General features: G+C 55.8%; 61 protein-coding genes, 4 tRNA genes and 2 rRNA genes (2 of these 67 only partly in view). 10 read left to right on the forward strand and 57 right to left on the reverse strand.

Features of this window, described 5'->3' with window-relative positions; all coding sequences use genetic code 11:
- On the forward strand, nucleotides 1-23 hold the end of the coding sequence (gene clsB, locus ACOYXH_RS22150; protein ID WP_220557067.1) for a cardiolipin synthase ClsB. Its footprint begins 1252 nt before the window's first position; the window shows 23 of its 1275 coding nt (coding positions 1253-1275); its start codon lies beyond the left edge, outside the window; its stop codon occupies nucleotides 21-23.
- A complete protein-coding gene (locus ACOYXH_RS22155) occupies nucleotides 20-1006 on the forward strand; it encodes a lysylphosphatidylglycerol synthase domain-containing protein (RefSeq protein WP_095048828.1) in 987 nt (328 codons plus the stop codon). Before clsB ends, ACOYXH_RS22155 begins: the two co-directional genes overlap by 4 nt.
- Nucleotides 1007-1121: 115 nt before the next feature.
- Here the strand turns inward: ACOYXH_RS22155 and ACOYXH_RS22160 are convergent, their stop codons facing one another.
- The 3 genes from ACOYXH_RS22160 to ACOYXH_RS22170 all read right to left on the reverse strand — a co-directional run bounded on the left by ACOYXH_RS22160 (nucleotide 1122) and on the right by ACOYXH_RS22170 (nucleotide 4261).
- On the reverse strand, nucleotides 1122-1880 hold the full coding sequence (locus ACOYXH_RS22160; RefSeq protein WP_093434434.1) for an alpha/beta hydrolase family protein: 759 nt from the start codon (nucleotides 1878-1880) through the stop codon (nucleotides 1122-1124).
- Nucleotides 1870-2979, reverse strand: coding sequence for a DUF3182 family protein (locus tag ACOYXH_RS22165; RefSeq protein ID WP_460409951.1), 1110 nt, complete (start codon nucleotides 2977-2979; stop codon nucleotides 1870-1872). Before ACOYXH_RS22165 ends, ACOYXH_RS22160 begins: the two co-directional genes overlap by 11 nt.
- Before the next feature lie 280 nt (nucleotides 2980-3259).
- Entirely contained in the window at nucleotides 3260-4261 is a 1002-nt protein-coding gene (locus ACOYXH_RS22170; RefSeq protein ID WP_220557068.1) for a GlxA family transcriptional regulator, read from the reverse strand.
- Between the two features lie 101 nt (nucleotides 4262-4362).
- Between ACOYXH_RS22170 and ACOYXH_RS22175 the strand changes: the two genes are divergently transcribed.
- From ACOYXH_RS22175 to ACOYXH_RS22205, 7 genes are all read left to right on the forward strand, one after another.
- Nucleotides 4363-4917: a cysteine hydrolase family protein gene (locus ACOYXH_RS22175; protein ID WP_320413560.1), complete on the forward strand. Its 555-nt coding sequence runs from the start codon at nucleotides 4363-4365 to the stop codon at nucleotides 4915-4917.
- Between the two features lie 145 nt (nucleotides 4918-5062).
- Nucleotides 5063-5731: a YjfI family protein gene (locus ACOYXH_RS22180; RefSeq protein ID WP_095048832.1), complete on the forward strand. Its 669-nt coding sequence runs from the start codon at nucleotides 5063-5065 to the stop codon at nucleotides 5729-5731.
- A 17-nt stretch (nucleotides 5732-5748) separates the two neighbouring features.
- Entirely contained in the window at nucleotides 5749-6447 is a 699-nt protein-coding gene (locus ACOYXH_RS22185; RefSeq protein ID WP_016983574.1) for a PspA/IM30 family protein, read from the forward strand.
- Between the two features lie 211 nt (nucleotides 6448-6658).
- Entirely contained in the window at nucleotides 6659-7309 is a 651-nt protein-coding gene (locus ACOYXH_RS22190) for a DUF2491 family protein (protein ID WP_095048833.1), read from the forward strand.
- A 15-nt stretch (nucleotides 7310-7324) separates the two neighbouring features.
- Nucleotides 7325-7750, forward strand: a complete 426-nt coding sequence (locus ACOYXH_RS22195) for a DUF350 domain-containing protein (RefSeq protein WP_007917221.1) — start codon at nucleotides 7325-7327, stop codon at nucleotides 7748-7750.
- Between the two features lie 17 nt (nucleotides 7751-7767).
- Nucleotides 7768-8460, forward strand: a complete 693-nt coding sequence (locus ACOYXH_RS22200; RefSeq protein WP_460409952.1) for a DUF1190 domain-containing protein — start codon at nucleotides 7768-7770, stop codon at nucleotides 8458-8460.
- A 2-nt stretch (nucleotides 8461-8462) separates the two neighbouring features.
- Nucleotides 8463-9620, forward strand: a complete 1158-nt coding sequence (locus ACOYXH_RS22205) for a glutathionylspermidine synthase family protein (protein ID WP_460409953.1) — start codon at nucleotides 8463-8465, stop codon at nucleotides 9618-9620.
- Between the two features lie 199 nt (nucleotides 9621-9819).
- On the opposite strand, the gene ACOYXH_RS22210 is transcribed toward ACOYXH_RS22205, so the two are convergent.
- Together ACOYXH_RS22210 and ACOYXH_RS22215 are read right to left on the reverse strand one after the other, a co-directional pair.
- Nucleotides 9820-10344 (reverse strand): single-stranded DNA-binding protein, encoded by a 525-nt coding sequence (locus tag ACOYXH_RS22210; protein ID WP_008081898.1) that lies wholly within the window; start codon nucleotides 10342-10344, stop codon nucleotides 9820-9822.
- A gap of 9 nt (nucleotides 10345-10353) precedes the next feature.
- Nucleotides 10354-11751, reverse strand: a complete 1398-nt coding sequence (locus tag ACOYXH_RS22215) for an MFS transporter (RefSeq protein WP_141126630.1) — start codon at nucleotides 11749-11751, stop codon at nucleotides 10354-10356.
- Nucleotides 11752-11941: 190 nt separating this feature from the next.
- Between ACOYXH_RS22215 and uvrA the strand changes: the two genes are divergently transcribed.
- The gene (uvrA, locus tag ACOYXH_RS22220) at nucleotides 11942-14776 is read left to right on the forward strand and encodes an excinuclease ABC subunit UvrA (protein WP_095048836.1); all 2835 of its coding nucleotides are present in this window, start codon (nucleotides 11942-11944) and stop codon (nucleotides 14774-14776) included.
- 66 nt (nucleotides 14777-14842) lie between these two features.
- Here the strand turns inward: uvrA and bfr are convergent, their stop codons facing one another.
- From bfr to ACOYXH_RS22480, 52 genes are all read right to left on the reverse strand, one after another.
- Nucleotides 14843-15310: a bacterioferritin gene (gene bfr / locus ACOYXH_RS22225; protein WP_007918444.1), complete on the reverse strand. Its 468-nt coding sequence runs from the start codon at nucleotides 15308-15310 to the stop codon at nucleotides 14843-14845.
- 149 nt (nucleotides 15311-15459) lie between these two features.
- Complete coding sequence (locus ACOYXH_RS22230) at nucleotides 15460-16914, reverse strand: catalase (RefSeq protein WP_449123668.1); 1455 nt, start codon at nucleotides 16912-16914, stop codon at nucleotides 15460-15462.
- Between the two features lie 240 nt (nucleotides 16915-17154).
- Nucleotides 17155-17541: a 50S ribosomal protein L17 gene (gene rplQ / locus ACOYXH_RS22235; protein ID WP_003176402.1), complete on the reverse strand. Its 387-nt coding sequence runs from the start codon at nucleotides 17539-17541 to the stop codon at nucleotides 17155-17157.
- Nucleotides 17542-17583: 42 nt separating this feature from the next.
- The gene (locus ACOYXH_RS22240; protein WP_003186012.1) at nucleotides 17584-18585 is read right to left on the reverse strand and encodes a DNA-directed RNA polymerase subunit alpha; all 1002 of its coding nucleotides are present in this window, start codon (nucleotides 18583-18585) and stop codon (nucleotides 17584-17586) included.
- Between the two features lie 22 nt (nucleotides 18586-18607).
- Nucleotides 18608-19228 (reverse strand): 30S ribosomal protein S4, encoded by a 621-nt coding sequence (gene rpsD / locus ACOYXH_RS22245; protein ID WP_003176404.1) that lies wholly within the window; start codon nucleotides 19226-19228, stop codon nucleotides 18608-18610.
- An 18-nt stretch (nucleotides 19229-19246) separates the two neighbouring features.
- Nucleotides 19247-19636 carry a 30S ribosomal protein S11 gene (rpsK, locus tag ACOYXH_RS22250; RefSeq protein ID WP_002555466.1) on the reverse strand — a complete coding sequence of 130 codons (390 nt, stop codon included), beginning with the start codon at nucleotides 19634-19636 and terminating at the stop codon, nucleotides 19247-19249.
- A 30-nt stretch (nucleotides 19637-19666) separates the two neighbouring features.
- A complete protein-coding gene (gene rpsM / locus ACOYXH_RS22255; RefSeq protein WP_003186020.1) occupies nucleotides 19667-20023 on the reverse strand; it encodes a 30S ribosomal protein S13 in 357 nt (118 codons plus the stop codon).
- Nucleotides 20024-20153: 130 nt separating this feature from the next.
- Complete coding sequence (gene rpmJ, locus ACOYXH_RS22260) at nucleotides 20154-20270, reverse strand: 50S ribosomal protein L36 (protein ID WP_002555468.1); 117 nt, start codon at nucleotides 20268-20270, stop codon at nucleotides 20154-20156.
- A 27-nt stretch (nucleotides 20271-20297) separates the two neighbouring features.
- On the reverse strand, nucleotides 20298-21626 hold the full coding sequence (gene secY / locus ACOYXH_RS22265) for a preprotein translocase subunit SecY (protein WP_003228718.1): 1329 nt from the start codon (nucleotides 21624-21626) through the stop codon (nucleotides 20298-20300).
- Nucleotides 21627-22064: a 50S ribosomal protein L15 gene (rplO, locus tag ACOYXH_RS22270; protein WP_003228720.1), complete on the reverse strand. Its 438-nt coding sequence runs from the start codon at nucleotides 22062-22064 to the stop codon at nucleotides 21627-21629.
- A gap of 3 nt (nucleotides 22065-22067) precedes the next feature.
- Nucleotides 22068-22244, reverse strand: a complete 177-nt coding sequence (rpmD, locus tag ACOYXH_RS22275; protein ID WP_003176408.1) for a 50S ribosomal protein L30 — start codon at nucleotides 22242-22244, stop codon at nucleotides 22068-22070.
- 2 nt (nucleotides 22245-22246) lie between these two features.
- Nucleotides 22247-22747: a 30S ribosomal protein S5 gene (gene rpsE / locus ACOYXH_RS22280; protein WP_003186035.1), complete on the reverse strand. Its 501-nt coding sequence runs from the start codon at nucleotides 22745-22747 to the stop codon at nucleotides 22247-22249.
- A gap of 3 nt (nucleotides 22748-22750) precedes the next feature.
- Nucleotides 22751-23101, reverse strand: coding sequence for a 50S ribosomal protein L18 (gene rplR / locus ACOYXH_RS22285; RefSeq protein ID WP_003186037.1), 351 nt, complete (start codon nucleotides 23099-23101; stop codon nucleotides 22751-22753).
- A gap of 10 nt (nucleotides 23102-23111) precedes the next feature.
- On the reverse strand, nucleotides 23112-23645 hold the full coding sequence (gene rplF / locus ACOYXH_RS22290) for a 50S ribosomal protein L6 (protein WP_003176412.1): 534 nt from the start codon (nucleotides 23643-23645) through the stop codon (nucleotides 23112-23114).
- A gap of 12 nt (nucleotides 23646-23657) precedes the next feature.
- Nucleotides 23658-24050, reverse strand: coding sequence for a 30S ribosomal protein S8 (gene rpsH, locus ACOYXH_RS22295; protein ID WP_007918458.1), 393 nt, complete (start codon nucleotides 24048-24050; stop codon nucleotides 23658-23660).
- A gap of 209 nt (nucleotides 24051-24259) precedes the next feature.
- Nucleotides 24260-24565, reverse strand: coding sequence for a 30S ribosomal protein S14 (rpsN, locus tag ACOYXH_RS22300; protein ID WP_003228726.1), 306 nt, complete (start codon nucleotides 24563-24565; stop codon nucleotides 24260-24262).
- A gap of 13 nt (nucleotides 24566-24578) precedes the next feature.
- Nucleotides 24579-25118 carry a 50S ribosomal protein L5 gene (rplE, locus tag ACOYXH_RS22305; RefSeq protein ID WP_003176415.1) on the reverse strand — a complete coding sequence of 180 codons (540 nt, stop codon included), beginning with the start codon at nucleotides 25116-25118 and terminating at the stop codon, nucleotides 24579-24581.
- Nucleotides 25119-25138: 20 nt separating this feature from the next.
- Nucleotides 25139-25453 (reverse strand): 50S ribosomal protein L24, encoded by a 315-nt coding sequence (gene rplX, locus ACOYXH_RS22310; RefSeq protein ID WP_008081905.1) that lies wholly within the window; start codon nucleotides 25451-25453, stop codon nucleotides 25139-25141.
- Between the two features lie 11 nt (nucleotides 25454-25464).
- Nucleotides 25465-25833: a 50S ribosomal protein L14 gene (gene rplN, locus ACOYXH_RS22315; protein WP_002555479.1), complete on the reverse strand. Its 369-nt coding sequence runs from the start codon at nucleotides 25831-25833 to the stop codon at nucleotides 25465-25467.
- 23 nt (nucleotides 25834-25856) lie between these two features.
- Nucleotides 25857-26123, reverse strand: coding sequence for a 30S ribosomal protein S17 (rpsQ, locus tag ACOYXH_RS22320; RefSeq protein ID WP_003194644.1), 267 nt, complete (start codon nucleotides 26121-26123; stop codon nucleotides 25857-25859).
- A gap of 2 nt (nucleotides 26124-26125) precedes the next feature.
- Entirely contained in the window at nucleotides 26126-26317 is a 192-nt protein-coding gene (gene rpmC / locus ACOYXH_RS22325; RefSeq protein WP_002555481.1) for a 50S ribosomal protein L29, read from the reverse strand.
- Complete coding sequence (gene rplP, locus ACOYXH_RS22330) at nucleotides 26317-26730, reverse strand: 50S ribosomal protein L16 (protein WP_007896757.1); 414 nt, start codon at nucleotides 26728-26730, stop codon at nucleotides 26317-26319. The genes rpmC and rplP overlap by 1 nt, the downstream gene beginning before the upstream one ends.
- A gap of 12 nt (nucleotides 26731-26742) precedes the next feature.
- Nucleotides 26743-27429, reverse strand: coding sequence for a 30S ribosomal protein S3 (gene rpsC, locus ACOYXH_RS22335; RefSeq protein ID WP_003176422.1), 687 nt, complete (start codon nucleotides 27427-27429; stop codon nucleotides 26743-26745).
- A 13-nt stretch (nucleotides 27430-27442) separates the two neighbouring features.
- Nucleotides 27443-27775, reverse strand: a complete 333-nt coding sequence (rplV, locus tag ACOYXH_RS22340) for a 50S ribosomal protein L22 (RefSeq protein WP_003103908.1) — start codon at nucleotides 27773-27775, stop codon at nucleotides 27443-27445.
- An 11-nt stretch (nucleotides 27776-27786) separates the two neighbouring features.
- A complete protein-coding gene (rpsS, locus tag ACOYXH_RS22345; protein ID WP_011336172.1) occupies nucleotides 27787-28062 on the reverse strand; it encodes a 30S ribosomal protein S19 in 276 nt (91 codons plus the stop codon).
- Between the two features lie 16 nt (nucleotides 28063-28078).
- Complete coding sequence (gene rplB / locus ACOYXH_RS22350) at nucleotides 28079-28903, reverse strand: 50S ribosomal protein L2 (RefSeq protein WP_003228734.1); 825 nt, start codon at nucleotides 28901-28903, stop codon at nucleotides 28079-28081.
- Nucleotides 28904-28917: 14 nt separating this feature from the next.
- On the reverse strand, nucleotides 28918-29217 hold the full coding sequence (gene rplW / locus ACOYXH_RS22355) for a 50S ribosomal protein L23 (RefSeq protein WP_002555488.1): 300 nt from the start codon (nucleotides 29215-29217) through the stop codon (nucleotides 28918-28920).
- Nucleotides 29214-29816, reverse strand: a complete 603-nt coding sequence (gene rplD / locus ACOYXH_RS22360) for a 50S ribosomal protein L4 (RefSeq protein WP_007918468.1) — start codon at nucleotides 29814-29816, stop codon at nucleotides 29214-29216. The genes rplW and rplD overlap by 4 nt, the downstream gene beginning before the upstream one ends.
- A 12-nt stretch (nucleotides 29817-29828) precedes the next feature.
- Nucleotides 29829-30464 (reverse strand): 50S ribosomal protein L3, encoded by a 636-nt coding sequence (rplC, locus tag ACOYXH_RS22365; RefSeq protein WP_003228738.1) that lies wholly within the window; start codon nucleotides 30462-30464, stop codon nucleotides 29829-29831.
- 80 nt (nucleotides 30465-30544) lie between these two features.
- On the reverse strand, nucleotides 30545-30856 hold the full coding sequence (gene rpsJ / locus ACOYXH_RS22370; protein WP_003186070.1) for a 30S ribosomal protein S10: 312 nt from the start codon (nucleotides 30854-30856) through the stop codon (nucleotides 30545-30547).
- Between the two features lie 157 nt (nucleotides 30857-31013).
- Nucleotides 31014-32207 carry an elongation factor Tu gene (gene tuf / locus ACOYXH_RS22375; protein WP_064361246.1) on the reverse strand — a complete coding sequence of 398 codons (1194 nt, stop codon included), beginning with the start codon at nucleotides 32205-32207 and terminating at the stop codon, nucleotides 31014-31016.
- Between the two features lie 31 nt (nucleotides 32208-32238).
- On the reverse strand, nucleotides 32239-34344 hold the full coding sequence (gene fusA, locus ACOYXH_RS22380; RefSeq protein ID WP_016984188.1) for an elongation factor G: 2106 nt from the start codon (nucleotides 34342-34344) through the stop codon (nucleotides 32239-32241).
- 30 nt (nucleotides 34345-34374) lie between these two features.
- Nucleotides 34375-34848: a 30S ribosomal protein S7 gene (rpsG, locus tag ACOYXH_RS22385; protein WP_007916467.1), complete on the reverse strand. Its 474-nt coding sequence runs from the start codon at nucleotides 34846-34848 to the stop codon at nucleotides 34375-34377.
- Nucleotides 34849-34955: 107 nt separating this feature from the next.
- Nucleotides 34956-35327 (reverse strand): 30S ribosomal protein S12, encoded by a 372-nt coding sequence (rpsL, locus tag ACOYXH_RS22390; RefSeq protein WP_003186084.1) that lies wholly within the window; start codon nucleotides 35325-35327, stop codon nucleotides 34956-34958.
- Nucleotides 35328-35543: 216 nt separating this feature from the next.
- Nucleotides 35544-39743, reverse strand: a complete 4200-nt coding sequence (rpoC, locus tag ACOYXH_RS22395) for a DNA-directed RNA polymerase subunit beta' (protein ID WP_034156498.1) — start codon at nucleotides 39741-39743, stop codon at nucleotides 35544-35546.
- Nucleotides 39744-39807: 64 nt separating this feature from the next.
- Complete coding sequence (gene rpoB, locus ACOYXH_RS22400; RefSeq protein ID WP_064121019.1) at nucleotides 39808-43881, reverse strand: DNA-directed RNA polymerase subunit beta; 4074 nt, start codon at nucleotides 43879-43881, stop codon at nucleotides 39808-39810.
- 221 nt (nucleotides 43882-44102) lie between these two features.
- Nucleotides 44103-44468, reverse strand: coding sequence for a 50S ribosomal protein L7/L12 (gene rplL, locus ACOYXH_RS22405; RefSeq protein ID WP_003228750.1), 366 nt, complete (start codon nucleotides 44466-44468; stop codon nucleotides 44103-44105).
- 74 nt (nucleotides 44469-44542) lie between these two features.
- Entirely contained in the window at nucleotides 44543-45043 is a 501-nt protein-coding gene (gene rplJ / locus ACOYXH_RS22410) for a 50S ribosomal protein L10 (protein ID WP_008081912.1), read from the reverse strand.
- A 198-nt stretch (nucleotides 45044-45241) separates the two neighbouring features.
- Nucleotides 45242-45937: a 50S ribosomal protein L1 gene (gene rplA / locus ACOYXH_RS22415; RefSeq protein ID WP_007916481.1), complete on the reverse strand. Its 696-nt coding sequence runs from the start codon at nucleotides 45935-45937 to the stop codon at nucleotides 45242-45244.
- Nucleotides 45937-46368 (reverse strand): 50S ribosomal protein L11, encoded by a 432-nt coding sequence (rplK, locus tag ACOYXH_RS22420; protein WP_003228756.1) that lies wholly within the window; start codon nucleotides 46366-46368, stop codon nucleotides 45937-45939. Before rplK ends, rplA begins: the two co-directional genes overlap by 1 nt.
- Nucleotides 46369-46485: 117 nt before the next feature.
- Complete coding sequence (gene nusG, locus ACOYXH_RS22425; RefSeq protein ID WP_007957598.1) at nucleotides 46486-47019, reverse strand: transcription termination/antitermination protein NusG; 534 nt, start codon at nucleotides 47017-47019, stop codon at nucleotides 46486-46488.
- 9 nt (nucleotides 47020-47028) lie between these two features.
- Nucleotides 47029-47397, reverse strand: a complete 369-nt coding sequence (gene secE / locus ACOYXH_RS22430) for a preprotein translocase subunit SecE (RefSeq protein WP_009045851.1) — start codon at nucleotides 47395-47397, stop codon at nucleotides 47029-47031.
- 45 nt (nucleotides 47398-47442) lie between these two features.
- Nucleotides 47443-47518 (reverse strand) — tRNA-Trp (locus tag ACOYXH_RS22435).
- A gap of 53 nt (nucleotides 47519-47571) precedes the next feature.
- Nucleotides 47572-48765, reverse strand: coding sequence for an elongation factor Tu (gene tuf / locus ACOYXH_RS22440; protein WP_064361246.1), 1194 nt, complete (start codon nucleotides 48763-48765; stop codon nucleotides 47572-47574).
- Nucleotides 48766-48850: 85 nt separating this feature from the next.
- Nucleotides 48851-48926 (reverse strand) — tRNA-Thr (locus ACOYXH_RS22445).
- Between the two features lie 26 nt (nucleotides 48927-48952).
- A tRNA-Gly gene (locus ACOYXH_RS22450) sits at nucleotides 48953-49026 on the reverse strand.
- A gap of 25 nt (nucleotides 49027-49051) precedes the next feature.
- Nucleotides 49052-49136, reverse strand: a tRNA-Tyr gene (locus ACOYXH_RS22455).
- Nucleotides 49137-49279: 143 nt separating this feature from the next.
- Nucleotides 49280-49711 carry a hypothetical protein gene (locus ACOYXH_RS22460; RefSeq protein ID WP_095125529.1) on the reverse strand — a complete coding sequence of 144 codons (432 nt, stop codon included), beginning with the start codon at nucleotides 49709-49711 and terminating at the stop codon, nucleotides 49280-49282.
- Nucleotides 49712-49718: 7 nt separating this feature from the next.
- On the reverse strand, nucleotides 49719-50471 hold the full coding sequence (locus ACOYXH_RS22465) for a pantothenate kinase (protein ID WP_095048841.1): 753 nt from the start codon (nucleotides 50469-50471) through the stop codon (nucleotides 49719-49721).
- Nucleotides 50461-51414, reverse strand: a complete 954-nt coding sequence (gene birA, locus ACOYXH_RS22470) for a bifunctional biotin--[acetyl-CoA-carboxylase] ligase/biotin operon repressor BirA (RefSeq protein WP_095048842.1) — start codon at nucleotides 51412-51414, stop codon at nucleotides 50461-50463. The genes ACOYXH_RS22465 and birA overlap by 11 nt, the downstream gene beginning before the upstream one ends.
- 133 nt (nucleotides 51415-51547) lie before the next feature.
- Nucleotides 51548-51663: ribosomal RNA gene (rrf, locus tag ACOYXH_RS22475) — 5S ribosomal RNA — on the reverse strand.
- 151 nt (nucleotides 51664-51814) lie between these two features.
- Nucleotides 51815-53166 (reverse strand): 23S ribosomal RNA (locus ACOYXH_RS22480); it runs 1542 nt beyond the window's last position.

A 53166-nucleotide genomic window follows, 5' to 3' on the forward strand; every position in this document is an offset into this window, starting at 1 on the left:
CATTTCGAGGAAACACGCCATGAGCCATTCCGAAGCGCATTCGAGCAGCCATTCGGCACCAGCGACTCACTCGAAATGGAGTCGCTGGAAACGCCCGTTGAGCCTGCTGTTTTTCCTCGCACTGATCGTCTTGCTGACGCTGTTCGCCACGCGCATCGAGTGGGCCGAAGTGCTGCAAACCCTTGCCGACTTCAAGCTGCGCACACTGATCATCGCCGCCAGCCTGACACTGCTGAGTTTTCTCGTGTACGCCAGTTTTGATCTGATCGGCCGTACTTACATTCGTCAGGACCTGACCTGGAAACAGATCCTGCCGGTGGGGATCATCAGCTATGCGTTCAACCTGAACCTGAGCGCCTGGGTCGGCGGCATCGCCATGCGTTATCGGCTGTATTCGCGTCTTGGGGTGAGCAAAAGCAACATCGCCAAGATCCTCGGTTTGAGCCTGGCGACCAATTGGTTCGGCTACATGACCATTGCCGGCGTGGTGTTCAGCAGTGGGCTGGTGACAATGCCGCCGGGCTGGAAAATCAGCAGCAGTGCGCTGCAAGGCATCGGCGTGCTGTTGCTACTGATCAGTGCCGGTTATCTCGCCGCGTGCCAGTTTTCCAAGCGCCGTGAGTGGTCGATTCGCGGCGTGGAAATCAATCTGCCGTCGTTGCGCATGGCGGTCCTGCAACTGCTGCTGGGCGCGTTGAACTGGTCGCTGATGGCAGCAGTGATTTTCACTTTGCTGCCGAGCAAGCTCGATTATCCGTTGGTGCTGGGCGTGCTGTTGATCAGTGCGATTGCCGGGGTCATCACGCATATTCCGGCGGGGCTTGGGGTGTTGGAGGCAGTGTTTGTGGCGCTGCTGCAACACGAGGCTTCACGCGGCAGTCTGGTGGCGGGATTGCTGGCGTATCGGGCGATTTATTTTCTGTTGCCGTTGTTAATTACGGTGGTGATGTATCTGGTGGTTGAGGCCAAGGCCAAGGCGCTTCGGATCGAGAAAAACCCCTCTTGAGTTAGTTTTTGAATTCGAAATCGCTATCGCGAGCAGGCTCACTCCTACAAGTGAACGCATTCCAAAATGTAGGAGTGAGCCTGCTCGCGATAGCGTTAGAAAGAACACTAAAAAATCATGCTGATTGAATAATGCTCAACCGCTCGCCCACAACCATCTCGGTAATCCAGTCCACCAGAATCGAGGTGTAGGCCTGCTGCGACACCGGTTCGCTCAGCGCATGATCGGCGCCGTCGATAATCCGGTGGGTCAGTGAATGCGTCTGCTGGCACGCCGCGCGGTAACTCATGATCGCCGCATGGGGCACGTAATCATCGGTTTCCGACTCCACCAGCAAAACATCCCCGGTGAATTGTGAACAGGCATGCAGCGCCCGATTGGTGTCAGCCCGCACCAGCGTGCTGCGGTAATCACGCAGATCAGCCTTGTCCAGATCGCGCTTGGGTGTGTGCCATTGCTCATCGCGATACAGCGCCGGTACGCGCAGTGCCAGCCAGCGTACAGGGCGCAATGAGGTAAGGATGGCCGCCAGATACCCACCATAACTGGTGCCGACCACGGCGATGGCCGAAGTGTCGAGCGCCGGATGCGCGAGCAAGCGGTCATACGCCGCGAGCAGATCACGCAGATTGTCTTCGCGGGTAACGCGGGTCAGCGGAATCCCGGTACCGCCGGTATGCCCGCGCAAGTCGAAGGTCAGACACACACACCCGAGACCGGCGATGCCTTTGGCCCGCTCCAGATCACGCTCCTGACTACCGCCCCAACCGTGGACAAACAACACGCCAGGCACTTTCGATTTGGGACTGAGAAAGGTCCCGCTCATCTGTTCATCATCAATGTCGATTTGAATGCTTTCGCTTCTAGCCGTCATAGGATTTGACCGTAACGTATTTGAGGAGAAATTCGCTGTTCTCAGCCGGGCCGCGATAGACCTCGATAGCATCCGCCGGCAACGGCTGATCGATGTAGGTTTCTACCGAAGACACACGGATCGCGCGCATCCCCGGATCGTTGACGAAGCTTTGCAACGCGGCGACTTCAGCACTGCTGGCACCGCCCATGCGCCACGATTGTTCGAGCACACCGCTGCGGTTTTTGCCCTTGCTGTCCAGACCTTGGGCGATGTCGTAGTTGCGCCGCGAAGCATAGAAGCGCGGATAGGCTTCATTGGCGGCAGCGTCGAAAACCTGCGCCAGCTCAATGGCCAGACGCACATCGTCGGGCAGGTCGAGCTTCAGCAGTTCGTCATACCCACCCTGCACGACCAACAGGTTCGAGCCGCCGTACACGTCTTCACCGTGGGCATCGTTGGTCAAGTATTGATCACCGCAGTAGCTCAACACTTTGTCGCCGATGAATGACTGGCCGACGCTGTGGGTGACGACATCGCTCAGGTCCTGCTCAAGCACCACGCCTTCGCTGAACTGCTTTTCAATGTCAGGCCGGGCAAGAATTTCGTCGAAGGCGTCGAGGTTTTTGATCACTTCCTGCCCCCGACCGGCGCAGGCGTGAACCGGCTTCAAACGAATCGGGCCGCTGTACAGCAGATGTTCGGCGGCGGGTCGCGCATCCTCCAGCGAGAACACGCTGAGCCCGTCGAGCACCACATTGCGCGTTCGCTCGGAAAATAATGGCGACCAGCCTTGCGGCGCCTGAGCCAGATGACTGCGCAGGCCGTGGCTGATGGCTTTGGTGCAGATGAAATCGTGCTCGACAAAGCCACCCCACAAATCGTCCGGACCTTTGATGCCGAGTTGCTGAGCGCTGGCATTACCGACGATGGTTTGCGTCGGTAGCAGATACAGGTCACGACCGCGATGTTTGTCCGGATCGTAACTGCCGCCAAATTTGCATCCGAGAATCTGCGCCAGCCAACGCGCCAGAGCTTTATTGGTTTGCACTTCGTGCTGCGGCGCGTCAGGGCGCACCGAATGGGCAACCACGATTTTCCTGCTGGGTGTCGGGGTCATGCGTCCCCCTTCCATCGGTTCGATGACTGTGGCGGTGAGAGGTGCAGAGATCAGGCCAACGGCTGCTCCACAAAAATCCTAGCCTAATCAGAAACTTGCCGGAATCGTACTGGCACCGCGCCTGTTTCAATCTGCACGACCGTGCGCAAAACCCCGGCAAATTGCACGATCCTGAACCTTACACGGTCGCCTGTAGGAGTGAGCCTGCTCACGATAGCAGTGGGTCAGTCGACCTGTTCTTAATTGACGAATCGCAATCGCGAGCAGGCTCGCTCCCACATTAGATATTCGTCGGCTTCGGGTTTGGGGACACACCAAACCGCGCCCGATAATCACTCGGCGCCAGCCCGGTAATCTTCTTGAAGATCGCACGAAACGCACCCGGATCCTGATAACCCACCGTCCACGCAATGTGATCAATCGTGCCATTACTGAATTCGAGCATTTCCCGTGCCTTGCCCACCCGCAGATGCTGGCAGTACTCGGTCGGTTTCAAACCGGTTGCCGCGCGGAACCGGCGCAGAAAGGTACGTTCTTCCAACCCCGCCCGCTCCGCCATCGCCGCCAAGGAAACATCCGTCGCGCCGGTGCTTTGCAGCCAATGCTGAACCTTGAGAATCGCCGCATCGCCATGCCCGAGTATCGGCGCGAAATTACTGCCGCACTCACTGGCGCTGTCACTGTGCTCTATCACCAGAAATCGCGCGGTGCCGGTGGCAATGCTCGGCCCAAGCAACCTGTCGACCAGGCGTAATCCGAGTTCCGACCAAGCCATCAATCCGGCCGTGGTGATCAAGTCGCCGTCGTCGACAATCGGGGTATCAGCCTTGAGCTTGATCTTTGGGTAACGCTCGGCGAAGGCCTTGGCCGAGGTCCAATGGGTGGTGGCGCTGCGGCCGTCGAGCAGACCGCTTTCAGCCAACATCAGCGAGCCTACGCAAACCCCGCCCAGCGTCGCACCGTGGGCATGTTGATCCCGTAACCATTGCATCAGGCTGGCCGGCGCTTGCGCCGCCGAGAACCCGCCGATCGATGGCGGAATCAGCACCGCCAGCAAAGCCCTGTCGTCACCCGCATGACTGGCGTAAGTGCGCGTTGGCGGCTGCTCACCTTCGACCTGCCAGTGACTGACCCGCAGCACTGGCAACTGCGCGGCCTGATGTTCGGCGGCAATCCGGTTGGCCACCGCAAACAGATCGGTCAGACCATGCACCGCCGCCATTTGCGCGCCTGGATAGATCAGCACACCCAATTCAGCGATGGCGGCACTTTCTGCGCCCATTGTCAGTTTTCCCCTGTCTATTGTCGGTGTGGCCAATCCTCGAATCGCTGGCCAGCGCCAATACTGCAGCCACTTCCAGCCAATCCATCGAGGACACACCCATGGCCAAGCAAGCGCTCATCGTAGTCGATATCCAGAACGACTACTTCTCCCAAGGCAAGTGGCCGCTGGCCGGTGCTGATGCCGCCGCCGACAACGCCGCTCGGCTGATCGCCGCCTTCCGCGAGGCCGGTAATCCGGTCATCCACATCCGCCACGAGTTCACCTCAGCGGACGCGCCGTTTTTCACCCCGGGATCGGACGGCGCCAAGCTACACCCGAAGGTGCTCAACCGCGCCGATGAACCGGTGGTACTCAAGCACTTCGTCAACTCGTTCCGCGAAACCGAACTGCAAGCGATCCTCGACGAACAAGGTATCAAGGAACTGGTGGTGGTCGGCAGCATGAGCCACATGTGTATTGACGGCATTACCCGTGCGGCGGCAGATCTGGGTTATGGCGTGACCGTGATTCACGATGCCTGCGCCAGCCGCGATCTTGAGTTCAATGGTCTGACAGTGCCGGCGGCCCACGTCCACGCCGCTTTCATGTCGGCACTGGGTTTCGCCTACGCCAGTGTGGTGTCCACTGACCAATTCCTCACCGCCCAGTCCTAAGCAATATTCTGCAAAAACACCAGGCCCGCCTTGCAGCGGGCCTTTTCACACCCGTCATAAAAATCTCACGCGTGAGCCATTGATGGCACTTTGAATTGGTTGTAGTGTGGCTCACGCGTGAGATTTTCATAACCGAGCCATTGCCATGAAAAGCCGTACCCCTTTAGCGAAGTCAGAGAGCCCCAAGGGGGAGCGCGCGAAACCGTCGGCGAAAAAACCGTCGAGCTTCTACATGAAGCAGATGCGCGCGGGCCTGGCCGCTGCCGGTTATGTGAAACACGAAACTTGGGTGCTTCCCGAAAACCGAAGCTTGCTCAAGCAAATGGAGCAACAGCTACGCCAACCGATTCTGGCTGGCTCTTTCATGTCGGAGAATTACATGAGCGCAGGCAACAACTGGACCATCGATAGCCTCTTCAACGCCCTCAAGGCCCTGGACGAGGTGGCTTCGCAAGAGATCACGCTGTCGCTGATCCAGAGCTCCGAACCCAGCATCAAGCTGGAAATGAACGAATTCGGCGGTCTGCCGATTCACATCGCCCTGGCCGGCCAGCAGATCATCGTCGACACCGTGCTGGTGGACATCGATTCGATCTCGAACGTAGCGGCCTTCAACGACGCCGTATTGCGCAGCCGGGAAATGTTCCCGCTGTCGTCGATCGGGATCGAGTCGATGCCGAACGGGCAGACCGTTTACAACATGTTTGGCGCCCTCAGCGCCGACTCGAGCCTGACCAACGTCGTCACTGAGGTGAAAACCCTGGTCGACAACGTGCAGCGCGCGAGCGAAGCCTTCGAACACTTCTTCAAGTAATCAACAGGGAATATCCAATGACTCAGTCCATCTGGAGCAAGTTGTTCACCGCACTGCGCGGCGGCGCCAATGAAGTCGGCGAAGCGATCGCGGACCAACAGGCTCTGCGCATCCTCGACCAGGAAATCCGCGATGCCGACAGCGCGCTGTCGAACGCCCGTCGCGAACTGGTCACCATCATGGCCAAACACAAACTGGCCGCCGACCGCGTAAGCGAGTACGACGCCAAGATCAAGGATCTGGAAGCCAAAGCCGTCTCGGCGCTGAACGCCGGCCGTGAAGACCTGGCACTGGAAGTGGCCGAAGCGATTTCGACCCTGACCAACGAGCTGGATGTTGAGAAAAAGCAGAGCGACGAATTCGGCACCTACGCCGAAAACATGCGCAAAGACATCAGCAAAGCCGAGTCGCGGATCAAGAGCCTGCGCCAGCAAGTGGACATGGCCAAGGCCCGTGAAAGCGTGCAGAAAGCTCAGGTCAGCGCCTCCATCGCCAGCGGCGGTGCCAATGGCAAACTGGAAACCGCCGTCGGTACGTTGAACCGTCTGCAGGCCAAGCAGCAGCAACGCGCGGCTGAACTCAGCGCTGCGGACGAACTGGCCGACGCTTCAACCGGCAACGATCTGGAACGCAAACTGCGCGACGCCGGCATCACGCCGAACGAAGGCAGCGCCAATGCGATTCTTGAGCGTCTGAAGCAAAAGTCCTCGCAGTAACGCAGGGCAAAAAACCTGTGGGAGCGAGCCTGCTCGCGAAAGCGTCGTATCAGTCGACATCAATATTGACTGGTATGCCCTCTTCGCGAGCAAGCTCGCTCCCACATGGTTTGCGGCGTAAAAATCCTTCTGCTCGTTCACCGGTTCGCCCGGTACACTAGCCACGTTTTTTCGCCGACGAACACCTCCACCCGCTTCAAGGAACGTACCCATGGGATGGTTTAAAGACTTGCTGGGCACCAGCAACTGGCAGACCGCTGCGCCAACACCGACCGTTGCCAGTGGCCCACTCGGCATGGCGCAAGGCAAGGCCGTCAGGTTCGATACAACCCTGGCGCTGTTGCTCGATGGCTCGACCACGGTGCGCGTGCCCTTCGATCAGGCGATCTGGAGCCATGGCTGGGTCGACCTCGGCCAGTCCAACAAACTGCACCGCTATTACATGAACGACGAGGATTTCTGGCTACAGATCCACGTCACCGGTGACGATCAGATCGAATCGGTCACCCTGTTCAATTACCTCAGTTACGTGACGGTCAACAGTGACGCCGAACTGCAGCGTCTGGCCGGCCCCAACAGCCAGATCGGCCTGCCCGCCTACAGCCACGACGGCGTCGAATACACCCGCGAGTGGGGCACCGAACAAGGCCAGACCGAACTCGTACCGATGACCGAACAAGTGGTCAATCCGGATGAGAGCTACACCATCGAACACCACTCCATGCTTTATGCGCGCGAGACCGGCCTGACCGATCGCCGCGAATTGCTGCTGTTCTCCGTCGAACAGGACGAAGAAGGCACCGTCAGCCTGAGCACCTCGCTCGGCATCTCGCTGTATACGACAGATCTGAGCACCATTTAAAAAAGGAAGTTTTTCATGCTGGAAGTGCTGGCCGTTTCCCTGAACAAAACCGCACTGGTCGGTTTCGTCGTCTACCTCATCGGCGCCGTGCTGCTGTTCATGCTGTTTCAATTTGTCTACACGCGCATCACGCCGCACAAGGAGTTCGAGCTGATCCGCTCCGGCAACGTTGCCGCCGCGATCGCCCTGTCCGGCGCGATCATCGGTTTCGCGATTCCGGCCAGTAACGTGATTGCGTTTTCGGTCAACGTCCTCGACTTCGTGCTCTGGGCAGTGATTGCCGCAGTGGTGCAACTGCTGGCATTCCTCGCCACGGGCCTGGTGCTCAAAGGCACATCCCAGCGCATCGCCAACGGCGAAGTGGCTTCCGGTATCTATGTCGCTGCGGTCGCGATCAGCGTCGGCATGCTCAACGCCGCGTGCATGACACCGTCCAACTGATCGGCAGGAAGCCTTAGATGAAACGCAGCAAATACGTTCAGTTGTCCCTCGCCGCTTCGGTGGCCATGGCCATTTCCGGCCAGGCGACAGCCGCAGATCAACCACGCAATTTCCAGAATGTGGAACAGTGTGTCGACGCCGAAGTGGCCGCCGATGTCTGCTCCAACGCTTACGTCGCCGCCCTGACCGAACACCGGCGCATTGCACCGGCGTACGACAACAAGGCCAAGTGCGACGCGGACTTTGCCGCTGACTGGTGCCAGAAGAATTCTGACGGCCGCTTCGTGCCGAGACTCGGCGGCTTCAAAGTGCCGCAGGAAGACGAGCCGGCGCAGAACCTCGACGCCATCGCCAATGCCCAAATGCCCGCCGGTAATGCAACGGCGCAGAATGTGCAAAGCACTTCGCACGTCTCCAGCGGTGGCGGTGGCGGCAACGGCTGGCTGACCGGTTGGCTGATCGGCAACGCGATGAGCAACAACGCCGAGCGCACGGTTTACCGCGATCGCGAAACGCGCCAGCCGTACAACACCTCGACGCAGTACCGCAGAGCCGAAACCACGACGCGCAGCCAAACGGATTACGAAAGCAGCAAAAGCAAACCGGTCAACGTCGCCTCGTCGACGTCACGCGGCGGCTTCGGCAGCCAGTCCAGTGCCCGTAGCGGTTGGGGTGGCTGGAGCAGCAGTTCTGGTCGTTCGAGCAGCTGACGATGAAGAAGATCCTATGCGCCGAGCGGCCTGACTGGAAACAGACTGCCGAAAGCCTCGGCTTCATGTTCCACACCATCGACGACGAGCCGTACTGGGACGAAAGCGCCTACTACCAGTTCACGCTCGCGCAGATCGAAAACGATCTTGAGGACCCGACCACCGAACTGCACGAGATGTGCATGGACCTGGTCGACCGTGTGGTGCATAGCGAGGAACTGCTGGATCGCCTGAGCATCCCCGCGCCGTACTACGAAATGATCCGCACGTCCTGGCTGGAAGGTCATCCGCATCTGTACGGGCGCATGGACTTTTCCTACAGCGGCAACGGCCCGGCGAAACTGCTGGAACTCAACTACGACACGCCGACCAGTCTTTATGAAGCGGCGGCGTTCCAGTGGGGCTGGCTGGAACAATGCATCGAGCGCGGCACGCTGCCGCGTCATGCCGACCAGTTCAACAGCATCGACACCCATCTGCATCAGGCCTTCGCCGAATTACAACTGAAGCGGCCGTTCTACTTTGCCTCGATGAAAGACTCGGTCGAGGACAAGGGCACAACGGATTATCTGCGGCTGATCGCCGAGAAAGTCGGCATCGAGTCGCGGCACATCGATATCGAAGACATCGGTTTGACGGCTGAAGGGCGCTTCGTCGACCTGGAAGATCGCTGGATCCCGCACCTGTTCAAACTGCATGCCTGGGAGTTCATCTTCCATGAGCCGTTCGGTGCGGCGATTGCCGCGAGCGATACGCAGTTTTTCGAACCGGCGTGGAAGGCGATCCTGTCGAACAAGGGTGCATTGCCGTTGCTGTGGGAGATGCACAAGGGTCATCCAAATCTGCTGGCGGCGCATCTCGACCCGAATCCGGCCAGCACCGTGCCCAAGGGCTGGGTACGCAAGCCGTACTTTTCCCGCGAAGGCGCGAACATTGAGTTGCAAACGGCTGACGGTCTGATCGTCAAAGAGGACGGGCCCTACACCGATGCGCCATTTATCCTGCAGGAGTTTGCGCCGCTGCCGAAGTTTGGCGACAGCTACACGCTGATCGGTTCCTGGGTGATTGGCGATCAGGCTGCGGGGATTGGTGTGCGGGAAGACAACAGTTTGATCACCAAGGATTCGAGCCGGTTCTTGCCGCATCTGATTCTCGACTAAACCACAAATCCCCATGTGGGAGCTGGCCTGCCAGCGATGACGGATTGTGAGTCGACTCATTTGTTGACTGATCCACCGCGATCGCTGGCAAGCCAGCTCCCACAGGGATTTGGGATAACCGCAGACGAAACAAATCCCACAAAAAAGGCCCGTCGTTTAAGCGACGGGCCTTTTTATTTGCAGCGGTTACAGCAGCGAATCAGAACGGAATATCGTCATCAAAGCTGTCGAAATCCGGAGCCGGTTGCGGTGCGGCCTGCTGTGGAGCCGGGGCCGAACGCTGCTGTGGAGCCGACTGCTGCGGACGTGGAGCTTGCTGGCGTGGTGCCGGTGCCGACTGCTGGTAGTTGTTGCCACCGCCTTGTTGGTCGCCCTGTTGTGGACGGCCGCCGAGCAGTTGCATGGTGCCTTGCATGTCGACCACGATTTCGGTGGTGTAACGCTTGATACCGTCTTTTTCCCACTCGCGGGTCTGCAGCTTGCCTTCGATGTAGACCTGCGAACCTTTACGCAGGTATTCGCCGGCGATTTCCGCAACCTTGCCGAACATCGAAACACGGTGCCACTCGGTCTTCTCGACCTTCTGACCGGTTTGCTTGTCGGTCCATTGTTCGCTGGTGGCCAGACTCAGGTTGGTCACGGCGTTACCGTTAGGCAGGTAGCGAACTTCGGGATCCTGGCCGCAAGTGCCGACCAATATGACTTTGTTAACCCCACGGGCCATAACGTTCTCCTAGGCTTCGCAAGCAGCCCCGGCCGGGTTGTTCACCAGGCGTTCGAGGGTGTCGCGATCCACTAATTCTTTGTCCAGTTTGATGTAAACAGCCGCTTCATCAGCAACTATCACTGCATCGGTTACCCCTACGAGGGCCTTGAGGCGCTCGACCAGACCCGCTTCGCGGATCGCCTCGGGCGACAACGGCAAGCGCAGGCTCGTCACGTAGGGAGGTTCACGCATGGTAACAGCAAAGGCCAACCAAAGTGCAGCCAGCCCCGCGCATCCAAGGAACACAACCGACAGACCGCCATGCTGAAACAGCCAGCCGCCGAGTATCCCGCCGAGTGCTGAACCGAGGAACTGGCTGGTGGAATACACGCCCATGGCCGTGCCCTTCCCGCCCGCCGGTGAAACCTTGCTGATCAGCGACGGCAATGAAGCCTCCAGCAGATTGAACGCGGTGAAGAACACCACCGTACCTATCACCAGAGCCCGCAGGCTGTCACCGAACTGCCAGAAGAATAGCTCAGTCAGCATCAGCGTCATGACGGCGCCGAGCAAAACTCGTTTCATTTTGCGTTTCTTCTCGCCGTAGATGATGAACGGGATCATGGCGAAGAACGAAATCAGCAGCGCGGTGAGGTAGACCCACCAGTGCTGTTCCTTGGGCAAACCGGCTTTTTCCACCAGCGCCAACGGCAACGCAACGAAGCTCGACATCAACATGGCATGTAACACAAAGATGCCCAGATCGAGGCGCAGCAGATCCGGATGCTTGAGCGTCGGCATCAAGGCCTGACGCGCCACCCCGGACTCCCGATGCTGCAATGGCCCGGTGGAGCGCGGCACCATGAACATGATGATGGCGATACCGACCAGTGCCATGGCACCGGTGGCGAGGAACAGTCCGGACAGACCGAAAGCGCGGGTCAGCAAAGGCCCGACGACCATGGCCACGGCAAATGACAAACCGATGGTCATGCCGATCATCGCCATTGCCTTGGTGCGGTGCTGTTCGCGGGTCAGGTCGGAGAGTAGCGCCATCACTGCCGCTGAAATCGCCCCGGCGCCCTGCAGGATCCGCCCGGCTATCACGCCCCAGATGGAGTCGGCCTGAGACGCCAGCACGCTGCCGAGGGCAAAAACGATCAGCCCGAGGTAAATCACCGGACGGCGGCCAATGCGGTCGGAAATGATCCCGAACGGAATCTGGAAAATCGCCTGGGTCAGACCGTAAGCGCCAATAGCCAGCCCGATCAGGGCCGGGGTCGCTCCTGCCAGGTCCATGCCGTAGGTCGCCAGTACCGGCAACACCATGAACATGCCAAGCATACGGAAGGCGAACACCAGGGCCAGACCGCTCGCTGCGCGAGTCTCGCTGCCACTCATGCGTTCGCTGTGGGGATCGTGCATGGAAAAACCTCGTGTGAACCGGCGGCGATTCTACCAGTCCCATCGAAATACGGGGTATATCGCGACGCTATGACGCGTATAGATGAAACTCTCTTCATGTAAGGTAAAAACCCTTCGCTTGATAGTGTGCATCCATCCAGTATTTGCCCGTATACTCCTACGTTTTCGACGCCCGCCGAGCGAGGCCACTTTGGACAAGATCCTGATACGTGGGGCCCGTACCCACAACCTGAAGAACATCGACCTGACCCTGCCACGGGACAAGCTGATCGTCATCACCGGCCTGTCCGGATCCGGCAAGTCTTCCCTGGCCTTCGATACGCTTTACGCCGAAGGCCAGCGCCGCTATGTCGAATCGCTGTCGGCCTACGCCCGACAGTTTCTGTCGATGATGGAAAAACCCGACGTCGACACCATCGAAGGCCTGTCGCCGGCAATCTCCATCGAACAGAAGTCGACCTCGCACAACCCGCGCTCTACGGTCGGCACCATCACCGAAATCTACGACTACCTGCGTCTGCTTTATGCACGCGTCGGGACACCACGCTGCCCGGATCACGATATTCCACTGGAGGCGCAGACCGTCAGCCAGATGGTCGATCTGGTGTTGGCGCAACCGGAAGGCAGCAAACTGATGCTGCTGGCGCCGGTGATTCGCGAGCGTAAAGGTGAACACCTTTCGGTTTTCGAAGAACTGCGCGCTCAAGGTTTTGTTCGCGCCCGGGTCAACGGCCGCATCTGCGAACTCGATGAACTGCCAAAACTGGATAAACAGAAAAAGCACTCGATCGATGTGATCGTCGACCGCTTCAAGGTTCGCGCCGATCTGCAGCAACGTCTGGCCGAATCTTTCGAGACCGCGTTGAAACTGGCGGATGGCATTGCCCTGGTCGCACCGATGGACGACGAGCCGGGCGAAGAGATGATTTTCTCCGCGCGCTTCGCCTGCCCGATCTGCGGCCACGCGATCAGCGAACTGGAACCGAAGCTGTTCTCCTTCAACAACCCGGCCGGCGCTTGCCCGACCTGTGATGGCCTGGGGGTGAAGCAGTTCTTCGATATCAAGCGGCTGGTCAATGGCGATCTGACCTTGGCCGAAGGTGCGATTCGCGGCTGGGACCGGCGTAACGTCTATTACTTCCAGATGCTCGGTTCACTCGCTTCACACTATGGTTTCAGCCTCGAAGTACCGTTCAACGAACTGCCGGCCGATCAGCAGAAATTCATCCTGCATGGCAGCGGCTCGCAGAACGTCGACTTCAAATACCTGAACGACCGTGGCGACATCGTCAAACGCTCGCACCCGTTCGAAGGCATCGTGCCGAACCTGGAGCGTCGCTACCGCGAGACCGAGTCGGCAAGCGTGCGCGAAGAGCTGGCCAAGTTTCTCAGCACCCAATCGTGCCCGGATTGCCGTGGTACCCGTCTGCGTCGCGAAGCGCGGCATGTGTGGGTTGGCGAGAAAACGCTGCCAGCGGTGACCAACCTGCCGATCGGCGAAGCTTGCGAGTACTTCGGCGAGCTGAAGATGACTGGCCGTCGCGGCGAAATCGCCGACAAGATCCTCAAGGAGATTCGCGAGCGTCTGCAGTTCCTCGTCAACGTCGGTCTCGACTACCTGTCGCTGGACCGCAGTGCCGACACGCTGTCCGGTGGCGAAGCACAACGTATTCGTCTGGCCAGCCAGATCGGCGCCGGTCTCGTCGGTGTTCTGTACATCCTTGACGAACCGTCCATTGGTTTGCACCAGCGTGATAACGACCGCTTGCTCGGCACGCTCAAGCACCTGCGTGATATTGGCAACACTGTGATCGTGGTCGAACACGACGAAGACGCGATTCGTCTGGCCGATTACGTTGTGGATATCGGCCCGGGGGCTGGTGTGCATGGTGGGCAGATCGTGGCTGAGGGCACGCCGGCGGAAGTCATGGCGCACCCGGATTCCCTGACCGGTAAATACCTCTCGGGCCGAGTGAAGATTGAAGTGCCGGCCAAACGCACGCCACGCAATAAAAAGCTCAATCTGTCTCTCAAAGGGGCGCGCGGCAACAACCTGCGCAATGTCGATCTGGACATCCCGATTGGTCTGCTGACGTGCGTGACCGGCGTGTCCGGCTCGGGCAAATCGACGCTGATCAACAATACGCTGTTCCCGCTGAGCGCCACGGCCCTCAACGGTGCAACCACCCTGGAAGCGGCAGCGCACGACAGTATCAAAGGCCTGGAGCATCTCGACAAAGTCGTCGATATCGACCAGAGCCCGATTGGCCGTACTCCGCGCTCCAACCCGGCGACGTATACCGGCCTGTTCACTCCGATCCGCGAGCTGTTCGCCGGGGTACCCGAGTCACGCTCCCGTGGTTACGGCCCGGGGCGTTTCTCGTTCAACGTCAAGGGTGGCCGCTGCGAAGCGTGCCAGGGCGACGGCCTGATCAAAGTGGAAATGCACTTCCTGCCAGACATCTACGTGCCATGCGATGTGTGCAAGAGCAAGCGCTACAACCGCGAAACCCTTGAGATCAAATACAAGGGCAAGAGCATCCACGAAACCCTCGAGATGACCATCGAAGAGGCCCGGGAGTTCTTTGACGCGGTGCCGGCACTGGCGCGCAAGCTACAGACATTGATGGATGTCGGCCTGTCGTACATCAAGCTCGGGCAGTCGGCGACCACGTTGTCGGGTGGTGAGGCGCAGCGAGTGAAACTGTCTCGCGAGCTGTCCAAGCGTGACACCGGCAAAACACTGTACATCCTCGATGAGCCGACCACCGGTTTGCACTTCGCGGATATCCAGCAATTGCTCGACGTGCTGCATCGCCTGCGCGACCACGGCAACACGGTGGTAGTAATCGAACACAACCTCGACGTGATCAAGACGGCCGACTGGCTGGTCGATCTCGGGCCGGAGGGCGGCTCCAAAGGTGGGCAGATCATTGCCACCGGCACGCCTGAGGATGTGGCCGAAATGAAGCAATCTCACACCGGCCATTACCTCAAGCCATTGCTGATCCGTGATCGGGCTTAAACGCAGGGCATGAAAAAGCCCCTGTCACTTCATCAGTGACAGGGGCTTTTTTGTATCGTTTTGCAATCAGGAAGTGTGAGATTGCAGGTAATTCTCGAGACCGATCAGCTTGATCAGGCCCAACTGCTTTTCCAGCCAGTAGGTGTGATCTTCTTCGGTGTCGTTCAACTGCACGCGCAGGATCTCGCGGCTGACATAGTCTTTGTGCTGCTCGCACAGCTCAATGCCTTTGCACAGCGCAGCGCGGACTTTGTACTCAAGACGCAGATCGGCTTCGAGCATCTCCGGCACAGTGGTGCCGACATCCAGATCATCCGGACGCATACGCGGCGTGCCTTCGAGCATCAGAATCCGGCGCATCAACGCATCAGCGTGACCGGCTTCTTCTTCCATCTCATGGTTGATTCGCTCGTAGAGCTTGGTGAACCCCCAGTCCTCATACATCCGCGAATGAACGAAATATTGATCACGCGCGGCCAGTTCGCCGGTCAGCAACGTGTTGAGGTAATCGATTACGTCTGGGTGGCCTTGCATCGCCCTACATCTCCCTACTTGAAAGTCTGTAGTTTGAACCAAGCTGACCGGAAGGTCACCCGATTCGCGCAATAAAAGCGAAGATATTCTTAGAAAAGCAGCCTAAATAACGCAAAAACCGCCCGAATGAGGGCGGTTCTGCTTCTCGTTTAGACTTCGTTAAGCTGTACGTTGAGCAGCTTTGCGATTGCTTCTCCATACGCCGGATCGGCCTTGTAGAAGTGCTGCAACTGGCGGTCGACGATATCAGTGGAAACGCCCGCCATGGCACCGGCGATATTGCTGACCAGCAATGCTCTCTGATCGTCGCTCATCAGGCGGAACAGCGCACCTGCGTGGCTGTAGTAATCGGTATCTTCGCGGTGATCGTAGCGATCGGCAGAACCACTCAAGGCCAGCGCTGGTTCAGCGTAATGCGGAGCTTGTTTCGGCGCTTCGGTGTAGCTGTTCGGTTCGTAGTTAGGTGCTGCACCACCGTTGCTGCCGAACGCCATCGAGCCATCGCGCTGGTAAGTGTTCACCGGGCCGCGTGGCGCGTTTACCGGCAGTTGCTGGTGATTGGTACCCACGCGGTAGCGGTGAGCATCAGCGTACGCAAATACGCGCCCCTGCAGCATCCGATCTGGCGACAGACCAACTCCCGGCACCATGTTGCTTGGGCCGAAAGCAGCTTGCTCGACTTCAGCGAAGTAGTTCAGCGGGTTGCGGTTCAGTTCCAGTTCACCGACTTCGATCAGCGGGAATTCTTTTTGCGACCAGGTCTTGGTGACGTCGAACGGGTTTTCGTAATGCGCTGCGGCCTGGGCCTCAGTCATGATCTGGATGCATACGCGCCATTTTGGGAAGTCGCCGCGCTCAATGGCTTCGAACAGGTCGCGCTGGGCGTAATCCGGATCAGTTCCGGCCAGACGTACTGCATCTGCGGGGGCGAGATTCTTGATGCCCTGTTTGGTTTTGTAGTGCCATTTCACCCAGTGACGCTCGCCTTGGGCGCTAATCAGACTGTAAGTGTGGCTGCCGAAGCCGTGCATGTGACGGTAGCCGTCAGGAATACCGCGATCAGAGAACAGAATGGTGACCTGGTGCAGCGCTTCAGGCGAATGCGACCAGAAGTCCCACATCATCTGCGCGCTTTTCAGGTTGCTTTGCGGCAGGCGTTTCTGGGTGTGGATAAAGTCTGGAAATTTCAGCGGATCACGAATGAAGAACACTGGCGTGTTGTTACCCACGATGTCCCAGTTACCTTCTTCGGTGTAGAACTTCAACGCGAAACCCCGTGGATCGCGCTCGGTGTCGGCAGAACCGCGCTCACCGCCTACCGTCGAGAAACGCAGGAACGTCGGGGTTTGCTTGCCAACAGATTCAAACAGCTTGGCGCTGGTGTATTCCGTGATATCGCGGGTAACGGTGAATGTGCCGTAAGCTCCCGAGCCTTTAGCATGAACGCGACGCTCAGGAATGTTTTCACGGTTGAAGTGGGCGAGCTTCTCGATCAGGTGAAAGTCGTCGAGCAGCAACGGGCCACGTGGGCCGGCGGAGCGAGAATTCTGGTTGTCAGCGACAGGTGCGCCACTGGCGGTCGTAAGCGTTTTGATCTGGCTCATACGGTCTTCTTCCTCTGTCAGTCTTCAAACTGCCGGCTAATCGGCTTGCTGGGAAGTATCGATCATCCATGTGACACCTACAAATTCATTAACTTGCAAGCATCGATAGATAATTACTAATTATGTTTCCCGGCACATAGTGACAACAGAGACATGTCAGAAGCTTGTATGAACAGCGCATTTTCTTGCGGACACAAAAAACCGGGCACTAGGCCCGGTTCTTTGTTTCAGACTGACGTCTTACTCGGCGGATACAGCTTCGCCAGCAGTAGCACGATCAACCAACTCGACGTACGCCATAGGCGCGTTGTCGCCAGCGCGGAAACCGCACTTGAGGATGCGCAGGTAGCCACCCTCACGGGTAGCGTAACGCTTGCCCAGGTCGTTGAAGAGCTTACCAACGATAGCTTTCGAACGAGTACGGTCGAAAGCCAGACGACGGTTAGCCAGGCTGTCTGTCTTAGCCAGAGTGATCAGCGGCTCAGCAACGCGACGCAGTTCTTTGGCTTTTGGCAGAGTAGTTTTGATCAGCTCGTGCTCGAACAGCGACACCGCCATGTTTTGGAACATGGCCTTGCGGTGCGAGCTGGTGCGGCTCAGGTGACGACCACTTTTACGATGACGCATGGTTCATTCCTTACCAAACACTACGTTCGGTGATTACGACGATCAGGCAGTCGCCTTGTCGTCCTTCTTAAGACTTGCAGGCGGCCAGTTGTCGAGGCGCATGCCGAGGGACAGACCGCGGGAGGCCAGAACGTCCTTGATTTCAGTCAAGGATTTCTTGCCCAGGTTCGGAGTCTTCAACAGCTCTACTTCGGTACGCTGAATCAGGTCACCGATGTAGTAGATGTTTTCCGCCTTAAGGCAGTTAGCCGAACGTACAGTCAGTTCCAGATCGTCAACCGGGCGAAGCAGGATCGGATCGATCTCGTCTTCCTGCTCGACAACCACTGGCTCACTGTCACCTTTGAGGTCGACGAACGCAGCCAACTGCTGTTGCAGGATGGTTGCAGCGCGGCGAATAGCCTCTTCAGGATCCAGAGTACCGTTGGTTTCCAGATCAATAACCAGCTTGTCCAGGTTGGTACGCTGCTCGACACGGGCGTTTTCCACCACGTATGCGATACGGCGAACCGGGCTGAACGAAGAGTCAAGCTGCAAGCGACCGATGCTGCGGCTTTCATCTTCATCGCTCTGACGCGAGTCGGCTGGTTCATAACCACGACCACGAGCTACGGTGAGCTTCATGTTCAGGGCGCCGTTAGACGCCAGGTTAGCGATTACGTGATCGGGATTAACGATCTCGACATCATGATCCAGCTGAATATCGGCAGCGGTAACCACCCCCGAACCCTTCTTCGACAAGGTCAGCGTAACTTCGTCACGACCGTGCAGCTTGATGGCCAGACCTTTAAGGTTCAACAGGATTTCAATTACGTCTTCCTGTACACCTTCGATGGCGCTGTACTCGTGGAGCACACCGTCAATCTCGGCCTCGACTACTGCGCAGCCGGGCATTGAGGACAACAGGATGCGTCGCAGCGCGTTGCCCAGGGTGTGGCCAAAACCACGCTCGAGAGGCTCGAGAGTGATCTTGGCGCGGGTTGGACTGACAACCTGCACATCAATGTGGCGGGGTGTCAGGAACTCATTTACCGAAATCTGCATGGATGCACCTATTTTCTAGCCCTTACTTGGAGTAGAGCTCGACAATCAGGCTTTCGTTGATGTCGGCGGACAGATCACTGCGAGCAGGAACGTTCTTGAAAACGCCCGACTTCTTCTCAGTGTCTACTTCTACCCATTCTACGCGGCCACGTTGGGCACACAGATCGAGAGCTTGGACAATGCGAAGTTGGTTTTTTGCTTTCTCGCGAACTGCAACAACGTCACCAGCACGAACCTGATACGACGGAACGTTTACGGTCTGACCGTTAACGCTGATCGACTTGTGCGATACCAGCTGACGGGATTCGGCACGAGTCGAACCAAAGCCCATACGGTATACAACGTTGTCCAGACGGCATTCGAGCAGTTGCAGCAGGTTTTCACCGGTTGCACCTTTCTTGCCAGCAGCTTCTTTGTAGTAGCCGCTGAACTGACGCTCGAGAACGCCGTAGATACGACGGACCTTCTGCTTTTCACGCAGTTGGGTGCCGTAATCGGACTGGCGACCGCGGCGTTGGCCGTGGATACCAGGTGCTGCTTCAATGTTGCACTTCGATTCGATCGCGCGCACGCCGCTCTTCAGGAAGAGATCGGTGCCTTCGCGACGAGCGAGTTTGCATTTTGGACCAATGTAACGAGCCATTCTTTACAATCTCCTGGATTACACGCGGCGCTTCTTCGGCGGACGGCACCCGTTGTGCGGGATTGGCGTCACGTCGGTGATGCTGGCGATCTTGTAGCCACAGCCGTTCAAAGCGCGGACTGCGGATTCACGACCTGGACCTGGGCCCTTGACGTTAACGTCGAGGTTTTTCAGGCCGTATTCCAGCGCAGCTTGACCAGCTCGTTCAGCAGCTACTTGAGCAGCAAACGGGGTGGACTTGCGGGAACCGCGGAAACCCGAACCACCGGAGGTAGCCCAGGAAAGAGCGTTACCTTGACGGTCGGTAATGGTCACGATGGTGTTGTTAAAAGATGCATGGATGTGGGCGATGCCATCAACCACTGTCTTTTTAACTTTTTTACGAGGACGAGCAGCAGGTTTTGCCATGATTAAATTCCTGTCGATTCGCTGGGGCGATTACTTGCGGATCGGCTTACGCGGACCTTTACGGGTACGCGCGTTGGTCTTGGTACGCTGACCGCGTACTGGCAGACCACGACGATGACGCAGACCGCGATAGCAACCGAGGTCCATCAAGCGCTTGATTTTCATGTTGATTTCGCGACGCAGGTCACCTTCAGTGGTGAACTTCGCCACTTCGCCACGCAGCTGTTCAATTTGCTCGTCGCTCAGATCTTTGATCTTTGCTGCTGGGTTTACCCCAGTCACTGCACAGATCTTCTGCGCAGTAGTGCGACCAACACCATAGATGTAGGTCAGCGAGATAACAGTATGCTTGTTATCTGGAATGTTAACGCCTGCAATACGGGCCATTCAGTGGGACTCCAATTGACAGCTACCTACGCCCCGGAAGCCAAGAAATAGGGCGCGAGATAATATCGCTGTAATAACAAATAATCAACCCGGTAGCGCACTAGCTACCGGGCTTGAAGCACAATCACACTCAGCCTTGGCGCTGTTTGTGACGCGGTTCCGCGCTGCAAATTACTCGAACAACACCTTCGCGGCGAATAATCTTGCAGTTACGGCACAGCTTTTTCACCGATGCACGAACTTTCATCACCAACTCCTCGAACCTTATGGGTACTCAGCGCAACATGCCGCTGCCGTAACCCTTCAGGTTGGCTTTCTTCATCAGGGATTCGTACTGGTGCGAAACGAGGTGCGATTGTACTTGGGACATGAAGTCCATCACAACCACGACCACGATCAGCAACGAGGTCCCGCCAAGGTAGAACGGAACGTTTGCTGCAACCACCAGGAACTGGGGCAACAGGCACACGGCCGTCATGTAAAGAGCACCGAACATGGTCAAGCGGGTCAGAACGCCATCAATGTAGCGCGCAGACTGCTCACCTGGACGGATGCCCGGAATAAAGGCACCGGACTTCTTCAGGTTTTCCGCTACGTCTTTCGGATTGAACATCAACGCCGTATAGAAGAAGCAGAAGAAAATAATCCCTGCACTAAACAGCAGAATATTCAACGGCTGACCAGGAGCGATCGACTGCGAGATGTCCTGCAACCAGCCCATACCTTCAGACTGACCGAACCAGGCACCCAACGAAGCCGGGAACAGCAAAATGCTGCTCGCGAAAATAGCCGGAATAACACCGGCCATGTTCACCTTCAACGGCAGGTGGCTAGTCTGCGCAGCAAAAACCTTGCGGCCCTGCTGACGCTTGGCGTAGTGAACAGCGATACGACGCTGACCACGCTCAATGAACACCACGAAACCGATAATCGCTACTGCCAGCAAACCGATGGCAACCAAGGCGAAGATGTTGATATCGCCCTGACGCGCAGACTCGAAAGACTGCCCGATTGCTCTCGGAAGACCGGCGACGATACCCGAAAAAATCAACATCGAGATACCGTTACCTACACCACGCTCAGTAATCTGCTCACCCAGCCACATCATGAACATCGCACCAGCCACAAAAGTGGATACCGCGACGAAATGGAAGCCAAAGTCACCAGTGAACGCAACGCCCTGCCCTGCCAGACCAATGGACATGCCAATAGCCTGAACGAGAGCGAGGACGACGGTGCCGTAGCGGGTGTACTGGCTGATCTTGCGACGGCCAGCTTCACCTTCCTTCTTCAACTGCTCCAGCTGCGGACTGACGGCGGTCATCAGTTGCATGATGATCGATGCCGAAATGTACGGCATGATCCCCAATGCAAAGATGCTCATCCGTTCCAGCGCGCCGCCGGAGAACATGTTGAACAAGCTAAGAATGGTCCCCTCATTCTGTCGAAACAGGTCTGCGAGTCGGTCCGGGTTGATACCTGGAACCGGGATGTGTGCGCCTATTCGGTAGACGATAATCGCCAGGAACAGAAAACGCAGACGAGCCCAGAGTTCAGACATACCGCCTTTGCCGAGCGCAGAGAGAGCACCTTGCTTAGCCATTTATTCCTCGAACTTGCCGCCAGCTGCTTCGATAGCCGCACGCGCACCTTTGGTGGCGCCGATTCCCTTGCCGATAGTGACAGCGCGAGTCACTTCACCGGACAGCATGATTTTCACACGCTGTACGTTGACGTTGATCACGTTGGCATCTTTCAGGGACTGCACGGTGACGATGTCGCCTTCCACTTTAGCCAGCTCGGACAGACGCACTTCTGCGCGGTCCATGGCTTTCAGGGAAACGAAACCGAACTTCGGCAGGCGACGATGCAGCGGCTGTTGACCGCCTTCAAAGCCTGGAGCAATGGTGCCACCGGAGCGGGAGGTCTGACCTTTGTGACCACGGCCACCAGTCTTACCCAAACCGCTACCGATACCACGGCCCGGACGATGCTTTTCGCGACGGGAACCCGGCGCTGGACTCAGATCATTGAGTTTCATCGATTAACCCTCGACACGCAGCATGTAGTAAGCCTTGTTGATCATCCCGCGATTCTCGGGAGTATCCTGGACTTCTACAGTGTGACCGATGCGACGCAGACCCAGACCCTTAACGCACAGTTTGTGGTTAGGGATGCGGCCGGTCATGCTTTTGATCAGCGTTACTTTAACGGTAGCCATGATCAGAAGATCTCCTTGACGCTTTTGCCACGCTTGGCGGCAATGGATTCAGGAGACTGCATAGCTTTCAAACCTTTGAAAGTGGCGTGAACCACGTTTACCGGGTTAGTCGAGCCGTAGCACTTGGCCAGAACGTTCTGAACGCCAGCAACTTCGAGGACAGCACGCATAGCGCCGCCAGCGATGATACCGGTACCTTCAGAAGCAGGCTGCATGTACACCTTCGAAGCGCCGTGAGCGGACTTCATTGCGTACTGCAGAGTGGTGCCGTTCAGATCAACTTGGATCATGTTGCGGCGAGCAGCTTCCATTGCCTTCTGGATCGCAGCAGGCACTTCACGCGACTTGCCACGGCCGAAGCCAACACGCCCTTTACCATCACCAACCACGGTCAACGCGGTGAAAGTGAAGATACGGCCGCCTTTAACGGTTTTGGCTACGCGGTTAACTTGAACCAGCTTCTCAATGTAGCCTTCGTCGCGCTTTTGGTCGTTATTTGACATAACTTAGAACTCCAGCCCAGCTTCACGAGCAGCATCAGCCAGCGCTTTAACGCGGCCGTGGTACTTGAAGCCAGAGCGGTCGAAAGCCACTTGCGAGACGCCAGCGGCCTTAGCACGCGTAGCGACCAGCTGGCCAACCTTTGTGGCCGCGTCGATGTTGCCAGTGGCGCCATCACGCAGTTCTTTATCCAAAGTCGAGGCACTTGCCAGGACTTTGTTGCCGTCGGCCGAGATGACCTGGGCGTAGATGTGCTGCGACGAGCGGAACACGCAGAGACGCACGACTTCGAGTTCGTGCATTTTCAGGCGTGCTTTGCGAGCGCGACGCAGTCGAGTAACTTTTTTGTCGGTCATTTGCTATGCCCTACTTCTTCTTGGCTTCTTTACGACGGACGACTTCGTCCGCGTAGCGCACACCTTTGCCTTTGTACGGCTCTGGTGGACGGAAGTCGCGGATCTCAGCGGCCACTTGACCTACCAGCTGCTTGTCGATGCCCTTGATCAGGATATCGGTCTGGCTAGGAGTCTCAGCGGTGATGCCTTCCGGCAGTTCGTAATCCACTGGGTGCGAGAAGCCAAGGGCCAGGTTCAAAACCGTGCCTTTTGCTTGCGCCTTGTAACCAACACCGACCAGCTGGAGCTTGCGCTCGAAGCCTTGGCTTACGCCTTGGACCATGTTGTTTACCAACGCACGCGTGGTACCGGCCATTGCGCGAGTTTGTTGATCGCCATTGCGAGCAGCGAAACGCAGCTCACCAGCTTCTTCAACGATCTCAACGGACGAATGGATGTTCAGTTCAAGAGTACCCTTGGCACCCTTCACCGAAAGCTGTTGGCCTGCGAATTTTACTTCGACACCGGCTGGCAGCTTAACGGGGTTCTTAGCGACGCGAGACATGCTTATCCCCCCTTAGAACACAGTGCAAAGAACTTCGCCGCCGACACCGGCAGCGCGCGCAGCACGATCCGTCATCACACCTTTGTTGGTGGAGACGATAGACACGCCAAGACCGCCACGAACTTTCGGCAGATCTTCAACGGACTTGTACTGACGCAGGCCTGGACGACTAACGCGCTTCACTTCTTCGATAACCGGACGGCCTTCGAAGTACTTCAGCTCGATGGACAACGACGGCTTAGCGTCGGTGGTGATCTGAAAATCCGCGATGTAACCTTCGTCCTTCAGGACTTTTGCTACAGCCACCTTCAGCGTGGAAGACGGCATGCTTACGACAGACTTTTCAGCCATCTGGGCATTACGGATTCGAGTTAGCATGTCCGCTAACGGGTCCTGCATACTCATGGGCTAGACGCTCCTAATACAGAAAAATTAGCCTTACGGCTACTACTTGTCGCCGAGAACTTCCGGGCATGAAAAACACGGGCTCAGGCGAGCCGGTCATTCTAGACACACCCCAGAAATGAATCAAGCCCCAAAAGGGGCTTGATTCAGATTCAAGGCCACCGATGGTCAGGTTCTTGGGAACCCGAACATCGAGACTTTGACAACAATTACCAGCTGGCTTTAACCAGACCTGGTACGTCACCACGCATTGCAGCTTCACGCAGCTTGTTACGGCCAAGGCCGAACTTGCGGTAAACGCCGTGCGGACGACCAGTCAGGCGGCAACGGTTACGCATGCGCGAAGCGCTTGCGTCACGTGGTTGCTTCTGCAGAGCTACGGTAGCTTCCCAACGCGCTTCTGGACTTGCGTTCAGATCAACGATGATAGCTTTCAGCGCTGCACGCTTGGTGGCGTACTTGGCAACAGTGAGCTGACGCTTCAGCTCACGGTTTTTCATGCTCTTCTTGGCCATTTTCCTACTCCAATCAGTTGCGGAACGGGAATTTGAAAGCACGCAGCAGAGCGCGGCCTTCATCATCGTTCTTGGCAGTGGTGGTCAGGGTAATGTCCAGACCGCGGAGAGCATCGATCTTGTCGTAGTCGATTTCCGGGAAGATGATCTGCTCTTTCACGCCCATGCTGTAGTTACCACGACCATCGAAGGACTTGGCATTCAGGCCGCGGAAGTCGCGAACCCGAGGCAGGGAGATCGACAGCAGACGATCCAGGAACTCATACATACGCTCACGGCGCAGAGTCACCTTGACGCCGATCGGCCATCCTTCACGGACTTTAAAGCCAGCGATGGATTTACGAGCGTAGGTCACAACGACTTTTTGGCCGGTGATCTTTTCCAGGTCAGCAACAGCATGCTCGATGACTTTTTTGTCACCAACAGCTTCGCCCAGACCCATGTTCAGGGTGATTTTTGTAACGCGTGGAACTTCCATCACGTTCGAAAGCTTAAGTTCTTCCTTAAGCTTCGGTGCGATTTCCTTCCAGTAAATCTCTTTTAGTCGTGCCATGGTCTTCTACCTAGCAGTGTTCAAGCATCAACCGCTTTTTGGGTCGACTTGAAGACACGAATTTTCTTGCCGTCTTCTACTTTGAAACCAACGCGGTCAGCCTTGTTGGTTTCGCCGTTGAAAATGGCGACGTTAGAAGCGTCCAGTGGAGCTTCTTTTTCGACGATACCGCCTTGCACGCCCGACATCGGGTTAGGCTTGGTATGACGCTTTACCAGGTTCAGACCGCTGATAACCAGACGGTTATTAGCAAGAACCTTGAGCACCTTACCGCGCTTACCTTTGTCTTTGCCGGCGATCACGATGATCTCGTCGTCACGACGAATCTTTTGCATGTCGGATCTCCTTACAGCACTTCTGGGGCGAGCGAGACGATCTTCATGAACTTCTCAGTACGAAGTTCACGGGTCACTGGCCCAAAGATACGGGTGCCGATCGGCTCTTGCTTGTTGTTCAGAAGAACAGCAGCGTTGCCATCAAAGCGGATAATGGAGCCATCAGCACGACGTACGCCGTGACGAGTGCGGACTACAACAGCAGTCATCACTTGGCCTTTTTTCACTTTACCGCGAGGAATTGCTTCCTTCACGGTAACTTTGATGATGTCACCGATACCAGCGTAACGACGATGGGAGCCACCCAGCACCTTGATGCACATAACACGGCGAGCGCCGCTGTTATCGGCCACATCGAGCATGGATTGAGTCTGAATCATATAATTTCTCCGACCCCTAGTCCTTAGACTTCCACAGCGCGTTCGAGAACATCAACCAGCGCCCAAGACTTGGTCTTGGCCATAGGACGAGTTTCACGAATAGTGACTTTGTCGCCGATGTGGCACTGGTTGGTTTCGTCGTGCGCGTGCAGCTTAGTCGAACGCTTAACGTATTTACCGTAGATCGGGTGCTTTACGCGACGCTCGATCAGTACGGTGATGGTTTTGTCCATCTTGTCGCTGACAACACGGCCAGTCAGCGTACGGACAGTTTTTTCGGCTTCAGCCATGATCACTTACCTGCCTGCTGGTTGAGCACAGTCTTCACGCGAGCGATGTCACGTTTAACTTGCGAGAGCAGATGAGACTGCCCCAACTGGCCAGTTGCTTTCTGCATACGCAGATTGAACTGGTCGCGCAGCAAGCCGAGCAGTTGCTCGTTCAGCTGCTGTGCGGATTTTTCACGAAGTTCATTCGCTTTCATCACATCACCGTCCGTTTAACAAAGGCGGTGGCGAGCGGCAGCTTTGCAGCAGCCAGGGCAAAAGCCTCACGCGCCAGCTCTTCAGAAACACCCTCGATTTCATACAGGACTTTGCCTGGCTGAATCTGGGCAACCCAGTACTCCACACTACCCTTACCTTTACCCATACGAACTTCGAGGGGCTTTTTGGAAATAGGCTTGTCCGGGAATACACGGATCCAGATCTTGCCGCCACGTTTAACGTGACGGGTCAGAGCACGACGCGCTGACTCGATCTGACGAGCGGTGAGACGACCACGAGCTACAGACTTCAGCGCGAACTCGCCGAAGCTGACTTTGCTACCGCGCTGAGCCAGACCACGGTTGTGGCCTGTCATCTGCTTGCGGAACTTCGTACGCTTAGGTTGCAACATTTGGCGTACCCCTTACTTAGCAGCTTTTTTACGAGGCGCTGGTGCTTGTGGTTTCAGCTCTTCTTGGCGACCACCAATAACTTCGCCTTTGAAGATCCAAACCTTTACACCGATCACACCGTAAGTGGTGTGAGCTTCGTAGTTGGCATAGTCGATGTCGGCACGCAGGGTGTGCAATGGCACACGACCTTCGCGATACCATTCAGTACGTGCGATTTCAGCACCGCCGAGACGACCGCTCACTTGGATTTTGATGCCCTTGGCACCAATGCGCATGGCGTTCTGTACTGCGCGCTTCATAGCGCGACGGAACATTACACGACGCTCCAGCTGCTGAGCTACGCTCTGCGCAACCAGCATACCGTCGAGCTCCGGCTTGCGGATCTCTTCGATATTGATGTGCACAGGCACACCCATTTGCTTGGTCAGGTCCTGACGCAGTTTCTCAACATCTTCACCTTTCTTCCCGATAACGATACCTGGACGAGCGGTGTGGATGGTGATACGTGCAGTTTGGGCCGGACGATGGATATCGATACGGCTTACGGACGCGCTTTTTAGTTTGTCTTGGAGATACTCACGCACTTTCAGATCTGCGAACAAGTAGTCCGCATAAGTCCGACCGTCTGCGTACCAGACGGAGGTGTGCTCCTTGACGATTCCCAGGCGAATGCCAATGGGATGTACTTTCTGACCCATCTCTTCGACTCCGTTACTTGTCAGCAACCTTGACAGTGATATGGCAAGACCGCTTGACGATGCGATCAGCACGGCCTTTGGCACGTGGCATGATGCGCTTCAGCGAACGCCCTTCGTTGACGAAAACGGTGCTGACCTTCAGGTCATCAACGTCTGCGCCTTCGTTATGCTCGGCGTTGGCTACGGCCGACTCCAGCACTTTCTTCATGATCTCGGCGGCTTTCTTACTGCTGAAAGCCAACAAGTTGAGCGCTTCGCCCACCTTCTTCCCGCGGATCTGGTCGGCGACCAAGCGGGCTTTCTGGGCGGAGATTCGAGCGCCCGACAACTTAGCGGCTACTTCCATTTCCTAACCCCTTAACGCTTGGCTTTCTTGTCAGCCACGTGCCCGCGATAGTTGCGGGTACCGGCGAACTCGCCCAGTTTGTGGCCGACCATGTCTTCGTTAACGAGAACTGGGACGTGCTGACGACCGTTGTGTACTGCGATGGTCAGACCGACCATTTGTGGCAGGATCATCGAACGACGCGACCAAGTCTTAATTGGTTTGCGATCGTTCTTTTCCGCCGCCACTTCGATCTTCTTCAGTAGGTGAAGATCAATAAAAGGACCTTTTTTCAGAGAACGTGGCACTGTCGTATCCCTCTATTTACTTGCGACGACGGACGATCATTTTGTCGGTACGCTTATTACCACGAGTCTTCGCGCCCTTAGTCGGGAAGCCCCATGGCGATACCGGATGACGACCACCAGAGGTACGACCTTCACCACCACCATGTGGGTGGTCAACCGGGTTCATGGCAACACCACGAACGGTTGGGCGAACGCCACGCCAGCGCTTGGCACCAGCTTTACCCAGCGAACGCAGGCTGTGCTCGGAGTTCGAGACTTCGCCCAGGGTCGCACGGCATTCAGCCAGTACTTTACGCATTTCACCGGAACGCAGACGCAGGGTAACGTAAACGCCTTCACGAGCGATCAGCTGAGCCGAAGCACCAGCGGAACGAGCGATCTGTGCGCCTTTACCTGGCTTCAGTTCGATGCCGTGTACGGTAGAACCCACTGGAATGTTGCGCAGTTGCAGAGCGTTGCCTGGCTTGATTGGAGCCAGAGCGCCTGCGATCAGCTGGTCGCCAGCACTCACGCCTTTAGGGGCGATGATGTAGCGGCGCTCGCCGTCTGCGTAGCAGAGCAGTGCGATGTGAGCAGTACGGTTTGGATCGTATTCGATACGCTCGACAGTGGCGACGATGCCATCTTTGTCGTTGCGACGGAAATCGACCATACGATAATGCTGCTTATGACCACCACCGATGTGACGCGTGGTAATACGGCCATTGTTGTTACGACCACCAGTCTTCGATTTTTTCTCGAGCAGCGGTGCGTGAGGAGCGCCTTTATGCAGCTCCTGGTTGACCACCTTGACCACAAAACGGCGGCCAGGGGAAGTCGGTTTGCATTTAACGATTGCCATGATGCACCCCTTCCTTACTCAGCACTGCTGCTGAAATCGAGATCTTGGCCTGGCTGAAGGGAGATAACTGCCTTCTTCCAGTCATTACGCTTGCCCAGACCGCGAGCAGTGCGCTTGCTCTTACCCAGAACATTCAGGGTAGTGACGCGCTCTACTTTCACGCTGAACAGGCTTTCGACGGCCTTCTTGATTTCCAGCTTGGTTGCGTCAGTAGCAACCTTGAAAACGAACTGGCCTTTCTTGTCTGCCAGAACCGTAGCCTTCTCGGAAACGTGCGGGCCAAGCAGAACTTTAAATACGCGTTCCTGGTTCATCCCAGCAGCTCCTCGAATTTCTTCACGGCCGACACGGTGATCAACACCTTGTCGTATGCGATCAGACTAACTGGATCGGAACCTTGAACATCACGTACATCTACGTGCGGCAGGTTGCGAGCAGCCAGGTACAGGTTCTGATCAACAGCGTCCGACACGATCAAAACGTCGGTCAGGCTCATGTTGTTCAGCTTGCCCAGCAGATCTTTGGTTTTCGGAGTTTCAACAGCGAAATCCTGAACCACGACCAGGCGATCAGTACGCACCAGCTCAGCAAGGATGGAACGCATTGCTGCGCGGTACATCTTCTTGTTCAGCTTCTGGGAGTGATCCTGTGGACGTGCTGCAAAAGTGGTACCGCCGCCACGCCAGATTGGGCTACGGATAGTACCGGCACGAGCACGGCCAGTACCTTTCTGACGCCATGGGCGCTTACCGCCACCACGAACGTCGGAACGGGTCTTTTGCTGCTTGGTACCTTGACGGCCGCCGGCCATGTAGGCCACGACTGCTTGGTGAACCAGCGTCTCGTTGAATTCGCCGCCAAATGTCAGTTCGGAAACTTCGATCGCTTGAGCGTCATTTACATTTAATTGCATGTCAGCTTCCCCTTAACCGCGAGCCTTGGCTGCTGGACGTACAACCAGGTTGCCGCCAGTAGCGCCAGGAACAGCACCCTTGACCAACAACAGATTGCGTTCAGCGTCCACGCGCACTACTTCCAGGGACTGCACGGTCACGCGCTCAGCGCCCATATGACCGGACATTTTTTTGCCCTTGAATACACGACCAGGAGTCTGGCACTGGCCGATAGAGCCTGGGACGCGGTGGGATACGGAGTTACCGTGGGTGTTATCTTGCCCGCGGAAATTCCAACGCTTGATCGTACCCTGGAAGCCTTTACCCTTGGACTGACCGGTTACATCAACCAGTTGACCAGCGGCGAAGATTTCAGCGTTGATCAGATCGCCAGCCTGGTACTCGCCTTCTTCAAGACGGAATTCCATGGTAGTGCGACCAGCGGCAACGTTCGCTTTAGCGAAGTGGCCAGCCTGAGCTGCTGTTACACGCGAAGCACGACGCTCGCCGACAGTGACTTGCACTGCACGATAGCCATCGGTCTCTTCAGTTTTGAACTGGGTGACGCGATTCGGCTCGATCTCAATGACCGTGACCGGAATGGAGACACCTTCTTCGGTGAAAATACGGGTCATACCGCATTTACGACCGACTACACCAATAGTCATGTTGTAAACCTCATGAGTGTACGGGGCTTTCACCCGCTATGGCCGCCCATTTCAGAGCGTTACACGACTAAGACCGAGTCTTAGCCGAGGCTGATCTGCACTTCCACACCGGCCGCAAGATCAAGCTTCATAAGAGCATCAACGGTTTTATCCGTTGGCTGGACGATGTCCAGAACGCGCTTATGAGTGCGGATTTCGTACTGGTCGCGCGCGTCTTTGTTGACGTGCGGAGAAACCAGAACGGTGAACCGCTCTTTACGGGTAGGCAGTGGAATTGGACCACGCACTTGAGCACCAGTACGTTTCGCGGTTTCCACGATTTCCTGGGTTGATTGGTCGATCAGGCGATGGTCGAAAGCCTTCAACCTGATACGGATTTGCTGATTTTGCATTGGATTTCAGACTCCGGCTGCTATTCCCACCGAGCGCAATACGCCCGTTAAAAGGAGGCGCAATTCTATAGACGCCCCAGATAGGTGTCAACCCAATAAAAAAGCCCCCGCTGAGCGGGGGCTTTTTCAAAGCATCAAGCAAACTCTAAAAAGAGAATTACTCGATGATTTTAGCTACGACGCCAGCGCCGACGGTACGACCGCCTTCACGGATAGCGAAACGCAGACCATCTTCCATCGCGATGGTTTTGATCAGGGTAACAGTCATCTGAATGTTGTCACCTGGCATTACCATTTCAACGCCTTCTGGCAGCTCGCAGTTACCAGTCACGTCAGTAGTACGGAAGTAGAACTGTGGACGGTAGCCTTTGAAGAACGGAGTGTGACGACCGCCTTCTTCCTTGCTCAGAACGTAAACTTCTGCAGTGAACTTGGTGTGCGGCTTAACCGAACCCGGCTTAACCAGAACCTGACCACGCTCAACGTCGTCACGCTTGGTACCACGCAGCAGAACGCCGCAGTTCTCGCCAGCACGACCTTCGTCGAGCAGCTTGCGGAACATTTCAACACCGGTGCAAGTAGTAACGGTGGTGTCACGCAGACCAACGATTTCCAGCGGATCCTGAACGCGAACGATACCGCGCTCGATACGACCAGTCACAACAGTACCGCGACCCGAGATCGAGAATACGTCTTCGATTGGCATCAGGAATGGCTTGTCGATCATACGAACTGGTTCTGGGATGTAAGCATCCAGAGTCTCAACCAGTTTCTTGACGGCAGTGGTGCCCATCTCGTTGTCGTCTTTGCCTTCCAGAGCCATACGAGCCGAACCGATGATGATTGGAGTGTCATCGCCCGGGAAGTCGTAGGTGGACAGCAGGTCGCGAACTTCCATCTCAACCAGTTCCAGCAGCTCAGCGTCGTCTACCAGGTCAGCCTTGTTCAGGAAAACCACGATGTACGGAACACCTACCTGACGGGACAGCAGGATGTGCTCACGGGTTTGTGGCATCGGACCATCAGCGGCCGAGCAAACCAGAATAGCGCCGTCCATTTGAGCAGCACCGGTGATCATGTTCTTCACATAGTCAGCGTGACCTGGGCAGTCGACGTGAGCGTAGTGACGGATCTTCGAGTTGTACTCAACGTGCGCGGTGTTGATGGTGATACCGCGAGCTTTTTCTTCTGGTGCGCTGTCGATCTTGTCGAAGTCAACGATTGCGGAACCGAAAACTTCGGAGCAAACGCGAGTCAGAGCAGCAGTCAGAGTGGTTTTACCGTGGTCAACGTGACCGATGGTGCCAACGTTGACGTGCGGTAGGGAACGATCAAATTTTTCTTTAGCCACGACAATTAACTCCTAGCCTAAAGGGGCTGAATCAGCCTTGTTTTTTGGTTACGGATTCGACGATGTGCGACGGAGCCGTATCGTATTTTTTGAATTCCATAGAGTAGCTTGCGCGACCCTGGGACATGGAACGAACGTCGGTCGCATAACCGAACATCTCACCCAGTGGAACCTCGGCACGGATAACCTTGCCGGACACTGTGTCTTCCATACCCTGGATCATGCCACGACGACGGTTAAGGTCGCCCATCACATCACCCATATAGTCTTCAGGCGTAACAACCTCTACAGCCATGATCGGCTCAAGCAACTCACCACCGCCCTTCTGGGCCAGCTGCTTGGTCGCCATGGAGGCAGCCACTTTAAACGCCATCTCGTTGGAGTCGACGTCGTGGTAAGAACCATCGAACACGGTAGCCTTCAGGCCGATCAGCGGATAGCCGGCAACAACGCCGTTCTTCATCTGCTCTTCGATACCCTTCTGGATAGCCGGGATGTATTCCTTAGGAACCACACCACCTACAACTTCGTTCACGAACTGCAGACCTTCCTGACCTTCGTCAGCAGGAGCAAAACGGATCCAGCAATGGCCGAACTGACCACGACCGCCGGACTGACGAACGAACTTGCCTTCGATTTCACAGTTCTTCGTGATGCGCTCACGATACGAAACCTGAGGCTTGCCGATGTTGGCTTCGACGTTGAACTCACGGCGCATCCGGTCAACCAGGATGTCCAGGTGCAGCTCGCCCATGCCGGAGATGATCGTCTGACCAGTCTCTTCATCAGTTTTAACGCGGAAAGACGGGTCTTCCTGAGCAAGCTTGCCCAGAGCGATACCCATTTTTTCCTGGTCATCCTTGGTCTTAGGCTCTACGGCAACCGAAATAACCGGCTCCGGGAAGTCCATGCGAACCAGGATGATTGGCTTGTCAGCGTTGCAGAGGGTTTCACCAGTGGTGACGTCCTTCATGCCGATCAGGGCCGCGATGTCACCAGCGCGTACTTCCTTGATCTCTTCACGGGCGTTTGCGTGCATTTGCACCATACGACCCACGCGCTCTTTTTTACCTTTAACCGAGTTGATCACGCCGTCACCGGAGTTCAACACGCCCGAGTAAACACGGACGAAGGTCAAGGTACCCACGAATGGGTCGGTAGCGATCTTGAACGCCAGAGCCGAGAACGGCTCCGCATCGTCTGCATGACGCTCCAGCTCGATTTCCTCGTTATCAGGGTCAGTACCCTTGATCGCAGGAATGTCGGTCGGTGCAGGCAGGAAGTCGATAACGGCGTCGAGAACCAGGGGAACACCCTTGTTCTTGAACGAAGAACCGCAAACAGCCAGAACGATTTCGCCGGCGATAGTACGCTGACGCAAAGCAGCTTTGATCTCTTCGATCGACAGCTCTTCGCCTTCCAGGTACTTGTTCATCAGCTCTTCGTTGGCTTCAGCAGCAGCTTCAACCATGTTGTTGCGCCACTCTTCAGCCAGCTCTTGGAGCTCAGCAGGAATGTCCTTGCGAACAGGGACCATACCTTTGTCAGAGTCATTCCAGTAGACAGCTTGCATGTTGATCAGATCGATCTGACCCTGGAAGTTGTCTTCGGAACCGATGGCCAACTGGATCGGCACCGGAGTGTGACCCAGACGCTGCTTGATCTGACCGATCACGCGCAGGAAGTTGGCACCAGCACGGTCCATCTTGTTTACGTAAACAAGACGTGGAACACCGTATTTGTTGGCTTGACGCCATACGGTTTCCGACTGAGGCTCAACACCCGAAGTACCGCAGAACACAACGACAGCGCCGTCGAGTACGCGCAGGGAACGCTCAACTTCAATAGTGAAGTCAACGTGGCCCGGGGTATCGATCACGTTGAAGCGGTGCTCGTCCTTGTACTGCTTCTCGGAACCTTTCCAGAAAGCGGTGATGGCAGCAGAAGTAATGGTAATACCACGCTCCTGCTCCTGCACCATCCAGTCTGTGGTCGCGGCGCCATCATGCACCTCGCCCATTTTGTGACTTTTGCCGGTGTAAAAAAGGACGCGCTCGGTGGTGGTGGTTTTACCAGCATCCACGTGAGCGACGATACCGATGTTACGGTAGCGGCTAATCGGAGTAGTACGAGCCATAAAGCCCTCGCAAAATTAGTGAAGCTAAAATTAGAAGCGGTAGTGCGAGAAAGCTTTGTTGGCTTCAGCCATACGGTGCACGTCTTCACGCTTCTTAACAGCAGCACCTTTACCTTCAGCAGCATCCAGCAGTTCGCCAGCCAAACGCAGAGCCATAGACTTCTCGCCACGCTTACGGGCGAAGTCTACCAACCAGCGCATTGCCAGAGCGTTACGACGGGAAGGACGAACCTCGACCGGAACCTGGTAAGTAGCACCACCAACGCGGCGCGACTTCACTTCGACCAGCGGAGCGATGGCGTCGAGTGCTTTTTCGAAGAGTTCCAGGGGATCGGTGCCAGCCTTACGGGTCGCAACGGTTTCCAGGGCACCATAAACGATACGCTCGGCAACGGCTTTCTTGCCGCTTTCCATAACGTGGTTCATGAATTTGGCGAGGATCTGGCTTCCGTATTTCGGATCGTCCAGAATCTCACGCTTTGCTGCTACGCGACGTCTTGGCATGATAAGCCCTCAAGCGGTCTTCAGGTTAGCTCGGGACAGATCCAATGGATGCGTGCCCGACCTTACTCTTATCGACTCAATAAAATGAAAATCTGCAAAACGGCCGATTACTTCGGACGCTTGGTACCGTACTTCGAACGACCCTGGTTACGGCCTTTAACGCCGGAAGTATCCAAGGAGCCGCGAACGGTGTGGTAACGAACACCTGGCAAGTCTTTTACACGACCGCCGCGGATCAGTACCACGCTGTGCTCTTGCAGGTTGTGACCTTCACCACCGATGTACGAGGAAACCTCGAAACCGTTGGTCAGGCGCACACGGCATACTTTACGCAGTGCCGAGTTAGGTTTTTTCGGCGTGGTGGTGTACACACGGGTGCACACGCCACGACGTTGCGGGCAGTTCTGCAGCGCAGGTACGTCGGATTTCTCGACGATACGCTTACGCGGCTGACGTACCAGCTGGTTGATAGTTGCCATCTACTAGCTCCACTGTTGTCTTGCGACGCTATTGTCTTGCAAGAAAAGCAAAATGGCAGGAACGAATTCCCGCCAAATTTAGGGGATCAAGAGTCTAAAGAGGATCTTGTCCCCAGTCAAGGCAAGGCCCCGACCTCCCCGCCCTTCGAACCTCGACAAAATGTCTCGATTCGATGAACGGAGCGATCAGGGCCTTACGCTCATTTACCGCAGAACTCAGTTACCGCTCGAGTTCAGCGCTTCGGTCAGTGCAGCTTCCACTTCACTGGCGCTTACGCGCAACGGCTTGTCAGCATCACGGCGACGCTTGCGCTCGCTGTGATATGCCAGACCGGTACCGGCCGGGATCAGACGACCCACGACTACGTTTTCTTTCAGGCCGCGCAGGTAATCGCGCTTGCCGGTGACTGCCGCTTCGGTCAGTACGCGGGTAGTTTCCTGGAAGGAAGCTGCCGAGATGAACGATTCGGTGGACAACGACGCCTTGGTGATACCCAACAGAACGCGAGTGTACTTGGAGACGAACTTGTCTTCGCCGCCCAAACGCTCGTTTTCTACCAGTACGTGAGTCAGTTCCATCTGGTCGCCCTTGATGAAACTCGAATCGCCGGATTCAGCGATTTCAACTTTACGCAGCATCTGACGCAGGATGGTCTCGATGTGCTTATCGTTGATCTTCACGCCTTGCAGACGGTAAACGTCCTGGATCTCGTTAACGATGTACTTGGCCAGCGCGCTCACACCCAGCAGACGCAGGATGTCGTGCGGATCGCTTGGACCGTCGGAGATAACTTCGCCGCGGTTTACCTGTTCGCCTTCGAACACGTTCAGGTGACGCCACTTCGGAATCAGCTCCTCGTACGGATCGCTACCGTCGTTCGGGGTAATAACCAGACGGCGCTTGCCTTTGGTTTCTTTACCGAACGCGATGGTGCCGCTGACCTCAGCCAGAATCGACGCTTCTTTCGGACGACGAGCTTCGAACAAGTCGGCAACACGCGGCAGACCACCGGTGATGTCACGGGTCTTCGAAGTTTCTTGCGGGATACGAGCGATAACATCACCGATCGCAATCTTCGCACCGTCAGCCACACCGACCAGGGCGTTGGCTGGCAGGAAGTACTGAGCGATAACGTCAGTGCCTGGCAGCAACAGATCCTTGCCGTTGTCGTCGACCATCTTCACTGCTGGACGGATTTCTTTGCCCGCAGCTGGACGATCTTTCGCGTCGAGTACTTCAATGTTGGTCATACCGGTCAATTCGTCAGTCTGACGCTTGATCGTGATGCCTTCTTCCATGCCCACGTAGGTCACGGTACCTTTCATTTCGGTAACGATCGGGTGAGTGTGCGGATCCCACTTGGCCACGATTGCGCCAGCGTCGACCTTGTCACCTTCTTTAACCGAAATCACAGCACCGTACGGCAGCTTGTAACGCTCACGCTCACGACCGAAGTCATCAGCGATCGCCAGCTCACCGGAACGGGACACAGCAACCAGGTGACCATCCACTCGCTCAACATGCTTCAGGTTGTGCAGACGGACGGTACCGCCATTCTTCACCTGAACGCTGTCAGCTGCGGAAGTACGGCTAGCCGCACCACCGATGTGGAACGTACGCATCGTCAGCTGGGTACCCGGCTCACCGATGGACTGGGCAGCGATAACGCCGACCGCTTCACCGATGTTTACCTGGTGACCACGAGCCAGATCACGGCCGTAGCACTTGGCGCAAATGCCATAGCGGGTTTCGCAGCTGATCGGCGAACGCACGATCACTTCGTCGATGCTGTTCAGCTCGATGAACTCAACCCACTTCTCGTCTACCAGAGTGCCGGCAGGAACGATAACGTCCTCGGTACCTGGCTTGAATACGTCACGGGCAATAACACGACCCAATACGCGCTCACCCAACGGCTCTACAACGTCACCGCCTTCAATGTGCGGAGTCATCAGCAGACCGTGTTCGGTGCCGCAATCGATCTCGGTTACAACCAGATCCTGCGCCACGTCTACCAGACGACGAGTCAGGTAACCGGAGTTCGCAGTTTTCAACGCGGTATCCGCCAGACCTTTACGAGCACCGTGAGTAGAGATGAAGTACTGAAGTACGCTCAAACCTTCACGGAAGTTCGCAGTAATCGGCGTTTCGATGATGGAACCGTCCGGCTTGGCCATCAGACCACGCATACCGGCCAGCTGACGAATCTGTGCTGCGGAACCCCGCGCACCCGAGTCGGCCATCATGTACATCGAGTTGAAAGACTCTTGATCGACTTCAACGCCGTGACGGTCGATAACCTTCTCTTTCGAGAGGTTGGCCATCATTGCCTTGGAAACTTCGTCGTTCGCTTTCGACCAAAGGTCGATCACTTTGTTGTACTTCTCGCCCTGGGTTACCAGGCCGGAGGCGTACTGGCTCTCGATCTCTTTCACTTCGTCGGTGGCGGCACCGATGATGCGGGCTTTCTCGTCAGGGATAACGAAGTCGTTAACACCGATGGAAACGCCGGAGATGGTCGAGTAAGCGAAACCGGTGTACATCAACTGGTCAGCGAAGATCACGGTCTCTTTCAGACCAACCACGCGGTAGCACTGGTTGATCAGCTTGGAGATCGCCTTTTTCTTCATCGGCAGGTTGACGACGTCGTACGACAGACCTTTTGGCACAACCTGGAACAGCAGCGCACGGCCGACAGTGGTGTCGACGATACGGGTGCCGCTTACGCTGTTGCCGTCACGGTCGTTGACGGTTTCGTTGATACGAACCTTAACCTTGGCGTGCAGTGCGGCTTCGCCGGCACGGAACACACGGTCAACTTCCTGCAGATCCGCAAATACACGACCTTCACCTTTGGCGTTGATCGCTTCACGAGTCATGTAGTACAGACCCAATACAACGTCCTGCGACGGAACGATGATTGGCTCACCGTTGGCTGGCGACAGAATGTTGTTGGTCGACATCATCAACGCACGCGCTTCGAGCTGGGCTTCCAGCGTCAGCGGTACGTGCACGGCCATTTGGTCGCCGTCGAAGTCGGCGTTGTACGCGGCGCAGACCAGAGGGTGCAGCTGGATAGCCTTACCTTCGATCAGTACCGGTTCAAACGCCTGGATACCCAGACGGTGAAGGGTCGGTGCACGGTTGAGAAGAACCGGGTGTTCGCGAATCACTTCAGCGAGAACGTCCCAAACCTCTGGCAGCTCGCGCTCGACCATTTTCTTGGCTGCTTTGATGGTGGTCGCGAGACCACGCATTTCCAGCTTGCCGAAAATGAACGGCTTGAACAGCTCGAGAGCCATCTTCTTCGGCAGACCGCACTGGTGCAGACGCAGGGTCGGGCCTACGGTAATTACCGAACGACCGGAGTAGTCAACACGCTTACCGAGCAAGTTCTGACGGAAACGACCTTGCTTACCCTTGATCATGTCAGCCAGGGATTTCAGAGGACGCTTGTTCGAACCGGTGATAGCGCGGCCACGACGACCGTTGTCGAGCAGAGCATCAACAGCTTCCTGCAACATGCGCTTTTCGTTGCGCACGATGATGTCCGGAGCGGACAGATCCAGCAGGCGCTTCAAACGGTTGTTACGGTTGATAACTCGACGATACAGATCGTTGAGGTCGGAAGTCGCGAAGCGACCGCCATCCAGCGGGACCAGTGGACGCAGATCTGGCGGCAGAACCGGCAGAACGGTCAGCACCATCCACTCTGGCAGGTTGCCGGAACCCTGGAAGGCTTCCATCAACTTCAGACGCTTGGACAGCTTCTTGATCTTGGTTTCGGAGTTGGTTTGCGGAATTTCTTCACGCAGACGGCCAATCTCGTGTTCCAGGTCGATAGCGTGCAACAGTTCACGGACAGCTTCAGCACCCATGCGGGCGTCGAAGTCATCACCGAACTCTTCCAGCGCTTCGAAGTACTGCTCGTCGTTCAGCAGCTGACCTTTTTCAAGAGTGGTCATGCCTGGATCGATAACGACATAGCTCTCGAAGTAGAGAACGCGTTCGATATCACGCAGGGTCATGTCCATCAGCAGGCCGATACGGGACGGCAGCGATTTCAGGAACCAGATGTGGGCAACCGGCGAAGCCAGTTCGATGTGCGCCATGCGCTCACGACGAACCTTGGCCAGTGCAACTTCAACGCCGCACTTCTCGCAGATCACACCACGGTGCTTCAAGCGCTTGTACTTACCGCACAGGCACTCGTAATCCTTTACCGGGCCAAAGATCTTGGCGCAGAACAGGCCGTCACGCTCAGGTTTGAACGTACGGTAGTTGATGGTTTCCGGCTTTTTAACTTCACCGAACGACCATGAGCGGATCATCTCAGGCGAGGCCAATCCGATACGGATGGCGTCGAACTCTTCGACTTGACCCTGGTTTTTCAGCAAATTCAGTAGGTCTTTCAAGGCCTTTCCTCCTGGCGGAGCAGAGAGCGGGCAATCCTGCCCCGCTCTCGATTCGCGTCACGTGTTATTCGGTTTCCAGATCGATATCGATGCCGAGGGAACGAATTTCCTTGATCAACACGTTGAAGGACTCGGGCATGCCCGGCTCCATACGGTGATCGCCATCCACGATGTTTTTGTACATCTTGGTACGGCCGTTCACATCGTCCGACTTCACTGTGAGCATTTCTTGCAGAGTGTAAGCAGCACCGTATGCTTCCAGTGCCCAGACCTCCATCTCCCCGAAACGCTGACCACCGAACTGCGCCTTACCACCCAGCGGCTGCTGGGTAACCAGGCTGTACGAACCGGTAGAACGCGCGTGCATCTTGTCGTCTACCAAGTGGTTCAGCTTCAGCATGTACATGTAGCCAACGGTAACTGGACGCTCGAACTTGTTGCCGGTACGGCCGTCAGTCAGCTGCATCTGGCCGCTTTCCGGCAGGTCTGCCAGTTTCAGCATGGCCTTGATTTCGCTTTCCTTGGCGCCGTCGAACACTGGAGTGGCCATTGGAACACCGCCACGCAGGTTCTTCGCCAGATCTAGGATTTCCTGATCAGAGAAGCTGTCCAGATCCTCGTTACGACCGCCGATCTGGTTGTAGATCTCGTCCAGGAAGGTGCGCAGTTCAGCGACTTTACGCTGCTCTTCGACCATCCGGTTGATCTTCTCACCCAGACCTTTGGCCGCGAGGCCCAAGTGGGTTTCAAGGATCTGACCAACGTTCATACGCGAAGGTACGCCCAGTGGGTTGAGGACCACGTCGACCGGGGTGCCATTGGCATCGTGCGGCATGTCTTCAACCGGCATGATCACGGAGACCACACCTTTGTTACCGTGACGACCGGCCATCTTGTCGCCCGGCTGGATGCGACGACGGATTGCCAGGTAAACCTTGACGATTTTCAACACGCCTGGAGCCAGGTCATCGCCCTGCTGCAGTTTGCGCTTCTTGTCTTCGAACTTGTCGTCCAGCAGACGGCGGCGATCAACGATGTAGGCCTGAGCCTTCTCGAGCTGCTCGTTCAGAGCATCTTCAGCCATGCGCAGTTTGAACCACTGACCATGCTCAAGACCGTCGAGAACTTCGTCGGTGATGTCCTGACCTTTCTTCAGACCTGCGCCGCCTTCAGCCTTGTGGCCTACCAGAGCGGAACGCAGACGTTCGAACGTCGCGCCTTCAACGATACGGAATTCTTCGTTCAGATCCTTGCGGATCTCGTCCAGCTGGGACTTCTCGATCGACAGTGCACGAGCATCACGCTCAACGCCGTCGCGGGTGAAGACCTGTACGTCGATGACAGTACCTTTGGTACCGGTAGGTACACGCAGGGAGGTGTCTTTAACGTCGCTGGCTTTTTCACCGAAGATTGCACGCAGCAGTTTTTCTTCCGGAGTCAGTTGGGTCTCGCCTTTCGGAGTGACCTTACCTACCAGAATGTCGCCTGCGCCAACTTCAGCACCTACGTAAACGATACCGGCTTCGTCCAGCTTGTTCAGCGCAGCTTCACCCACGTTAGGGATGTCCGCAGTGATTTCCTCTGGGCCAAGCTTGGTGTCACGGGCCACACAGGTGAGTTCCTGAATGTGGATCGTGGTGAAACGGTCTTCCTGAACCACACGCTCGGACAGGCAGATGGAGTCTTCGAAGTTGAAGCCGTTCCATGCCATGAACGCGATGCGCATGTTCTGACCCAGCGCCAGTTCACCCATGTCGGTGGACGGGCCGTCGGCCATGATGTCGCTACGCTGAACGCGATCACCCTTGCTCACCAGCGGACGCTGGTTGATGCAGGTGTTCTGGTTCGAGCGGGTGTATTTGGTCAGGTTGTAGATGTCGACACCAGCTTCGCCGGTTTCAACTTCGTCATCAGCAACACGAACCACGATACGGCTGGCGTCGACGGAATCGATCACGCCGCCACGACGAGCCACGACGCAAACGCCGGAGTCACGGGCTACGTTACGCTCCATGCCGGTACCTACCAGCGGCTTGTCAGCGCGCAGGGTTGGTACAGCTTGACGCTGCATGTTCGAACCCATCAACGCACGGTTGGCGTCGTCGTGCTCGAGGAACGGGATCAGCGACGCTGCAACCGAAACTACCTGCTTCGGCGAAACGTCCATCAAGGTGACTTCTTCAGGCGCCTTGACGGTGAATTCGTTCAGGTGACGTACGGCTACCAGTTCGTCGATCAGGACTTTCTGGTCGTTCATGGTCGCCGAAGCCTGCGCGATCACGTGATCGGCTTCTTCAATAGCGGACAGGAACACGATCTCGTCGGTGACCACACCCTCTTTCACCACGCGGTACGGGCTTTCCAGGAAGCCGTACTGGTTGGTGCGAGCGTAAGCAGCCAAGGAGTTGATCAGACCGATGTTCGGACCTTCCGGCGTTTCGATCGGGCATACACGACCGTAGTGAGTCGGGTGCACGTCACGGACTTCAAAGCCTGCGCGCTCACGAGTCAGACCGCCAGGGCCGAGTGCGGAGACACGACGCTTGTGGGTGATCTCGGACAGCGGGTTGTTCTGGTCCATGAACTGCGAGAGCTGGCTGGAACCGAAGAACTCTTTCACCGCCGCAGCCACTGGCTTGGCGTTGATCAGGTCTTGCGGCATCAGGCCTTCGCTTTCAGCCATCGACAGACGCTCTTTGACCGCACGCTCAACACGTACCAGGCCAACGCGGAACTGGTTCTCGGCCATTTCGCCTACGCAGCGAACACGACGGTTACCCAGGTGGTCGATGTCATCGACGATGCCTTTACCGTTACGGATGTCGACCAGAGTCTTCAGTACCGCGACGATGTCTTCCTTGCACAGCACGCCCGAACCTTCGATCTCGGTACGACCGATACGACGGTTGAACTTCATCCGGCCGACCGCAGACAGGTCATAGCGCTCAGGGCTGAAGAACAGGTTGTTGAACAGGGTTTCGGCAGCGTCTTTGGTTGGCGGCTCGCCTGGACGCATCATGCGATAGATCTCGACCAGCGCTTCCAATTGGTTGCTGGTGGAGTCGATCTTCAGCGTGTCGGAGACGAACGGACCGCAGTCGATATCGTTGGTGTACAGCGTTTCGATGCGAACAACACCAGCCTTGGCAATTTTTGCCAGGACTTCAGTGTTCAGCTCGGTGTTGCACTCTGCCAGGATTTCGCCGGTAGCCGGGTGCACGATGACCTTGGCGGTAGTACGGCCCAGGACGTAGTCCAGAGGTACTTCCAGAGTCTTGATGCCGGCTTTTTCGATCTGGTTGATGTGGCGCGCGGTAATACGGCGGCCCGCTTCAACAATGACCTTGCCCTTCTCGTCCTGAATGTCCAGAACCGCAATTTCACCACGCAGACGCGAAGCAATCAGTTCCAGGCTGAGGGTTTCGCCGCTCAGCTTGAAGACGTTGGTGGTGTAGAACGCGTCCAGCACTTCTTCAGTGGTGTAACCGAGCGCGCGCAGCAGTACCGATGCCGGCAGCTTGCGACGACGGTCGATACGCACGAACACGCAGTCTTTCGGGTCGAACTCGAAGTCCAGCCACGAACCGCGGTAAGGAATGATGCGCGCGGAGTACAGCAGTTTGCCGGAGCTATGCGTCTTGCCGCGGTCGTGGTCGAAGAACACGCCCGGGGAACGGTGCAGCTGGGAAACGATTACACGCTCGGTACCGTTGATTACGAAGGTACCGTTCTCAGTCATCAGGGGGATTTCACCCATGTAGACTTCTTGCTCTTTGATGTCCTTGATCGCTTTGTTCGACGATTCTTTGTCGAAAATGATCAGGCGCACTTTTACCCGCAAAGGTACGGCGAAAGTTACACCGCGCAATACGCATTCTTTGACATCAAATGCCGGTTCGCCCAGGCGATAACCGACGTACTCCAGCGCAGCATTGCCGGAGTAGCTGATGATCGGGAAAACGGATTTGAAGGCCGCATGCAGGCCCACGTCGCGGAACTGATCTTTAGTCGCTCCCGCTTGCAAGAATTCACGATACGAATCCAGCTGGATGGCCAGGAGGTAAGGCACATCCATGACGTCCGGCAACTTGCTAAAGTCCTTGCGGATACGTTTTTTCTCAGTATATGAGTAAGCCATCAGCGTTCCCCAGCTTGGTCACCTGCTTGTTTGGCCCCTCCCGACGGGAGCAGCCAGAAAATCGTGCAAACCCCATGGTTTGCTCCACCGCATCGGGTGGTTACAGCGCCCTTATCAGCACCGACCCAGTCGGCTGCCAATAACGGAAAAAGGCCGGTGGCAAGAGCCACCAGCCATCAGCCTGTCGCTTGACGCTCGGGCTGGAGGAGCAAAGTCGATACTTATTTCAGTTCGACTTTAGCGCCTGCTTCTTCCAGCTTCTTCTTGGCGTCTTCAGCAGCTTCTTTCGAAACGCCTTCAGCTACAACCTGAGGAGCGCCGTCTACTTTCTCTTTGGCTTCTTTCAGGCCCAGACCGGTCAGTTCACGAACTGCCTTGATCACGTTAACCTTCTTCTCGCCAGCTTCCAGCAGAACAACGTTGAACTCGGTTTGCTCTTCAACAACAGCGGCAGCAGCAGCTGGACCAGCCGAAGCAGCAGCAGCGGTAACACCGAAGGTTTCTTCCATCGCTTTGATCAGCTCAACGATTTCCACTACGGATTTCTGGCCGATTGCTTCGATGATTTGTTCGTTAGTCAGAGACATGACTCAATTCCTGAATTGGGGGACGGCCTACGCGACCATCGAAATAAACAAAAAACGCGAGAAGTTGACGAGCCTTAGGCTGCGGCAGCTTCTTTCTGGTCGCGAATTGCCGCCAGAGTACGAGCCAATTTGCTGGTAGCGCCTTGAATCACGCTCATCAGCTGAGAAATTGCTTCGTCACGGGTCGGCAGAGTTGCCAGTACGTCGATCTGATTAGCTGCGAGGAACTTGCCCTCGAACGCAGCTGCCTTGATCTCGAACTTGTCCTGACCCTTGGCAAACTCTTTGAAGATACGGGCAGCAGCACCCGGATGTTCGTTCGAGAATGCAATCAGGGTCGGGCCGGTGAACACGTCGTTGAGGACACTGTATTGAGTGTCAGCAACAGCGCGCTTGAGCAGGGTGTTACGTACAACACGTACGTAAACGCCAGCTTCACGAGCCTCTTTACGGAGTCCGGTCATTGCGCCTACTGTTACGCCACGTGCATCAACCACGACAGCGGACAGAGCGACTTTGGCAGCCTCGTTGACTTCAGCGACGATGGCCTTCTTGTCTTCGAGATTAATTGCCACGGGTTTAACTCCTGCTTGTTACCGTTTCATTCGATCGGAACCGAATGTCGTTTTGGTGTCTGATTCGGTAAGGAACCGGGAGCACCATCTGCGTAGGCTTATGGTTTAAGACTTGCGTCGCCTACGGTCTTGGATAGCCCCCGCCAGGCAGGGACCCCAATCTTTCAATTGGCACGAACCATCGCGCCAACCTTTGTCTTACGCGTCGAGCGAGCTCTGGTCGATGACCAGACCTGGGCCCATAGTGGTGCTCAGGGTAACGCGCTTGACGTAGATACCTTTCGAAGAAGCTGGCTTGATACGCTTCAGATCAGCGATCAGGGCTTCAACGTTTTCCTTCAGCTTGACGGCGTCGAAGCCCATCTTGCCAACGGAAGTGTGAATGATGCCGTTTTTGTCGGTGCGATAACGAACCTGACCAGCTTTAGCGTTTTTAACCGCAGTAGCTACGTCTGGAGTTACAGTACCAACCTTAGGGTTAGGCATCAGACCACGTGGACCGAGGATCTGACCCAGTTGACCTACAACGCGCATGGCATCCGGGGATGCAATCACTACGTCATAGTTCAGGTCGCCGCCTTTCATTTCGGCAGCCAGGTCGTCCATACCTACACGGTCAGCGCCGGCAGCCAGAGCGGCTTCAGCAGCTGGACCTTGGGTGAACACAGCAACGCGAACGGTCTTGCCAGTGCCGTGTGGCAGCACAGTAGCGCTACGGACAACCTGGTCGGATTTACGCGGGTCAACACCCAGGTTTACAGCAACGTCGAACGACTCGCTGAACTTGACAGTCGACAGCTCAGCCAGCAGAGCAGCAGCGTCTACAATGTTGTAGGCCTTGCCTGCTTCGATTTTGCCGGCGATAGCCTTTTGACGCTTGGTCAGCTTAGCCATTACACACCCTCCACGTTAAGGCCCATGCTACGAGCAGAACCGGCGATAGTACGCACGGCTGCATCCATATCAGCTGCAGTCAGATCCGCGTTTTTGGTTTTCGCGATTTCTTCCAGCTGAGCACGGGTAACAGTGCCAACCTTAACGGTGTTCGGACGAGCGGAACCGCTGGTCAGACCGGCCGCCTTCTTCAGCAGAACCGAAGCAGGGGTGGATTTGGTTTCGAAAGTGAAACTACGGTCGCTGTAGACAGTGATGATCACTGGAGTCGGCAGACCTGCTTCAAGACCCTGAGTACGGGCGTTGAAAGCCTTGCAGAATTCCATGATGTTCACGCCGTGCTGACCCAGAGCAGGACCAACAGGTGGGCTTGGGTTAGCCTGAGCGGCCTTCACTTGCAGCTTGATGTAAGCGGTAATTTTCTTGGCCATGAGGCACTCCAATTACGGGTTCGAACGCCTCGGAAGGCTCCCCGGTTACTTGCGCGTTTATCCCAGTGACGACAAAACCCCACAGCCTAGGGCTGCGGGGTTGGGATGCTTGTCCAGTTAGACCTTTTCGACCTGACTGAACTCCAACTCTACCGGAGTAGAGCGACCGAAAATGAGCACTGCCACTTGGATCCGGCTCTTTTCGTAGTTAACTTCTTCAACAACGCCATTGAAATCAGCGAATGGACCGTCGTTGACTCGCACCGTCTCACCTGGCTCGAAGAGAGTCTTCGGCTTAGGCTTGTCGCTACCATCAGCAACGCGACGCAGAATTGCTTCCGCCTCTTTATCGGTGATCGGCGCAGGCTTATCAGCGGTACCGCCAATGAAACCCATCACCCGAGGAGTATCCTTGACCAAGTGCCAAGTACCCTCGTTCATATCCATCTGAACCAGCACATAGCCTGGAAAGAATTTGCGCTCGCTTTTGCGCTTCTGGCCATTACGCATTTCAACCACTTCTTCAGTGGGAACCAGAATCTCGCCGAAGCCATCTTCCATGCCAGCCAGCTTTACGCGCTCGATCAGCGAGCGCATCACATGCTTCTCGTAACCCGAGTAAGCATGCACAACATACCAACGCTTAGCCACGGGACACCCTTAGCCGACAATCAAGGAAACAAGCCAGCCGAGCAGGGAATCAAGCCCCCACAACAGCAACGCCATAACCAGAACAACAGCCACCACAATAAGGGTGGTCTGCGTGGTTTCTTGGCGAGTTGGCCACACGACTTTACGAATCTCGGTGCGAGCTTCCTTAACCAGTACAAAGAAAGACTTGCCCTTAGCAGTCTGCAGGCCTACAAAGGCAGCTACAGCAGCAATTGCAAGTAAAGCGAGCACACGGTACAGGATCGGCGAAGCAGAGTAATACTGATTGCCAACAACGCCAACAACCACCAAAGCGACAACTACAAGCCACTTGAGCAGATCGAAGCGAGAGCCTTGAGCTTCAGCTTTAGGAGTCATCTATGAAGATCCTGTGAAAAGAAAGCCAGACACACCGAGTGAATCTGGCAGGTCAGGAGGGAATCGAACCCCCAACCTACGGTTTTGGAGACCGTCGCTCTGCCAATTGAGCTACTGACCTAAAACAAAATCAGGCCGACCATTATGCCGGCCCGAAAAATACATTACAACCACTTACTCGATGATTTTAGCTACGACGCCAGCGCCGACGGTACGACCGCCTTCACGGATAGCGAAACGCAGACCATCTTCCATCGCGATGGTTTTGATCAGGGTAACAGTCATCTGAATGTTGTCACCTGGCATTACCATTTCAACGCCTTCTGGCAGCTCGCAGTTACCAGTCACGTCAGTAGTACGGAAGTAGAACTGTGGACGGTAGCCTTTGAAGAACGGAGTGTGACGACCGCCTTCTTCCTTGCTCAGAACGTAAACTTCTGCAGTGAACTTGGTGTGCGGCTTAACCGAACCCGGCTTAACCAGAACCTGACCACGCTCAACGTCGTCACGCTTGGTACCACGCAGCAGAACGCCGCAGTTCTCGCCAGCACGACCTTCGTCGAGCAGCTTGCGGAACATTTCAACACCGGTGCAAGTAGTAACGGTGGTGTCACGCAGACCAACGATTTCCAGCGGATCCTGAACGCGAACGATACCGCGCTCGATACGACCAGTCACAACAGTACCGCGACCCGAGATCGAGAATACGTCTTCGATTGGCATCAGGAATGGCTTGTCGATCATACGAACTGGTTCTGGAATGTAAGCATCCAGAGTCTCAACCAGTTTCTTGACGGCAGTGGTGCCCATCTCGTTGTCGTCTTTGCCTTCCAGAGCCATACGAGCCGAACCGATGATGATTGGAGTGTCATCGCCCGGGAAGTCGTAGGTGGACAGCAGGTCGCGAACTTCCATCTCAACCAGTTCCAGCAGCTCAGCGTCGTCCACCAGGTCAGCCTTGTTCAGGAAAACCACGATGTACGGAACGCCTACCTGACGGGACAGCAGGATGTGCTCACGGGTTTGTGGCATCGGACCATCAGCGGCCGAGCAAACCAGAATAGCGCCGTCCATTTGAGCAGCACCGGTGATCATGTTCTTCACATAGTCAGCGTGACCTGGGCAGTCGACGTGAGCGTAGTGACGGATCTTCGAGTTGTACTCAACGTGTGCGGTGTTGATGGTGATACCGCGAGCTTTTTCTTCTGGTGCGCTGTCGATCTTGTCGAAGTCAACGATTGCTGAACCGAAAACTTCGGAGCAAACGCGAGTCAGAGCAGCAGTCAGAGTGGTTTTACCGTGGTCAACGTGACCAATGGTCCCAACGTTGACGTGGGGCAGGGAACGATCAAATTTTTCCTTAGCCATCGATATCACCCTCAACAGAAGAAATTAGACAAACAATATCAACCATTAAAACAAAGGCAGATATTTTCATATCTGCCTTGTTATATGGAGCTCTTGAGCGGATTTGAACCGCTGACCTCACCCTTACCAAGGGTGTGCTCTACCAACTGAGCTACAAGAGCAAAACACTTTGCACAACCTGCAAACTTGGAGCGGGTAGCGGGAATCGAACCCGCATCATCAGCTTGGAAGGCTGAGGTTCTACCACTAAACTATACCCGCGGAGCCTGCAGCTCACGCTTAAATCTGGTGGAGGGAGAAGGATTCGAACCTTCGAAGTCGTAGACGTCAGATTTACAGTCTGATCCCTTTGGCCGCTCGGGAACCCCTCCTAATCAGGCCGGCATTCTATACTATGCCAAACCCCTGTCAAGCATTTTCTCATTTAAAAACCTGAGGTTAGCTGCGTTGACATCACTTCACTTTGAATCCCTACTTAGGTCTTCGCTGTGGAGCGGGCGCCATTCTATGCAAACTATTCAGCAGGTGCAACCCCCTCACACAGCATTATTTTATGTTTTAACTCATTGAATTCGTTGGAAAGGTTTTGGAGCTGGGCGTCCCCCAGCAAACGCTGGCCCTGAGGCGAAACAGACAACCAATAACCAACCCCAGAAGCATCCCTCGACGAAGATTTTACATCGACTCCCATTTCAGCCAAACGCTGCTGGAGCGCTGTAATCGACTCCTGTCGAGAGAAACCACCAAGGAACAGACACTCTTGCCGACGCCCCCCCTGCCCCTCCCGAGCATTGCCCGTCGTTTCGCTGAGCAAACGAATGTCTTGCTGGGAACCTCGATACAAACTGAGAGGCGTTACATCCTTCGCCCGCAAGGGCGCCTCCTGCTGATGCCAGACATAATAGAAAACATTAAGAACAAGAAGCAGGAGGAACAACCAACGCATACAAACCTCAGGAAAAAGGACACGCCATAGCCAACCCCACAAACACCAGGTCAGGAACGACTCGGGCCTCAGGGGCGACAGCTGCAACCAATTCAGCATCCCCCCCAGTTATAAAGACTGCGAAGTCTTCCCTCCAGTAAGAGCGCGCCAGTTCCAACTGTGTCAATACGAAACCTCGCAACATCAATGAACACCCGCGCTCCACCGCCTCAACAGTGGTCCGCCCAGGCGCATTGCTTGAAAGCGCGCGCTCAGCCGCCAGATCTCCATAGCGAATCTTACGGGTATGCGTACGTAACTGATTTCGCATCAAAGGCATTCCGGGGCAAATAAAACCACCAAGATGCTCACCACCCGCAGCAATAAAATCTGCAGTCACCGCCGTACCGAAATCAAGCACCAGGCAAGCGCCGCCTGATGCGAGATGAAACCCGCCAAGCATGGCCAGCCATCGATCCAGCCCTAGGCGCTCGTACTCTTCATAACCATTTTTGACACCGGACATTTCACGTGCGGGCTTCGCGCACACCACCGAAATACCAAACTCACGCTCGATAATAGCGATCAAGGCATCAGTCTCCTCCGCAGTCCTGACACTGACCACGCGGCACTTACGAAGCTCAAGCCCATTGAGAGCTTTCAAACTGTCTAGCAATGCGAGATCAGAGTCGACAACCCCTTCAGAAAAGAGAGAGCCAAGCGCAGCCTTCAGTACTCGCCACTTAATAAAGCTGTTCCCACAGTCGAGCTCAAGAATCATCACGCAACCTCAGGCTGAGCTCACCACCACTAAAGACTTTTTCCACACCATCCACCTTCAGGCGCAGCGCACCCTGACTATCGATTCCGAGCACAACACCATCTATCTGACTGGAACCCGCAATCAATGACACAGAGCGATCCTGCCACAAATGGTTCGCCTCCCATTCCGTCTGGAGAGCCGAAAAACCATCCACCTGATGGCGCCGGATATAAACATTTAACTGCTTACTAAGCTCAGCCACCAGGGAGTTACGGTCAGTACTTCTACCTGACTCAAGCCGAATCGAAGTCCATTGCTGGCCAACTTCATCAGCCACTTGCATGTTCACATTTACACCAATACCCAGCACCACATGGCAAACGTCTGCCGGATCACCAACGAGCTCAAGGAGAATACCGGCAATCTTCTTGTTACCCACCAAGACATCGTTGGGCCACTTCAATCCCGCACCTGACACTCCAAAATTTCTCAGAGCCTGCAAGACAGCCAACCCAACAACAAGACTCAAGCCCTCGAGCTGGCGCATTCCGCCATCAATACGCAGGACAAGGCTGTAATAAAGATTCTCTGCAAAGGGACTTACCCACTTGCGACCTCTTCGCCCACGACCAGAGACCTGGCGTTCCGCGAGCACCAAAAAGGGCGCCAAACTACCTTGGCCAATCGCCCGCAAGGCCTCAGCGTTTGTCGAGTCGACCGAATCCAAGACCATCACCGGCCAATCTGGCGCCATTGCCGATATTGCCCGAGAGTCGAGCAGCGTCAATGGAACAGCCAATTGATAGCCTCGTCCTCGCACTTTATGAATGGACAAGCCAAGCTCGGCCTCAAGATGCTGAAGCTGTTTCCATACCGCACTTCGACTTATTCCCAAGGCGGCGCCAAGATCCTGACCAGAATGGAATCGGCCATCTTTCAGGAGGTTCAACAACGTCAACATGCAGGTCTCGCCCTCACAATGAGGCCCGAATAATATCCATGAGCCGGGCTGTTGCATAGAAATCAAGCAGATGCTTTTCCCGCGGGCAAAACAAAACCCCAACTGCTTTCGCAATTGGGGTTTCGGAATTTAATCTTGACGATGACCTACTCTCACATGGGGAAACCCCACACTACCATCGGCGATGCATCGTTTCACTGCTGAGTTCGGGATGGGATCAGGTGGTTCCAACGCTCTATGGTCGTCAAGAAATTCGGGTACTGACTCGTGGCCAAATGGCCTCGCTTCAGCAAATTGGGTATGTGATAGCTTTCGGTGTTTGTGAACATCGAACTTTCGGTTCGTTTCGTCTTCACACACCGCAATCTGGTCTCTTCGACGCAAATTGCTTGGGTGTTATATGGTCAAGCCTCACGGGCAATTAGTATTGGTTAGCTCAACGCCTCACAGCGCTTACACACCCAACCTATCAACGTCGTAGTCTTCGACGGCCCTTCAGGGAACTCAAGGTTCCAGTGAGATCTCATCTTGAGGCAAGTTTCCCGCTTAGATGCTTTCAGCGGTTATCTTTCCCGAACATAGCTACCCGGCAATGCCACTGGCGTGACAACCGGAACACCAGAGGTTCGTCCACTCCGGTCCTCTCGTACTAGGAGCAGCCCCTCTCAAATCTCAAACGTCCACGGCAGATAGGGACCGAACTGTCTCACGACGTTCTAAACCCAGCTCGCGTACCACTTTAAATGGCGAACAGCCATACCCTTGGGACCGGCTTCAGCCCCAGGATGTGATGAGCCGACATCGAGGTGCCAAACACCGCCGTCGATATGAACTCTTGGGCGGTATCAGCCTGTTATCCCCGGAGTACCTTTTATCCGTTGAGCGATGGCCCTTCCATACAGAACCACCGGATCACTAAGACCTACTTTCGTACCTGCTCGACGTGTCTGTCTCGCAGTCAAGCGCGCTTTTGCCTTTATACTCTACGACCGATTTCCGACCGGTCTGAGCGCACCTTCGTACTCCTCCGTTACTCTTTAGGAGGAGACCGCCCCAGTCAAACTACCCACCATACACTGTCCTCGATCCGGATAACGGACCTGAGTTAGAACCTCAAAGTTGCCAGGGTGGTATTTCAAGGATGGCTCCACGCGAACTGGCGTCCACGCTTCAAAGCCTCCCACCTATCCTACACAAGCAAATTCAAAGTCCAGTGCAAAGCTATAGTAAAGGTTCACGGGGTCTTTCCGTCTAGCCGCGGATACACTGCATCTTCACAGCGATTTCAATTTCACTGAGTCTCGGGTGGAGACAGCGCCGCCATCGTTACGCCATTCGTGCAGGTCGGAACTTACCCGACAAGGAATTTCGCTACCTTAGGACCGTTATAGTTACGGCCGCCGTTTACCGGGGCTTCGATCAAGAGCTTCGCGTTAGCTAACCCCATCAATTAACCTTCCGGCACCGGGCAGGCGTCACACCCTATACGTCCACTTTCGTGTTTGCAGAGTGCTGTGTTTTTAATAAACAGTCGCAGCGGCCTGGTATCTTCGACCGGCATGAGCTTACGGAGCAAGTCCTTCACCCTCACCGGCGCACCTTCTCCCGAAGTTACGGTGCCATTTTGCCTAGTTCCTTCACCCGAGTTCTCTCAAGCGCCTTGGTATTCTCTACCCAACCACCTGTGTCGGTTTGGGGTACGGTTCCTGGTTACCTGAAGCTTAGAAGCTTTTCTTGGAAGCATGGCATCAA

The sequence above is a fragment of the Pseudomonas sp. Mb7 genome (assembly GCF_054790525.1).

Coding starts and splice junctions, on each gene's coding strand:
- ACOYXH_RS22155 (WP_095048828.1), top strand. CDS start 20: ATGAGCCATTCCGAAGCGCATTCGAGCAGCCATTCGGCACCAGCGACT.
- ACOYXH_RS22160 (WP_093434434.1), bottom strand. CDS start 1,880: ATGACGGCTAGAAGCGAAAGCATTCAAATCGACATTGATGATGAACAG.
- ACOYXH_RS22165 (WP_460409951.1), bottom strand. CDS start 2,979: ATGACCCCGACACCCAGCAGGAAAATCGTGGTTGCCCATTCGGTGCGC.
- ACOYXH_RS22170 (WP_220557068.1), bottom strand. CDS start 4,261: ATGGGCGCAGAAAGTGCCGCCATCGCTGAATTGGGTGTGCTGATCTAT.
- ACOYXH_RS22175 (WP_320413560.1), top strand. CDS start 4,363: ATGGCCAAGCAAGCGCTCATCGTAGTCGATATCCAGAACGACTACTTC.
- ACOYXH_RS22180 (WP_095048832.1), top strand. CDS start 5,063: ATGAAAAGCCGTACCCCTTTAGCGAAGTCAGAGAGCCCCAAGGGGGAG.
- ACOYXH_RS22185 (WP_016983574.1), top strand. CDS start 5,749: ATGACTCAGTCCATCTGGAGCAAGTTGTTCACCGCACTGCGCGGCGGC.
- ACOYXH_RS22190 (WP_095048833.1), top strand. CDS start 6,659: ATGGGATGGTTTAAAGACTTGCTGGGCACCAGCAACTGGCAGACCGCT.
- ACOYXH_RS22195 (WP_007917221.1), top strand. CDS start 7,325: ATGCTGGAAGTGCTGGCCGTTTCCCTGAACAAAACCGCACTGGTCGGT.
- ACOYXH_RS22200 (WP_460409952.1), top strand. CDS start 7,768: ATGAAACGCAGCAAATACGTTCAGTTGTCCCTCGCCGCTTCGGTGGCC.
- ACOYXH_RS22205 (WP_460409953.1), top strand. CDS start 8,463: ATGAAGAAGATCCTATGCGCCGAGCGGCCTGACTGGAAACAGACTGCC.
- ACOYXH_RS22210 (WP_008081898.1), bottom strand. CDS start 10,344: ATGGCCCGTGGGGTTAACAAAGTCATATTGGTCGGCACTTGCGGCCAG.
- ACOYXH_RS22215 (WP_141126630.1), bottom strand. CDS start 11,751: ATGCACGATCCCCACAGCGAACGCATGAGTGGCAGCGAGACTCGCGCA.
- bfr (WP_007918444.1), bottom strand. CDS start 15,310: ATGCAAGGCCACCCAGACGTAATCGATTACCTCAACACGTTGCTGACC.
- ACOYXH_RS22230 (WP_449123668.1), bottom strand. CDS start 16,914: ATGAGCCAGATCAAAACGCTTACGACCGCCAGTGGCGCACCTGTCGCT.
- rplQ (WP_003176402.1), bottom strand. CDS start 17,541: ATGCGTCATCGTAAAAGTGGTCGTCACCTGAGCCGCACCAGCTCGCAC.
- ACOYXH_RS22240 (WP_003186012.1), bottom strand. CDS start 18,585: ATGCAGATTTCGGTAAATGAGTTCCTGACACCCCGCCACATTGATGTG.
- rpsD (WP_003176404.1), bottom strand. CDS start 19,228: ATGGCTCGTTACATTGGTCCAAAATGCAAACTCGCTCGTCGCGAAGGC.
- rpsK (WP_002555466.1), bottom strand. CDS start 19,636: ATGGCAAAACCTGCTGCTCGTCCTCGTAAAAAAGTTAAAAAGACAGTG.
- rpsM (WP_003186020.1), bottom strand. CDS start 20,023: ATGGCCCGTATTGCAGGCGTTAACATTCCAGATAACAAGCATACTGTT.
- rpmJ (WP_002555468.1), bottom strand. CDS start 20,270: ATGAAAGTTCGTGCATCGGTGAAAAAGCTGTGCCGTAACTGCAAGATT.
- secY (WP_003228718.1), bottom strand. CDS start 21,626: ATGGCTAAGCAAGGTGCTCTCTCTGCGCTCGGCAAAGGCGGTATGTCT.
- rplO (WP_003228720.1), bottom strand. CDS start 22,064: ATGAAACTCAATGATCTGAGTCCAGCGCCGGGTTCCCGTCGCGAAAAG.
- rpmD (WP_003176408.1), bottom strand. CDS start 22,244: ATGGCTACCGTTAAAGTAACGCTGATCAAAAGCATGACCGGCCGCATC.
- rpsE (WP_003186035.1), bottom strand. CDS start 22,747: ATGTCAAATAACGACCAAAAGCGCGACGAAGGCTACATTGAGAAGCTG.
- rplR (WP_003186037.1), bottom strand. CDS start 23,101: ATGACCGACAAAAAAGTTACTCGACTGCGTCGCGCTCGCAAAGCACGC.
- rplF (WP_003176412.1), bottom strand. CDS start 23,645: ATGTCTCGCGTCGCTAAGAACCCCGTTAAGCTGCCAGCCGGTGTCGAA.
- rpsH (WP_007918458.1), bottom strand. CDS start 24,050: ATGAGTATGCAGGACCCGTTAGCGGACATGCTAACTCGAATCCGTAAT.
- rpsN (WP_003228726.1), bottom strand. CDS start 24,565: ATGGCCAAGAAGAGCATGAAAAACCGTGAGCTGAAGCGTCAGCTCACT.
- rplE (WP_003176415.1), bottom strand. CDS start 25,118: ATGGCACGACTAAAAGAGATTTACTGGAAGGAAATCGCACCGAAGCTT.
- rplX (WP_008081905.1), bottom strand. CDS start 25,453: ATGCAAAAGATTCGTCGTGACGACGAGATCATCGTGATCGCCGGCAAA.
- rplN (WP_002555479.1), bottom strand. CDS start 25,833: ATGATTCAGACTCAATCCATGCTCGATGTGGCCGATAACAGCGGCGCT.
- rpsQ (WP_003194644.1), bottom strand. CDS start 26,123: ATGGCTGAAGCCGAAAAAACTGTCCGTACGCTGACTGGCCGTGTTGTC.
- rpmC (WP_002555481.1), bottom strand. CDS start 26,317: ATGAAAGCGAATGAACTTCGTGAAAAATCCGCACAGCAGCTGAACGAG.
- rplP (WP_007896757.1), bottom strand. CDS start 26,730: ATGTTGCAACCTAAGCGTACGAAGTTCCGCAAGCAGATGACAGGCCAC.
- rpsC (WP_003176422.1), bottom strand. CDS start 27,429: ATGGGTCAGAAAGTACATCCCATTGGCATTCGCCTGGGAATCGTCAAG.
- rplV (WP_003103908.1), bottom strand. CDS start 27,775: ATGGAAGTAGCCGCTAAGTTGTCGGGCGCTCGAATCTCCGCCCAGAAA.
- rplB (WP_003228734.1), bottom strand. CDS start 28,903: ATGGCAATCGTTAAATGCAAACCGACTTCCCCTGGCCGCCGTTTTGTG.
- rplW (WP_002555488.1), bottom strand. CDS start 29,217: ATGAACCAGGAACGCGTATTTAAAGTTCTGCTTGGCCCGCACGTTTCC.
- rplD (WP_007918468.1), bottom strand. CDS start 29,816: ATGCAATTAAATGTAAATGACGCTCAAGCGATCGAAGTTTCCGAACTG.
- rplC (WP_003228738.1), bottom strand. CDS start 30,464: ATGACTATTGGTGTAGTCGGTCGTAAATGCGGTATGACCCGTATTTTC.
- rpsJ (WP_003186070.1), bottom strand. CDS start 30,856: ATGCAAAATCAGCAAATCCGTATCAGGTTGAAGGCTTTCGACCATCGC.
- fusA (WP_016984188.1), bottom strand. CDS start 34,344: ATGGCTCGTACTACTCCGATTAGCCGCTACCGTAACATCGGTATCGTC.
- rpsG (WP_007916467.1), bottom strand. CDS start 34,848: ATGCCAAGACGTCGCGTAGCAGCAAAGCGTGAGATTCTGGACGATCCG.
- rpsL (WP_003186084.1), bottom strand. CDS start 35,327: ATGGCAACTATCAACCAGCTGGTACGTCAGCCGCGTAAGCGTATCGTC.
- rpoB (WP_064121019.1), bottom strand. CDS start 43,881: ATGGCTTACTCATATACTGAGAAAAAACGTATCCGCAAGGACTTTAGC.
- rplL (WP_003228750.1), bottom strand. CDS start 44,468: ATGTCTCTGACTAACGAACAAATCATCGAAGCAATCGGCCAGAAATCC.
- rplA (WP_007916481.1), bottom strand. CDS start 45,937: ATGGCTAAGCTGACCAAGCGTCAAAAGGCTATCGCCGGCAAAATCGAA.
- rplK (WP_003228756.1), bottom strand. CDS start 46,368: ATGGCCAAGAAAATTACCGCTTACATCAAGCTGCAAGTGAAGGCCGCT.
- secE (WP_009045851.1), bottom strand. CDS start 47,397: ATGACTCCTAAAGCTGAAGCTCAAGGCTCTCGCTTCGATCTGCTCAAG.
- tuf (WP_064361246.1), bottom strand. CDS start 48,765: ATGGCTAAGGAAAAATTTGATCGTTCCCTGCCCCACGTCAACGTTGGG.
- ACOYXH_RS22460 (WP_095125529.1), bottom strand. CDS start 49,711: ATGCGTTGGTTGTTCCTCCTGCTTCTTGTTCTTAATGTTTTCTATTAT.
- ACOYXH_RS22465 (WP_095048841.1), bottom strand. CDS start 50,471: ATGATTCTTGAGCTCGACTGTGGGAACAGCTTTATTAAGTGGCGAGTA.
- birA (WP_095048842.1), bottom strand. CDS start 51,414: ATGTTGACGTTGTTGAACCTCCTGAAAGATGGCCGATTCCATTCTGGT.